At 51.1% G+C, this 57,671-nt stretch carries 54 protein-coding genes and 1 other RNA gene (1 of these 55 running past the window's edge); 28 read left to right on the top strand and 27 right to left on the bottom strand.

From position 1 onward, the window contains the following. From nrdR to pgpA, 6 genes are all read left to right on the top strand, one after another. The coding region (nrdR, locus tag A9587_RS04815; RefSeq protein ID WP_097363765.1) for a transcriptional regulator NrdR at positions 1–350 on the top strand (350 nt) is incomplete at its 5' end. A gap of 3 nt (positions 351–353) precedes the next feature. Further along, a complete protein-coding gene (gene ribD, locus A9587_RS04820) occupies positions 354–1,457 on the top strand; it encodes a bifunctional diaminohydroxyphosphoribosylaminopyrimidine deaminase/5-amino-6-(5-phosphoribosylamino)uracil reductase RibD (protein WP_105263332.1) in 1,104 nt (367 codons plus the stop codon). 88 nt (positions 1,458–1,545) lie between these two features. Beyond that, positions 1,546–2,016, top strand: a complete 471-nt coding sequence (gene ribH, locus A9587_RS04825; RefSeq protein ID WP_001021161.1) for a 6,7-dimethyl-8-ribityllumazine synthase — start codon at positions 1,546–1,548, stop codon at positions 2,014–2,016. Between the two features lie 19 nt (positions 2,017–2,035). Continuing rightward, positions 2,036–2,455, top strand: coding sequence for a transcription antitermination factor NusB (gene nusB, locus A9587_RS04830; protein WP_000801121.1), 420 nt, complete (start codon positions 2,036–2,038; stop codon positions 2,453–2,455). A 77-nt stretch (positions 2,456–2,532) separates the two neighbouring features. Next, complete coding sequence (gene thiL / locus A9587_RS04835; protein WP_001515885.1) at positions 2,533–3,510, top strand: thiamine-phosphate kinase; 978 nt, start codon at positions 2,533–2,535, stop codon at positions 3,508–3,510. Then, positions 3,488–4,003, top strand: coding sequence for a phosphatidylglycerophosphatase A (pgpA, locus tag A9587_RS04840; RefSeq protein WP_001515886.1), 516 nt, complete (start codon positions 3,488–3,490; stop codon positions 4,001–4,003). The genes thiL and pgpA overlap by 23 nt, the downstream gene beginning before the upstream one ends. Before the next feature lie 87 nt (positions 4,004–4,090). Here the strand turns inward: pgpA and yajO are convergent, their stop codons facing one another. The 4 genes from yajO to xseB all read right to left on the bottom strand — a co-directional run bounded on the left by yajO (position 4,091) and on the right by xseB (position 8,350). Continuing rightward, complete coding sequence (gene yajO, locus A9587_RS04845; protein WP_001199769.1) at positions 4,091–5,065, bottom strand: 1-deoxyxylulose-5-phosphate synthase YajO; 975 nt, start codon at positions 5,063–5,065, stop codon at positions 4,091–4,093. Between the two features lie 256 nt (positions 5,066–5,321). After that, positions 5,322–7,184 (bottom strand): 1-deoxy-D-xylulose-5-phosphate synthase, encoded by a 1,863-nt coding sequence (gene dxs / locus A9587_RS04850; RefSeq protein ID WP_000006775.1) that lies wholly within the window; start codon positions 7,182–7,184, stop codon positions 5,322–5,324. A gap of 24 nt (positions 7,185–7,208) precedes the next feature. Further along, positions 7,209–8,108, bottom strand: a complete 900-nt coding sequence (ispA, locus tag A9587_RS04855; protein ID WP_000347244.1) for a (2E,6E)-farnesyl diphosphate synthase — start codon at positions 8,106–8,108, stop codon at positions 7,209–7,211. Beyond that, entirely contained in the window at positions 8,108–8,350 is a 243-nt protein-coding gene (gene xseB, locus A9587_RS04860) for an exodeoxyribonuclease VII small subunit (protein WP_001124936.1), read from the bottom strand. Before xseB ends, ispA begins: the two co-directional genes overlap by 1 nt. A gap of 205 nt (positions 8,351–8,555) precedes the next feature. On the opposite strand from xseB, the gene thiI reads away from it, so the two are divergent. Next, the gene (gene thiI, locus A9587_RS04865) at positions 8,556–10,004 is read left to right on the top strand and encodes a tRNA uracil 4-sulfurtransferase ThiI (protein ID WP_000668664.1); all 1,449 of its coding nucleotides are present in this window, start codon (positions 8,556–8,558) and stop codon (positions 10,002–10,004) included. A 52-nt stretch (positions 10,005–10,056) separates the two neighbouring features. On the opposite strand, the gene yajL is transcribed toward thiI, so the two are convergent. Beyond that, the gene (gene yajL, locus A9587_RS04870; protein ID WP_001276331.1) at positions 10,057–10,647 is read right to left on the bottom strand and encodes a protein deglycase YajL; all 591 of its coding nucleotides are present in this window, start codon (positions 10,645–10,647) and stop codon (positions 10,057–10,059) included. Continuing rightward, complete coding sequence (gene panE, locus A9587_RS04875; RefSeq protein WP_000705856.1) at positions 10,610–11,521, bottom strand: 2-dehydropantoate 2-reductase; 912 nt, start codon at positions 11,519–11,521, stop codon at positions 10,610–10,612. Before panE ends, yajL begins: the two co-directional genes overlap by 38 nt. A 167-nt stretch (positions 11,522–11,688) precedes the next feature. On the opposite strand from panE, the gene yajQ reads away from it, so the two are divergent. Continuing rightward, the gene (yajQ, locus tag A9587_RS04880) at positions 11,689–12,180 is read left to right on the top strand and encodes a nucleotide binding protein YajQ (protein ID WP_001138904.1); all 492 of its coding nucleotides are present in this window, start codon (positions 11,689–11,691) and stop codon (positions 12,178–12,180) included. 138 nt (positions 12,181–12,318) lie between these two features. Here yajQ and A9587_RS04885 read toward each other — a convergent pair whose 3' ends face one another. The 8 genes from A9587_RS04885 to A9587_RS04920 form a co-directional block, all read right to left on the bottom strand. Next, positions 12,319–13,683 (bottom strand): MFS transporter, encoded by a 1,365-nt coding sequence (locus A9587_RS04885; protein ID WP_105263331.1) that lies wholly within the window; start codon positions 13,681–13,683, stop codon positions 12,319–12,321. Between the two features lie 149 nt (positions 13,684–13,832). Further along, positions 13,833–14,723, bottom strand: coding sequence for a heme o synthase (gene cyoE / locus A9587_RS04890; protein ID WP_000971348.1), 891 nt, complete (start codon positions 14,721–14,723; stop codon positions 13,833–13,835). Between the two features lie 11 nt (positions 14,724–14,734). Then, positions 14,735–15,064 (bottom strand): cytochrome o ubiquinol oxidase subunit IV, encoded by a 330-nt coding sequence (locus tag A9587_RS04895; protein WP_000019804.1) that lies wholly within the window; start codon positions 15,062–15,064, stop codon positions 14,735–14,737. Further along, complete coding sequence (locus tag A9587_RS04900; RefSeq protein ID WP_000179822.1) at positions 15,064–15,678, bottom strand: cytochrome o ubiquinol oxidase subunit III; 615 nt, start codon at positions 15,676–15,678, stop codon at positions 15,064–15,066. The genes A9587_RS04895 and A9587_RS04900 overlap by 1 nt, the downstream gene beginning before the upstream one ends. Further along, positions 15,668–17,659 (bottom strand): cytochrome o ubiquinol oxidase subunit I, encoded by a 1,992-nt coding sequence (cyoB, locus tag A9587_RS04905; protein ID WP_000467192.1) that lies wholly within the window; start codon positions 17,657–17,659, stop codon positions 15,668–15,670. Before cyoB ends, A9587_RS04900 begins: the two co-directional genes overlap by 11 nt. Before the next feature lie 21 nt (positions 17,660–17,680). Next, positions 17,681–18,628 (bottom strand): cytochrome o ubiquinol oxidase subunit II, encoded by a 948-nt coding sequence (gene cyoA / locus A9587_RS04910; RefSeq protein WP_001515888.1) that lies wholly within the window; start codon positions 18,626–18,628, stop codon positions 17,681–17,683. A 458-nt stretch (positions 18,629–19,086) separates the two neighbouring features. Next, positions 19,087–20,562: a muropeptide MFS transporter AmpG gene (gene ampG / locus A9587_RS04915; protein ID WP_038354467.1), complete on the bottom strand. Its 1,476-nt coding sequence runs from the start codon at positions 20,560–20,562 to the stop codon at positions 19,087–19,089. A 43-nt stretch (positions 20,563–20,605) separates the two neighbouring features. Beyond that, entirely contained in the window at positions 20,606–21,184 is a 579-nt protein-coding gene (locus tag A9587_RS04920; RefSeq protein WP_000473501.1) for a lipoprotein, read from the bottom strand. Between the two features lie 304 nt (positions 21,185–21,488). Between A9587_RS04920 and bolA the strand changes: the two genes are divergently transcribed. The 9 genes from bolA to fadM all read left to right on the top strand — a co-directional run bounded on the left by bolA (position 21,489) and on the right by fadM (position 31,829). Next, positions 21,489–21,806 (top strand): transcriptional regulator BolA, encoded by a 318-nt coding sequence (gene bolA / locus A9587_RS04930; RefSeq protein WP_000973458.1) that lies wholly within the window; start codon positions 21,489–21,491, stop codon positions 21,804–21,806. 343 nt (positions 21,807–22,149) lie between these two features. Next, positions 22,150–23,448 (top strand): trigger factor, encoded by a 1,299-nt coding sequence (tig, locus tag A9587_RS04940; RefSeq protein WP_001198397.1) that lies wholly within the window; start codon positions 22,150–22,152, stop codon positions 23,446–23,448. Between the two features lie 245 nt (positions 23,449–23,693). Then, positions 23,694–24,317, top strand: coding sequence for an ATP-dependent Clp endopeptidase proteolytic subunit ClpP (gene clpP, locus A9587_RS04945; protein ID WP_000122253.1), 624 nt, complete (start codon positions 23,694–23,696; stop codon positions 24,315–24,317). Between the two features lie 125 nt (positions 24,318–24,442). Continuing rightward, complete coding sequence (gene clpX / locus A9587_RS04950) at positions 24,443–25,717, top strand: ATP-dependent protease ATP-binding subunit ClpX (RefSeq protein WP_000130317.1); 1,275 nt, start codon at positions 24,443–24,445, stop codon at positions 25,715–25,717. 187 nt (positions 25,718–25,904) lie between these two features. After that, positions 25,905–28,259, top strand: coding sequence for an endopeptidase La (gene lon / locus A9587_RS04955; protein ID WP_001295325.1), 2,355 nt, complete (start codon positions 25,905–25,907; stop codon positions 28,257–28,259). 190 nt (positions 28,260–28,449) lie between these two features. Beyond that, positions 28,450–28,740 (top strand): nucleoid-associated protein HU-beta, encoded by a 291-nt coding sequence (gene hupB / locus A9587_RS04960; protein ID WP_254892905.1) that lies wholly within the window; start codon positions 28,450–28,452, stop codon positions 28,738–28,740. A 191-nt stretch (positions 28,741–28,931) separates the two neighbouring features. Continuing rightward, positions 28,932–30,803: a peptidylprolyl isomerase gene (gene ppiD / locus A9587_RS04965; protein WP_061090750.1), complete on the top strand. Its 1,872-nt coding sequence runs from the start codon at positions 28,932–28,934 to the stop codon at positions 30,801–30,803. A 150-nt stretch (positions 30,804–30,953) separates the two neighbouring features. Continuing rightward, entirely contained in the window at positions 30,954–31,325 is a 372-nt protein-coding gene (locus A9587_RS04970; RefSeq protein ID WP_000680305.1) for a helix-hairpin-helix domain-containing protein, read from the top strand. 105 nt (positions 31,326–31,430) lie between these two features. After that, a complete protein-coding gene (gene fadM, locus A9587_RS04975; RefSeq protein ID WP_001194535.1) occupies positions 31,431–31,829 on the top strand; it encodes a long-chain acyl-CoA thioesterase FadM in 399 nt (132 codons plus the stop codon). Positions 31,830–31,923: 94 nt separating this feature from the next. On the opposite strand, the gene queC is transcribed toward fadM, so the two are convergent. Both queC and A9587_RS04985 read right to left on the bottom strand, forming a co-directional pair. Further along, on the bottom strand, positions 31,924–32,619 hold the full coding sequence (queC, locus tag A9587_RS04980) for a 7-cyano-7-deazaguanine synthase QueC (RefSeq protein WP_105263330.1): 696 nt from the start codon (positions 32,617–32,619) through the stop codon (positions 31,924–31,926). Positions 32,620–32,683: 64 nt separating this feature from the next. After that, on the bottom strand, positions 32,684–34,384 hold the full coding sequence (locus A9587_RS04985; protein ID WP_001238185.1) for an SgrR family transcriptional regulator: 1,701 nt from the start codon (positions 34,382–34,384) through the stop codon (positions 32,684–32,686). Positions 34,385–34,483: 99 nt separating this feature from the next. Between A9587_RS04985 and cof the strand changes: the two genes are divergently transcribed. From cof to amtB, 6 genes are all read left to right on the top strand, one after another. Then, positions 34,484–35,302, top strand: coding sequence for an HMP-PP phosphatase (gene cof / locus A9587_RS04990; protein ID WP_001515892.1), 819 nt, complete (start codon positions 34,484–34,486; stop codon positions 35,300–35,302). A 153-nt stretch (positions 35,303–35,455) separates the two neighbouring features. After that, a complete protein-coding gene (decR, locus tag A9587_RS04995; RefSeq protein ID WP_000884589.1) occupies positions 35,456–35,914 on the top strand; it encodes a DNA-binding transcriptional regulator DecR in 459 nt (152 codons plus the stop codon). A gap of 29 nt (positions 35,915–35,943) precedes the next feature. Continuing rightward, positions 35,944–37,716, top strand: a complete 1,773-nt coding sequence (locus tag A9587_RS05000; RefSeq protein ID WP_001515893.1) for a SmdA family multidrug ABC transporter permease/ATP-binding protein — start codon at positions 35,944–35,946, stop codon at positions 37,714–37,716. Next, on the top strand, positions 37,709–39,490 hold the full coding sequence (locus A9587_RS05005; protein WP_001256183.1) for a SmdB family multidrug efflux ABC transporter permease/ATP-binding protein: 1,782 nt from the start codon (positions 37,709–37,711) through the stop codon (positions 39,488–39,490). Before A9587_RS05000 ends, A9587_RS05005 begins: the two co-directional genes overlap by 8 nt. 180 nt (positions 39,491–39,670) lie before the next feature. Continuing rightward, a complete protein-coding gene (glnK, locus tag A9587_RS05010) occupies positions 39,671–40,009 on the top strand; it encodes a P-II family nitrogen regulator (RefSeq protein ID WP_000780338.1) in 339 nt (112 codons plus the stop codon). A gap of 29 nt (positions 40,010–40,038) precedes the next feature. Beyond that, positions 40,039–41,325: an ammonium transporter AmtB gene (amtB, locus tag A9587_RS05015; RefSeq protein ID WP_000685045.1), complete on the top strand. Its 1,287-nt coding sequence runs from the start codon at positions 40,039–40,041 to the stop codon at positions 41,323–41,325. A 181-nt stretch (positions 41,326–41,506) separates the two neighbouring features. Here the strand turns inward: amtB and tesB are convergent, their stop codons facing one another. Beyond that, a complete protein-coding gene (gene tesB / locus A9587_RS05020; protein ID WP_000075873.1) occupies positions 41,507–42,367 on the bottom strand; it encodes an acyl-CoA thioesterase II in 861 nt (286 codons plus the stop codon). Between the two features lie 218 nt (positions 42,368–42,585). Here tesB and A9587_RS05025 point away from each other — a divergent pair, with 218 nt between their 5' ends. Then, positions 42,586–43,158, top strand: coding sequence for a YbaY family lipoprotein (locus A9587_RS05025; protein ID WP_000779815.1), 573 nt, complete (start codon positions 42,586–42,588; stop codon positions 43,156–43,158). A 30-nt stretch (positions 43,159–43,188) separates the two neighbouring features. On the opposite strand, the gene A9587_RS05030 is transcribed toward A9587_RS05025, so the two are convergent. Then, positions 43,189–43,500, bottom strand: coding sequence for an MGMT family protein (locus tag A9587_RS05030; protein ID WP_000409903.1), 312 nt, complete (start codon positions 43,498–43,500; stop codon positions 43,189–43,191). A 162-nt stretch (positions 43,501–43,662) separates the two neighbouring features. Between A9587_RS05030 and ffs the strand changes: the two genes are divergently transcribed. Together ffs and A9587_RS05040 are read left to right on the top strand one after the other, a co-directional pair. Beyond that, an RNA gene (gene ffs / locus A9587_RS05035) (signal recognition particle sRNA small type) lies at positions 43,663–43,759 on the top strand. Positions 43,760–43,879: 120 nt separating this feature from the next. Beyond that, positions 43,880–44,233 (top strand): DUF1428 domain-containing protein, encoded by a 354-nt coding sequence (locus A9587_RS05040; protein WP_000878149.1) that lies wholly within the window; start codon positions 43,880–43,882, stop codon positions 44,231–44,233. A gap of 36 nt (positions 44,234–44,269) precedes the next feature. Here A9587_RS05040 and A9587_RS05045 read toward each other — a convergent pair whose 3' ends face one another. The 7 genes from A9587_RS05045 to acrA all read right to left on the bottom strand — a co-directional run bounded on the left by A9587_RS05045 (position 44,270) and on the right by acrA (position 52,832). Further along, positions 44,270–45,820 (bottom strand): EAL domain-containing protein, encoded by a 1,551-nt coding sequence (locus A9587_RS05045; protein WP_105263333.1) that lies wholly within the window; start codon positions 45,818–45,820, stop codon positions 44,270–44,272. Between the two features lie 163 nt (positions 45,821–45,983). Further along, on the bottom strand, positions 45,984–46,454 hold the full coding sequence (locus tag A9587_RS05050) for a YlaC family protein (RefSeq protein ID WP_001515897.1): 471 nt from the start codon (positions 46,452–46,454) through the stop codon (positions 45,984–45,986). A 114-nt stretch (positions 46,455–46,568) separates the two neighbouring features. Then, positions 46,569–47,120 carry a maltose O-acetyltransferase gene (maa, locus tag A9587_RS05055; protein ID WP_000102537.1) on the bottom strand — a complete coding sequence of 184 codons (552 nt, stop codon included), beginning with the start codon at positions 47,118–47,120 and terminating at the stop codon, positions 46,569–46,571. 171 nt (positions 47,121–47,291) lie between these two features. Then, complete coding sequence (locus tag A9587_RS05060; RefSeq protein WP_001280991.1) at positions 47,292–47,510, bottom strand: HHA domain-containing protein; 219 nt, start codon at positions 47,508–47,510, stop codon at positions 47,292–47,294. 4 nt (positions 47,511–47,514) lie between these two features. After that, a complete protein-coding gene (gene tomB, locus A9587_RS05065) occupies positions 47,515–47,910 on the bottom strand; it encodes an Hha toxicity modulator TomB (RefSeq protein ID WP_000344801.1) in 396 nt (131 codons plus the stop codon). Positions 47,911–48,466: 556 nt separating this feature from the next. Next, positions 48,467–51,616, bottom strand: a complete 3,150-nt coding sequence (gene acrB / locus A9587_RS05070) for an efflux RND transporter permease AcrB (RefSeq protein WP_001132495.1) — start codon at positions 51,614–51,616, stop codon at positions 48,467–48,469. Positions 51,617–51,638: 22 nt separating this feature from the next. Next, positions 51,639–52,832, bottom strand: coding sequence for a multidrug efflux RND transporter periplasmic adaptor subunit AcrA (gene acrA, locus A9587_RS05075; RefSeq protein WP_001515899.1), 1,194 nt, complete (start codon positions 52,830–52,832; stop codon positions 51,639–51,641). A 141-nt stretch (positions 52,833–52,973) separates the two neighbouring features. Between acrA and acrR the strand changes: the two genes are divergently transcribed. Next, positions 52,974–53,627: a multidrug efflux transporter transcriptional repressor AcrR gene (gene acrR, locus A9587_RS05080; protein ID WP_000101742.1), complete on the top strand. Its 654-nt coding sequence runs from the start codon at positions 52,974–52,976 to the stop codon at positions 53,625–53,627. A gap of 121 nt (positions 53,628–53,748) precedes the next feature. Beyond that, the gene (mscK, locus tag A9587_RS05090; RefSeq protein ID WP_000177768.1) at positions 53,749–57,111 is read left to right on the top strand and encodes a mechanosensitive channel MscK; all 3,363 of its coding nucleotides are present in this window, start codon (positions 53,749–53,751) and stop codon (positions 57,109–57,111) included. Between the two features lie 203 nt (positions 57,112–57,314). Here mscK and rsmS read toward each other — a convergent pair whose 3' ends face one another. Together rsmS and priC are read right to left on the bottom strand one after the other, a co-directional pair. Further along, positions 57,315–57,482 carry a pleiotropic regulatory protein RsmS gene (rsmS, locus tag A9587_RS05095; protein WP_000051145.1) on the bottom strand — a complete coding sequence of 56 codons (168 nt, stop codon included), beginning with the start codon at positions 57,480–57,482 and terminating at the stop codon, positions 57,315–57,317. Between the two features lie 13 nt (positions 57,483–57,495). Continuing rightward, positions 57,496–57,671, bottom strand: partial view of a primosomal replication protein N'' gene (gene priC / locus A9587_RS05100; protein ID WP_000858960.1) — the 3' end only. Its footprint extends 352 nt past the window's final position; the window shows 176 of its 528 coding nt (coding positions 353–528); its start codon lies off the right edge, out of view — the gene reads right to left on this strand; it ends in the stop codon at positions 57,496–57,498.

Genomic DNA, 57,671 nt, shown 5'->3' on the forward strand with positions numbered 1-57,671 from the left:
GTAATGAACGTTTCACCACGTTTGAAGTGGCGGAACTGGTTATGCCACGCGTTGTTAAAAGCAACGACGTGCGCGAACCGTTTAATGAAGAAAAATTGCGTAGCGGAATGCTGCGGGCGCTGGAAAAACGTCCGGTAAGTTCCGATGATGTCGAAATGGCGATTAACCATATAAAGTCACAGCTCCGCGCCACCGGTGAGCGCGAGGTGCCGAGCAAGATGATTGGCAATCTGGTGATGGAGCAATTGAAAAAACTCGATAAAGTCGCCTATATCCGTTTTGCCTCTGTCTATCGCAGTTTCGAAGATATCAAAGAATTTGGCGAAGAGATCGCGCGCCTGGAGGACTAAACCGTGCAGGATGAGTATTACATGGCGCGGGCGCTAAAGCTGGCGCAACGAGGACGTTTCACAACGCATCCCAATCCGAATGTCGGATGCGTCATTGTCAAAGATGGCGAAATTGTCGGTGAAGGTTATCATCACCGTGCGGGTGAACCACATGCCGAGGTACACGCGTTGCGCATGGCGGGTGAAAAAGCCAAAGGTGCAACTGCGTATGTGACACTCGAACCTTGTAGCCATCATGGTCGTACACCACCGTGCTGTGATGCGCTAATTGCTGCTGGCGTGGCGCGTGTGGTTGCCGCAATGCAGGATCCTAACCCGCAGGTCGCAGGGCGTGGACTTTATCGTCTGCAACAAGCAGGGATTGACGTCAGCCACGGCCTGATGATGAGCGAAGCCGAGCCGTTGAATAAAGGCTTTCTTAAGCGGATGCGCACTGGCTTTCCTTATATCCAACTGAAACTTGGCGCGTCGCTTGATGGCCGCACGGCGATGGCCAACGGCGAAAGCCAGTGGATCACTTCTCCCCAGGCGCGTCTCGATGTTCAGCGTTTGCGTGCGCAAAGTCATGCTATTTTAACCAGCAGCGCCACGGTGCTGGCGGACGATCCGGCTTTAACGGTGCGTTGGTCTGAACTGGATGAACAAACTCAGGCGCTTTATCCGCAACAAAATCTACGCCAGCCGGTACGCATTGTGATTGATAGCCAAAATCGCGTAACGCCGGAACATCGCATTGTGCAGCAGCCGGGTGAAACCTGGTTCGCGCGCACTCAGGATGATTCTCGTGAATGGCCGGAAACGGTGCGCACCTTGCTGATTCCAGAACATAAAGGTCATCTGGATCTGGTTGTGCTGATGATGCAACTGGGTAAACAGCAAATTAACAGCATCTGGGTGGAGGCGGGGCCAACGCTCGCTGGAGCACTGCTACAGGCGGGTTTAGTCGATGAACTGATTGTCTATATCGCACCTAAACTATTAGGCAGCGACGCCCGCGGATTATGTACGCTGCCGGGGCTTGAGAAATTAGCCGACGCGCCCCAATTTAAATTCAAAGAGATACGTCATGTAGGCCCGGATGTTTGCCTGCATTTAGTGGGCGCATGATCTCCCGGCTCGAAAGGGAAGCAGCGCACGAAATATTATGCTAAAATCCGCCCCCCTGCGGGGCCATACTCGAACCCGAAGGAAAAAAATGAACATTATTGAAGCTAACGTTGCTACCCCGGACGCTCGCGTCGCCATCACCATTGCGCGTTTCAACAACTTTATCAATGACAGCCTGCTGGAAGGTGCGATTGACGCACTGAAACGTATCGGTCAGGTAAAAGATGAAAACATTACCGTTGTTTGGGTGCCTGGTGCCTATGAGCTGCCGCTGGCGGCAGGCGCACTGGCAAAAACCGGTAAATACGACGCGGTGATTGCGTTGGGAACCGTTATTCGTGGTGGCACTGCCCACTTTGAATATGTCGCTGGCGGTGCAAGCAACGGCCTGGCGCATGTTGCCCAGGACAGCGAAATTCCGGTTGCTTTTGGTGTGTTGACCACCGAAAGCATTGAACAAGCGATCGAACGTGCTGGCACCAAAGCTGGTAACAAAGGTGCAGAAGCTGCACTGACCGCGCTTGAAATGATTAATGTATTGAAAGCCATCAAGGCCTGAAATTAGTAAGGGGAAATCCGTGAAACCTGCTGCTCGTCGCCGCGCTCGTGAGTGTGCCGTCCAGGCGCTCTACTCCTGGCAGTTGTCCCAGAACGACATCGCTGATGTTGAATACCAGTTCCTGGCTGAACAGGATGTAAAAGACGTTGACATCCTGTACTTCCGTGAGCTGCTGGCCGGGGTGGCGACTAACACCGCATACCTCGACGGACTGATGAAGCCATATCTGTCTCGCCTGCTGGAAGAGCTGGGCCAGGTAGAAAAAGCGGTACTGCGCATTGCACTGTACGAGCTGTCTAAACGTAGCGATGTGCCGTACAAAGTGGCTATTAACGAAGCGATCGAGCTGGCGAAATCGTTCGGCGCAGAAGACAGCCATAAGTTCGTCAACGGTGTACTCGATAAAGCAGCACCTGTGATTCGCCCTAACAAAAAGTGATATCCAGGCCGGTAGAGTAACGGAAAACAGTTCCGCACTCGCCGGCCTTTTCTTTTTTACCTGCTGAGGCGTAACGTATGGCATGTGGCGAGTTCTCCCTGATTGCCCGTTATTTTGACCGAGTAAGAAGCTCTCGTCTTGATGTCGAACTTGGCATCGGTGACGATTGTGCACTTCTCAATATCCCCGAGAAACAGACCCTGGCAATCAGCACTGATACGCTGGTGGCGGGTAACCATTTCCTCCCTGACATCGATCCTGCTGATCTGGCGTATAAAGCACTGGCGGTAAACTTAAGCGATCTGGCGGCGATGGGTGCCGATCCAGCCTGGCTGACGCTGGCATTGACTTTACCGAACGTGGACGAAGCGTGGCTTGAATCCTTCAGCGACAGTCTTTTCGAGCTCCTCAATTATTACGATATGCAGCTCATTGGCGGCGATACCACGCGTGGACCGCTATCAATGACGTTGGGTATCCACGGCTTTGTCCCGATGGGACGAGCTTTAACGCGCTCAGGTGCGAAACCGGGTGACTGGATCTATGTGACCGGTACGCCGGGCGATAGCGCCGCCGGGCTGGCGATTTTGCAAAACCGTTTGCAGGTTGCAGATGCTAAAGATGCGGAGTATTTAATAAAACGTCATCTCCGCCCATCGCCGCGTATTTTACAGGGGCAGGCACTGCGCGATCTGGCGAGTTCAGCCATCGATCTCTCTGACGGTCTGATCTCCGATCTCGGGCATATCGTGAAAGCCAGCGACTGCGGCGCACGAATTGATCTGACATTATTGCCATTCTCTGACGCACTTTCACGTCATGTTGAACCGGAACAGGCGCTGCGTTGGGCGCTCTCTGGTGGCGAAGATTATGAGTTGTGCTTTACTGTGCCGGAGCTTAACCGTGGCGCGCTGGATGTTGCTCTGGGGCACCTGGGCGTACCGTTTACTTGTATCGGGCAAATGACCGCCGATATCGAAGGGCTTTGTTTTGTGCGTGACGGCGAACCTGTCACGGTTGACTGGAAAGGATATGACCATTTTGCCACGCCATAAAGATGTCGCGAAAAGTCGCCTGAAGATGAGTAACCCGTGGCACTTGTTGGCTACAGGGTTTGGGAGTGGGTTAAGCCCGATTGTTCCAGGTACGATGGGCTCGCTGGCGGCGATCCCCTTCTGGTATCTGATGACTTTTTTGCCCTGGCAACTCTACTCACTGGTGGTAATGCTGGGGATCTGCATCGGCGTCTATCTTTGCCATCAGACGGCGAAAGATATGGGTGTGCACGATCACGGCAGTATCGTCTGGGATGAGTTTATCGGCATGTGGATCACCCTGATGGCGCTGCCGACCAATGACTGGCAGTGGGTCGCTGCCGGGTTTGTCATTTTCCGGATTCTGGATATGTGGAAACCGTGGCCGATCCGCTGGTTTGATCGCAATGTGCATGGTGGCATGGGGATCATGATCGACGATATTGTCGCCGGAGTGATTTCCGCTGGAATACTCTATTTTATCGGCCATCACTGGCCGATGGGTATTCTGTAGCAGGCCGGGTAAGGCGTTCACGCTGCATCCGGCGGTTGTGCGCGATGTCTGATATGACGCTTGCCGCGTCTTATCAGACCTGCATACCTATTTAAATCCCACTATCGGATGCGGTTTATATGGCGTTTCCAGCTCGGCAATCTGTTCCGGCTTCAACGTGATATCCACCGCATTCAGTAACTCATCTAGCTGTTCTTCCCGCGAAGTTCCGATAATCGGTGCGGCAATGCCGGGTTTGCTCAATAGCCATGCCAGTGCGACTTGTGCCCGCGTAACGCCCAGTTCTTCACTTACACCGGCTAAACGGGCAGCTATTTGCGCGTCATTCTCATCGCTTTCTTTATAGAGATTTTTTCCCACTTCGTCAGAAACCAGTCGTGCAGTGGTTTCACCCCACGGACGCGTCAGACGGCCCCGTGCCAGCGGGCTCCACGGAATAACCGCCACGCCTTCCTGATAACACAGCGGCAGCATCTCGCGCTCTTCTTCACGATAAATCAGATTATAGTGATCCTGCATACTGACAAACTGCGCCCAGCCGTGCTGTTTTTGCAGTTCCAACGCCTGAGCAAACTGGGAGGCGTACATTGATGACGCGCCGATATAACGCGCTTTTCCGGCTTTTACGACGTCGTTCAGGGCTTCAAGCGTCTCTTCAATCGGCGTGTTGTAATCCCAGCGATGAATTTGCAGGATATCGACATAATCCATGCCGAGACGACGCAGGCTGTCGTCAATAGAGCGCAAAATTTGCGTGCGGGATAATCCTTCTGGTAAGTCACCGACACGATGGAAAACTTTTGTCGCGACGACCACGTCATCGCGACGGGCGAAATCCCGCAATGCGCGACCGACGATCTCTTCGCTGCTGCCATCGGAATAGCTATTCGCGGTATCAAAAAAGTTAATGCCGCCCTCAAGGGCGCGTTTGATTATTGGGCGACTGCTTTCTTCCGGCAGCGTCCATGCGTGATTACCGCGATCTGGCTCGCCAAAGGTCATACAGCCGAGGCAAAGTCGGGAAACGCGAAGGTCGGTTTTCCCTAAGAGGTTGTATTGCATGCTGCCACTCCCGTTATACTCGTCATACTTCAAGTTGCATGTGCTGCGGCTGCAAGTTATTCGGCCCATCCATGGCCTCACCCTTAACAGGGCCGCTGCAAACAGCGTTCAAATCCGCTCCATGCGGATTTGTCGTTCACCCCAGTCACTTACTTATGTAAGCTCCTGGGGCTTCACTCGTTTGCCGCCTTCCTGCAACTCGAATTATTTAGAGTCTATGAACAATCTTTTAAGCATAGCAGGAGTGGAGTAGGGATTATGCCAGCCAGGCTTTGATTTTGGCTTCCATTCCGGCGGCATCGAGGCCGAGCTCGGCGCGCATTTCTTCCTGCGTTCCTTGTGGAATAAAGAAGTCCGGTAGGCCAATATTCAGCACTGGCACCGGTTTACGATGTGCCATCAATACTTCGTTCACGCCGCTGCCTGCGCCGCCCATAATGGCGTTCTCTTCAACGGTGACCAGCGCCTCATGGCTGGCGGCCATTTCCAGAATTAACGCTTCATCAAGCGGCTTCACAAAACGCATATCGACCAGCGTAGCATTTAGCGATTCAGCGACTTTCACCGCTTCCTGCATCAAAGTACCAAAGTTGAGGATCGCCAGTTTTTCACCGCGACGCTTCACGATACCTTTACCAATCGGCAGTTTTTCCAGCGGCGTCAGTTCCACGCCAACTGCATTGCCGCGCGGGTAACGCACCGCTGACGGGCCATCGTTGTAGTGGTAACCGGTGTAAAGCATTTGGCGACATTCGTTTTCATCGCTTGGGGTCATAATGACCATTTCCGGGATGCAGCGCAGGAAGGAGAGATCAAAAGCCCCCTGGTGGGTTTGACCATCAGCACCAACAATGCCCGCGCGGTCGATAGCGAACAGAACCGGTAGCTTTTGAATTGCGACGTCATGCAGCACCTGATCGTAGGCGCGTTGCAGGAAGGTGGAGTAAATAGCCACGATCGGTTTGTACCCGCCAATCGCCAGACCAGCGGCAAAAGTCACCGCGTGTTGCTCAGCGATTGCCACGTCAAAGTAGCGATCCGGGAATTTCCGCGAAAACTCGACCATGCCGGAACCTTCACGCATCGCCGGCGTAATCGCCATCAGCTTGTTGTCTTTCGCTGCCGTTTCGCACAACCAGTCGCCAAAGATTTTTGAATAGCTCGGCAGGCCGCCGCTGCTTTTGGGCAGGCAACCGCTGGACGGGTCAAATTTAGGCACGGCGTGGAAAGTGATTGGGTCTTTTTCTGCTGGTTCATAACCACGACCTTTTTTGGTCATGATATGCAGGAACTGCGGGCCTTTCAGGTCGCGCATATTTTTTAGCGTGGTGATAAGCCCCAGCACGTCGTGACCGTCAACCGGGCCGATGTAGTTAAAGCCCAGCTCTTCAAACAGCGTGCCAGGCACTACCATGCCTTTAATATGTTCTTCAGTGCGTTTGAGCAGTTCTTTAATTGGCGGCACGCCAGAGAAGACTTTTTTACCGCCTTCGCGCAGTGATGAGTAAAGTTTACCGGAAAGTAGCTGTGCCAGATGGTTGTTGAGCGCGCCGACATTTTCGGAAATCGACATTTCGTTGTCGTTGAGGATCACCAGCATATCAGGACGAATATCGCCCGCATGGTTCATCGCTTCAAATGCCATGCCTGCGGTAATCGCGCCGTCGCCAATTACGCAGACGGTGCGGCGATCCTTACCTTCTTTCTCGGCAGCCACCGCAATACCGATTCCAGCACTGATGGAGGTTGATGAATGCCCGACGCTTAACACGTCATATTCGCTTTCGCCGCGCCACGGGAACGGGTGTAGGCCGCCTTTCTGGCGGATAGTACCGATTTTGTCGCGGCGTCCGGTTAAAATTTTATGCGGATAAGCCTGATGCCCCACATCCCAGATTAACTGGTCAAATGGAGTGTTATAGACATAGTGCAGCGCCACGGTCAGTTCGACCGTGCCCAGCCCAGAGGCGAAGTGTCCGCTGGAACGGCTCACGCTGTCGAGTAAATAACGGCGCAGTTCGTCGCAGAGTTTCGGTAAACTCTCTTTTGGTAGCAGTCGCAACTCCTGGGTGGAGTCGACCAGTGCCAGGGTCGGGTATTTGGCAATATCAAAACTCATCAGAGGCCTATTAATACTTATTGTTTATTTATTACGCTGGATAATGTAGTCCGCTAGCGCTTCCAGTGCCGAGGTATCGAGCGACTGTTCAGCCAGTTGTTTCAGCGACTGGCGAGCATCGTCGATAAGATCTCTGGCTTTCTTCCGGGCTTGCTCAAGTCCCAGAAGTGCAGGGTAAGTACTTTTGCCAAGCTGCTGGTCGGCACCCTGACGTTTACCCAACGTTGCAGTATCTCCCACCACATCCAGGATGTCATCCTGAACCTGGAAGGCAAGACCGATGCTCTCTGCATACTTGTCGAGTATTGGCAGGGCATGACGTCCTTTATCTCCGGCGCTTAACGCACCAAGACGAACGGCGGCACGAATTAACGCACCTGTTTTATGACGATGAATACGTTCAAGTGCGTCCAGAGGTACGTGTTTGCCTTCCGCGTCTAAATCTAACGCCTGGCCGCCACACATTCCGGCAATACCGCTGGCATTTGCCAGTTCTGAAATCATCGCGATTCTGTCACGGTCTGAAACTTCTGGCATATCCGCATCGCTTAAAATCGAGAATGCTAACGTTTGTAAAGCATCCCCGGCGAGGATGGCGTTCGCTTCGCCAAACTTCACATGACAGGTGGGTAAACCACGACGTAAATCGTCATCATCCATTGCCGGTAGATCATCATGAATTAATGAGTAAGCGTGGATACACTCTACGGCTGCTGCTGGTGCGTCCAAAGTATTCAGACTTACGCCGAGCATTTGACCAGTAGCATAAACCAGGAAAGGTCGCAGGCGCTTACCACCTAATAATGCGCCATACTGCATGGTTTCTACCACGGGAGTGTTCTGAAAGGGCAGTGGGGCGATAAAACGGCTCAGCGCCTGGTTGGCCTGCTTAACGCAGGCTTCGAGTTGCTGCGGAAAGTCCATTACTCATTGTCCGGTGTAAAAGGTGTTGGAGAGGCGTCTTCGTTGTCAGACAGCAGGATCTGTACGCGCTGTTCGGCTTGTTGTAATTTGGCCTGCCCCTGACGTGCAAGCTGCACGCCACGTTCGAACTCATTCAGTGCCTCTTCCAGCGGCAGGTCGCCACTTTCCAGACGGGTCACAATCTGTTCCAGCTCGCTTAGCGCCTTTTCAAAGCTGGCGGGCGCCTCATTTTTCTTCGGCATAATGAATGTCTGACTCTCAATATTTTACGCCCCGTCATGGTAACGGACTCAGGGCAAATAGCAAATAACGCGCAATGGTAAGGTGATATGCGCAGCAAAGCTATGTTAGTGGTATACTTCCGCGCCTGGATGCAGCCGCAGGTGTGGGCTGCTGTATTTTTCCCCAAACAAGTCGCTTAAGACTTGCCAAAGAACCATTGCCGCCATGAAGTTTATCATTAAATTGTTCCCGGAAATCACCATCAAGAGCCAATCTGTGCGCTTGCGCTTTATAAAAATCCTTACCGGGAATATTCGTAACGTTTTAAAGCACTATGATGAGACGCTCGCAGTTGTCCGTCACTGGGATAACATCGAAGTTCGCGCGAAAGATGAAAACCAGCGTCTGGCAATTCGCGACGCTTTGACCCGCATTCCGGGTATCCACCATATTCTCGAAGTCGAAGACGTGCCGTTTACCGACATGCACGATATTTTCGAGAAAGCGTTGGTTCAGTACCGTGACCAACTGGAAGGTAAGACCTTCTGTGTACGCGTGAAGCGTCGCGGTAAGCACGATTTTAGCTCGATTGATGTGGAACGTTACGTCGGCGGTGGCTTGAATCAACATATTGAATCCGCTCGCGTGAAGCTGACTAACCCGGATGTGACTGTCCATCTGGAAGTGGAAGACGATCGTCTGCTGCTGATCAAAGGCCGCTACGAAGGTATTGGTGGTTTCCCGATAGGCACCCAGGAAGATGTGCTGTCGCTGATCTCTGGTGGTTTCGACTCTGGCGTTTCCAGTTATATGCTGATGCGCCGCGGTTGCCGTGTGCATTACTGCTTCTTTAACCTCGGCGGCGCGGCACACGAAATTGGTGTTCGTCAGGTGGCACATTATCTGTGGAATCGCTTTGGCAGCTCTCACCGCGTGCGTTTTGTCGCCATTAACTTCGAACCGGTAGTCGGTGAAATTCTTGAGAAAATCGACGACGGTCAGATGGGCGTCATTCTCAAACGTATGATGGTGCGTGCCGCATCTAAAGTGGCTGAGCGTTACGGCGTACAGGCGCTGGTGACCGGCGAGGCGTTGGGCCAGGTGTCCAGTCAGACGCTGACCAACCTGCGTCTGATTGATAACGTTTCTGACACGCTAATCCTGCGTCCGCTGATCTCTTACGACAAAGAGCACATCATTAACCTTGCTCGTCAGATTGGCACTGAAGACTTTGCCCGCACGATGCCGGAATATTGCGGCGTGATCTCCAAAAGCCCGACGGTGAAAGCGGTTAAGTCGAAGATTGAAGCGGAAGAAGAGAAGTTCGACTTCAGCATTCTCGACAAAGTGGTTGAGGAAGCGAATAACGTTGATATTCGCGAAATCGCCCAGCAGACCGAGCAGGAAGTGGTGGAAGTGGAAACCGTCAATGGCTTCGGCCCGAATGACGTGATCCTCGATATTCGCTCTATCGATGAACAGGAAGATAAACCGCTGAAAGTCGAAGGGATCGATGTAGTTTCCCTGCCGTTCTACAAATTGAGCACTAAATTTGGCGATCTCGACCAGAGCAAAACCTGGCTGTTGTGGTGTGAGCGCGGGGTGATGAGCCGCTTGCAGGCGCTCTATCTGCGCGAGCAGGGCTTTAAGAATGTGAAAGTGTATCGCCCGTAATTATTGGTATTTACGTCGCATCTGGCCAGATGCGACGCTTACCGCATCGACATTACTCGTAATAATTATAAATCCCTGCCGCCATCACCAGTTGTGATGCGACTTCATGGGCTTTCTCGCGCCCAACCAGCAGGTCGATAATTTTCAGACCAAAATCAATAGCCGTGCCTGGCCCCTGGCTGGTCAGCAATTTTACGCGTGCGTCCCAGACGACGCGCTTGTCTTGCCATTGTTCTGCGGGAATTTTATCTTTCAGCGTCGGGAAGCCGGTCATATTGCCAATCGGGAAGATGTCGTGCGGCACCAACACCGTGGCTGGCACAGCACAAATCGCCGCAACGATACGCCCGGAACGGTGGAACTGTTTAACCGTTTCGACCAGTAGGGTGCTGTCACGAAAACACTCTGCACCTTTGATCCCACCAGGCAGTACAATCACGTCATATTCGCCATCGGCCACTTCGACCAGCGGCGCATCCGCCAGCAGCTTCACGCCGCGCGAGCAGGTAATTGCCAGGTTGCCATCGCTGGCGACGCTGGCAGTAGTGACATTAATGCCACCGCGAACCAACAGGTCGATAGTGGTGACCGCTTCAGTCTCTTCACTACCAGGGGCGAGGCAAACCAGTGCCGATGCGCTCATATTCACTCTCCTTTCTTTTTACCATTTCAAACAGGCGGGTGTTTTCCGGTACAGCAATCCCATGCGCGCGGGCACGACGTAGCAGAAAACCGTTGATATAGTCGATTTCTGTATGGCGCAACGCGCGAATATCCTGCAGCATCGACGAGATGTTTTCTGCCGTAGCATCAATCACCTGCATCACATAATCACGCAGATCTTCCGCAGAAGTATGATGCCCTTCGCGTTCAATCACCGCCGCAACTTCTTCGCATATCTGCATAATTTCTTGCGGATGATGACGCAATTCGCCATTCGGGCAATTCCAGATGGCAGTCAGCGGATTAATCACACAGTTAACCGCCAGTTTTCGCCACAGCTCGGCGCGAATATTGTTATGCCAGGCGACGTCAGGTAAAACGGTTTGCAAAATATCTGCCAGATAGCTGTAATCACCATCCTGTTGACGCGCCGGGCCTATATGAGTAATACCGCTTGCCACGTGAATGATGACGTTGCCGTCGCGGCGCGCTGCATGGGTGGTCGTGCCCATCAGTAAAGGTTGCTCAATGTTCTGTAACTCTTCAATGGTGCCCATGCCGTTGTGGATCAGCAAAATTGGCGTGGTTACAGGTAGTGTTGATGCCAGACTTTTGACGGCATCAGACACCTGCCAGGCTTTCAACGTCACCAGTAACAGATCGCTGGTGGCCAGAAAATCTGGATCATTGGCGGTCAGAGATTCGTTAAATATCGAACCGTCTGTTTCAACCAGATTCACGCTACAGTACGGTTGTGGCACCCGCAGCCAGCCCTGAACTTCGTGGCCCTGTTTGCAAAGTGCTGTAAGCCATAATTGCCCTAAGGCACCGCATCCCAATACGGTAATTTTCATTGTTCCTCCTCACCCGCAACCACACCGGGTGTTCAATAAGGCTATCCCTTAATTGTGCATGGTGTTGTGACCATGCACAATTAAGGGATGCGTCCTGGCGCAGGACTGTCTGTTATTTAACTTTGCAGGTATTATGCTTCGCATCAAAAATGAAGGGAGAGAAAAAGATGCCATCTTTCGATATTGTCTCTGAAGTTGATCTTCAGGAAGCGCGTAACGCGGTCGATAACGCGAGTCGCGAAGTAGAGTCTCGTTTTGACTTCCGTAACGTTGAAGCGTCGTTTGAGCTGAACGATGCCAGCAAAACCATTAAAGTGTTGAGCGAGTCCGATTTCCAGGTCAATCAGTTGCTGGACATTCTGCGTGCCAAATTGCTGAAACGCGGCATTGAAGGCAGCTCGCTGGATGTACCGGAAAATATCGTTCATAGCGGTAAAACCTGGTTTGTGGAAGCGAAACTGAAGCAGGGCATTGAGAGCGCGACCCAGAAGAAAATCGTCAAGATGATCAAAGACAGCAAACTGAAAGTGCAGGCGCAAATTCAGGGTGATGAGATCCGCGTAACGGGTAAATCTCGTGACGATTTGCAGGCAGTGATGGCGATGGTGCGTGGTGGCGATCTCGGCCAGCCATTCCAGTTCAAAAATTTCCGCGATTAATCGCGATAACATACGCTTTGTTCATGCCGGCTGCGGCGTGAATGCCTTTTCTGGCCTACAAAAGTTTGTGAATTCAAAAGATTGCTGCAACTTTGTAGGCCAGATAAGCATAGCGCATCAGGCAATTTCGCCTCGTTTTTATGCCTGACGAATTGCCTGTTCAACCTCAAAGCGATTCGTCACTTTGCTGTCGATTTTCACGTAAGCTGAATGTTCTTCTTCTGCAATCAACACTTCTTTGACGCCTGCAGTTTCCTGTAAACGCACTTTTAACGCCTCGTTTGCGGCAATATCCGCCGGGATTTCAATGCGCAAACTGCTGACATACGGCGGTTCTTTCATGGTACTGGCGACTGCCAGCCACACTGCTGCCAGCATTGCGCCCGCGAGAAATACGCCCTGGCCGTCAAACATGCCGTCAATCCAGCCGCCGAGCGAACCGCCAATCGCCACGCCAAGAAACTGGCTGGTGGAGTAAACGCCCATCGCCGTACCTTTGTAACCTGCTGGCGACTCTTTACTGATAAGCGAGGGCAGGAGGGCTTCCATCAGGTTAAACGCCACAAAGAAAAGCTGCACGCCGACCACCAGTTGCCAGAACTGCGTTTGCGCGTTCCACAGCACGATTTCCGCAACCACGATCAGCCCGACGCAGAAGACAAAGACTTGCTTCATCTTACGCTTAACTTCAGCGTAGATAATGAAAGGCACGACAGAGCCAAAGGCGATTAACATCGTTGCCAGATAGACTTTCCAATGTTCCGCTGCCGGAAAACCCGCGCCAGCAAGTTGCCCAGGAAGAGCGACAAACGTCGACATCAGTAGCATGTGCAGACACATAATGCCAAAGTTGAGTTTCAGTAGTCGCGGTTCTGCCAGCACTTTGCTGAAACTGCCTTTCACCATCCCGGACTCACGATTAAGTACGTGCGTGCTGCTGTTGGGTACAACCCAAATGGTCAACGCAATGCCGGTCGTTGCCAGAATAGCGATCATCCAGAACAGCGCATGTAGCCCAAGTTTGTGAGTGATAATTGGGCCAAGCACCATCGCAATGGCGAAGGTAATGCCAAAGCTAACGCCGATAAACGCCATCGCTTTGGTACGGTTTTGTTCGCGGGTGAGATCGGACAGCAACGCCATAACGGCAGCGGCAATTGCACCGGAACCTTGTAACGCCCGGCCCAGAATAATTCCCCAGATGGAGTCAGAGAGCGCGGCGATAACGCTACCGGCGACAAATACGGCTAACCCGCCGACAATTAATGGCTTGCGACCAATGCGGTCAGAAAGCAGGCCAAACGGAATCTGAAAAACGGCCTGAGTCAGACCGTAAATGCCAATCGCAATACCGATCAACGCTTCGTTGGCGCCTTGCAGAGCCATACCATACGTGGTCAGAACCGGCAGAACCATAAACATGCCCAGCATGCGCAATGAAAATACGATCCCTAAACCCCAGGTCGCGCGCCGCTCACCTGGCGTCATTTTATAATCGTTCATTACCACCTCTATTTTAAATTCGCGACTAGTGTAAAGCGGTAAACGAATGGGGTAAACAAGCGGATTTTTTAGTAAATATTTCGTGGGGGATATGTTTCTAATGCTAAGAAAAAAGGTGCCGTAGCACCTTTTTTAACAGGGATGTTGCGTTACCAGACGGCAGCCAGCAGCGTATGCGAGTCCGGCACCATAAAATCAATGGACATCATTACCGAGAGAGCAGTGATGGCGATGATCGAGAAGCCGAACAGTTTACGCGCCCAGACTCTGTCATCAGCGACTTTATAACCGCGCAGGGCCATACCTAACCACCAGACGCTAACTGCCGCGGCGACCACCAGATATTTATACCCTGCGTAACCGCCGAGAGAGAGCATCAGTGTGGCAACGGCAAAGGCGATGATGTACAGCGTGATGTGATTCTTCGCCACGGAAATGCCTTTCACTACCGGCAGTACCGGAATGTTTGCCGCCTGATAATCTTTAAAGCGGAAAATGGCGATGGCATAAGAGTGAGGCATTTGCCACAGGCTGAAGATAGCCAGCAGAATCGCTGCGCCACTATCGAAATCACCGGTCACTGCACAATAGCCAATCACCGGCGGCGCAGCGCCGGAGAGAGAACCAATCAACGTGCCGTAGACCGAGTGGCGTTTCATGTACAGGCTATAAACGCCGACATAAACCACAAAGCCCATTACCCCCAGCCAGCAGGCCAGCGGATTCGCGCCAAACCACAGCAGCATAAAGCCAGCAATACCCAGCACGGTGGCGTACACCAGCGAGACAGCAGGAGAGATCAGGCCTTTAACCAGCACCCGGTTCTTCGTCCTTTCCATCTTTCTGTCGATATCCCTGTCGATGTAGTTGTTAAACACACAACCCGACGCCACAACCAGTGACACCCCAACCAACGTGTAGATAAACAGGGGATAATCAATGCTGCCCTTTGAGGCCAGCAGGAATCCCCCAATCACCGAGATCAGGTTGCCAAAGATGATGCCTGGTTTCGTTACTTGCAGGTATTGCTTAAACATCATAACCGCCGCTCTTAGTGCATCATCATGTTGTAGTTGAGGTTCCACATAATCCAGATGGAGCCTACAACCAGAATAGCGATGATTAGCACGGTGAAGACAAACGCCGTCATGTTCCAGCCTTCATCTGATTTGGTATTCATGTGCAGGAAGCACACCAGATGCACCAGAACCTGTACCACTGCCATTGCCAGGATCGTTCCCAGAATTACGGCCGGGGAGGCAGTTCCTGTCATTACCATCCAGAACGGGATCACCGTCAGGATTATCGACAGGATAAAGCCTGTCATGTAGGTTTTTACGCTGCCATGGGACGCGCCGCCGCTCACGTTAGAATGACTCATTACATCGCCCCCATCAGATAAACAACAGTGAACACACAGATCCACACCACATCGAGGAAGTGCCAGAACAGACTCAGACACATGATGCGGGTACGGTTAGTGCTGGTCAGGCCGCGACGCGCGATTTGCACCATCAGCACCGCCATCCAGATAAGACCGGAAGTGACGTGCAGACCGTGCGTACCCACTAGCGCAAAGAACGCTGACAGGAAGCCGCTGCGATCCGGGCCCATGTCGTTAACAATCAGGTGATGGAATTCATAGAGTTCCATCCCGATAAATCCAGCACCAAACAACCAGGTCAACGCCAGCCAGGAGATAACCTGGCTTTTGTTGTTTTTGTACATGGCGATAGCCGCCATGCCGTAGGTGATGGAGCTGAACAACAGCAAGAAAGTTTCAACCAGAACGAACGGCAGTTCGAAAATGTCCTTACCTGTCGGGCCGCCTGCGGTGCCGTTCACCAGAACGGCATAGGTAGCAAACAAGATAGAAAACAGAATGCAGTCGCTCATCAGGTAGATCCAAAATCCGAAGATTTTGGTTCCGCCTGCATCGTGGTGCCCGTGTTCGTGCGCGTGGGCAGTCGCGTGCGTCAAAGTATCAGTTGCCATTTTTCAGCCCTGCCTTAGTAATCTCATCGAAATGCTGATTTTCCAGTTTTTCGATTTCTGCCACCGGCACGTAGTAATCCACGTCCTCGTCGAAGCTTTTCACGATCCAGGTGATGATCATGCCTGCGAAGCCAACAATCGCCAGCCACCAGATATGCCAGATCATGGCGAAACCGAAGATGGTGGAGAAAGCAGCGATGACGATACCGGCGCCGCTGTTTTTCGGCATATGAATTTCTTCATAGTGGTCAGGCTTTTTGTACGCTTCGCCTTTCTCTTTCATTTCCCAGAATGCATCACGCTCGTGAACGTGCGGCACAACGGCAAAGTTATAGAACGGAGGCGGGGAAGAGGTTGCCCACTCCAGCGTGCGGCCACCCCACGGGTCGCCAGTCAGATCACGGTTCTGATCGCGGTCGCGAATAGAGACGTACATCTGAATCACGAGGCAGAGAATACCCAGCGCAATCAGTACCGCACCGCTGGCTGCAATCATCAGCATCGTGTGGAACTGCGGGTCAATCTGCTGGCTCAAACGACGGGTCATGCCCATGAAGCCCAGCGCGTACAGCGGCATAAAGGCAACGAAGAAGCCGATAATCCAGAACCAGAACGCGCGTTTACCCCAGGTCTCGTTCAGTTTGAAACCGAACGCTTTAGGCCACCAGTAGGTCATCCCTGCGAAGCAGCCGAAGACCACGCCGCCGATGATAACGTTATGGAAGTGTGCAATCAGGAACAGGCTGTTATGCAGAACGAAGTCTGCGCCCGGTACTGCCAGCAGCACGCCAGTCATACCGCCCACTGAGAAGGTGACGATAAAACCGATGGTCCACAGCATCGCAGAATGGAACACGATGCGACCCTGATACATGGTGAACAGCCAGTTGAAGATCTTCACCCCGGTCGGAATGGCGATAATCATCGTGGTGATACCGAAGAAGGCATTTACGTTCGCGCCCGCACCCATCGTAAAGAAGTGGTGCAGCCAGACGATGAACGACAGCACGGTAATACAGACAGTCGCCCATACCAGCGAGGTATAACCAAACAGACGTTTACGCGAGAAGGTCGCTGCAATTTCGGAGAACACACCGAAAACAGGCAGGATCAGGATGTAAACTTCCGGGTGTCCCCATGCCCAAATCAGGTTGATGTACATCATCATGTTGCCACCCATATCGTTGGTAAAGAAATGGGTGCCCAGATAGCGATCCAGGGTTAGCAACGCGACGGTAACCGTCAGAATTGGGAAGGAGGCGATAATCAGAATGTTTGCGCACAGTGATGCCCAGGTAAATACCGGCATCTTGAACATGGTCATGCCCGGTGCACGCATCTTCAGAATGGTAACGAAGAAGTTAATACCGGTTAGCGTCGTACCTATACCGGATAGCTGGAGACTCCATATCCAGTAATCGACACCGACTCCCGGACTGTACTCTATTCCCGATAGCGGTGGATAGGCCAGCCAGCCAGTCTGCGCGAATTCGCCCACGCCGAGAGAAACGTTAACCAGAATCACACCAACAACGGTAAACCAGAAGCTTAAGTTGTTGAGGAACGGGAACGCAACGTCACGCGCGCCAATTTGCAGCGGAACCACCAGGTTCATCAGACCGATAACGAAAGGCATCGCCACGAAGAAGATCATAATCACACCGTGAGCGGTGAAAACTTGATCATAGTGGTGTGGCGGCAGGAAGCCTGCTTCGCCAGCCGAGGCCAGTGCCTGTTGACTACGCATCATAATGGCATCTGCAAAACCACGCAGCAGCATCACAATCGCTACGATGATATACATGATACCAAGGCGTTTATGGTCGACAGAGGTCAGCCACTCTTTCCACAGGTAGGTCCACTTACCGAAGTAAGTGATCAGGCCAACGAGCGCCAGACCTCCCAAAATAATGCCAGCGATCGTAACCATGATGATAGGTTCATGGAACGGGACTGCATCAAGTGTTAATTTTCCGAACATCTTTATTCTTCCTCAACCCCTTTAATGGGCGGATTCCGCGTGGCTCATGTCCATGCCTTCCATACCTTCGTGTGCGCTGTGCTCACCTTCGGGCTGAGTCATGTCCATGCTCTTACCGTGAGCCATAAACTTGTTAATCACATCGGCAAACAAGTCGGGTTTCACGTTGGAGAAATATTCCACCTGGTTGTATTCGCTAGGCGCAGCCAGTTTTTCGAAGGTGGCCATGTCAGACATGGTTTTCGTCGACTGTTTTGCTTTTGCGACCCATTGGTCGAATGCGGCACGATCCGGTGTGGCGATAGCGTTGAACTTCATGCCGGAGAAGCCCTGACCGCTATAGCTGGCGGAAATACCGTCATAAGTACCGGGTTCGTTGGCGATCAGATGCAAGCGAGTCTGCATACCGGCCATGGCATAAATCTGGCTACCCAGACGCGGAATAAAGAAGGAGTTCATCACGGAGTTGGAGGTCACTTTGAAGTACACCGGAGTGTTCGCCGGGAAAGCGATTTCATTCACGGTAGCAATGCCCTGTTCCGGGTAGATGAAGAACCATTTCCAGTCCATGGAAACCACTTCGATGGTAATGGGCTTCTCGTCGTGTGCCAGCGGCTTGCTAGGCTCAAGAGCGTGAGTGGTTTTCCAGGTCAATACCGCAAGGAAGATGATGATTAAGATTGGCACCGTCCAGACCACAGCTTCCACTTTATTGGAGTGTGACCAGTTCGGGCTGTACTTAGCATCTTTATTGCTCGCACGGTACTTCCAGGCGAAACCGACAGCCATCAAGATTGCGGGAATAACGACAATCAACATCAGGCCAAATGCCGTCAGTATCAGCGAACGTTGCTCCAGGCCAATCTGTCCTTTGGGATCTAACAGCGCAGAATTACAGCCACTGAGCAATACAGAGCCTGCAAATAATGACAACCATCCCAAACTTTTATTGTATTTCCTGAGTCTCATTTAACGACCTCAATTCCACGGGATCTGGTGGCGTTTAAAGTGTGTGGGCATTTTACGGGAAGGTTACATTACTGTAAACATGATTAAATTACTGTTACTTGAATTTGGCTCGCAGGTCACATATGTTGCAAAACATATCGGATTGATTTTAATAAGCTGTTGCAAAAGGGCGTTATAACGAAAGGGGACTGAAGGAGGGGGTGGGGATGGCAATTGGTATAACCAATCTCAAAATAAAACAATTATTTAACAAGTAATTATCATTAGGGTGACAAAACGGGCGCGGGGAAATAAAGAGTCATTAGCTGAATCGTGTAAAAAATAAAATATATAGATGGGGTCAATAATTTCCGAAAGCTAAGCCGCACAAAAGAACAAATATTATTAAGCGCTGCTGATGTTTATTTAGCCGTAATAATTACGCCGGGTGATTACTACAGCTAAATAATATCCACTGATTACGTCAAATGCGTTTTTCGTAGTGCCAGATAGTCCAATAAACCACCAAGTATGACACCACCCAGAGCGACTAAAACGCCGATTTCCAGCAGTGCAGGCAGGAAAGAGAAGTGAGTCAAATCCAGCGCATCCATCGTTAACAGTAGTAACCACACGGCCAACAGACTGACGCCTGCTGCCAGTGTCCACATGGCAAAGGTATAACCAGATGGATACTCGGTACGTGGGATAAAGTTGTCGTTGACCCGCGTGTACTCCAGCGTCTGGCGGCAAACCAGCAGCAAAATAAGTCCAGGTACAGCGGCCGCAACAGAGAACAGATAGAATGTCGACCAGCCGTGAGCTTCAACAAACCAGCCCGCTACGGGGCCTACATAAACCCGTCCTACAGCAGAAAGCGCTGAGAGCAGAGCGAACTGAGTAGCGGAAAATGACTTATTACACAGGGTCATTAACAGCGCCACAAATGCCGATGTGCCCATCCCGCCACACAGGTTTTCGAAAAAGACTGCCGCGCCCATGCTGTAGAGATGCTTATCAGTCACAGAAAGCAGCCAGTAACCGGCGTTGGACGCACCTTGTAAAAGGCCGAAAATCAGCAGCGCACGGAACAGTGAAAGACGCTGCATCAAAATACCGCCGTACAACGCGCCGACGATGGTCGCCAGCAAGCCGAGCGTTTTGTTAACCACGCCCACTTCGCCGGCATCAAATCCGACACCGCGAATCAAAAAGGTGGTTGTCAGGCTCATGGCGAAAGCATCGCCCAGCTTATACAGCACAATTAAAAGCAGAATTAACCATGCGTTATTGCGACCAAAGAAATCACGTAGTGGCGCAACAACAGCTTGCTCCAGCGTTTTGGGTACAGGAATGGTGTCGGTTGGTTCTGGCGCAAGCAAAGTCGCAATGATGCACGGGATTAACAGAGCTGCCATTAGCCAGTACATGCCTTGCCAGCCCAACCATTTATCCGCCAGCCATAAGGCTAAACCGCCGGAAACCAGCATCCCTAAACGGTAACCCAGCACGCTGATTGCCGCACCTGCGCCGCGTTCTTCCGCGGGAAGCACATCCGTTTTCCACGCATCAAAGACGATATCCTGGGAGGCCGAGCAAAAAGCGATAACGACTGCCAGTGCCGCCATCCAGCGAAGTTGCGTACCAGGTTCGAGAAAACCCATTGCCGCAATCGCCAGCAACAATAACGCTTGCGTGGCGAGCAGCCAGCCGCGCCGTCGCCCGAGAAACGGCGGAGTATAGCGGTCCATCAGCGGCGACCAGAGAAATTTAAATACGTAAGCCTGACCCACCAACGAGAAGAAACCAATGGTTTTAAGATCGATATTCTCGACTGTCATCCACGCCTGTAACGTGCCGGATGTCAGGGCGAGCGGCAGCCCGGAAGCAAAACCCAGAATCAACAAAATAGCTGAACGAGGCTGTTGGAAAATACGTAAATATTGACTGGACATGGGCGTCTACAGGCCCGACTTGCACCGGGCCAGAGGGCAGAAATTAACGTGCGTTCTGCTTAATGAATTCGTGGATGCTGGTGTCCTGAGACATGTCAGCGATGGTGTCGGTCAGCACGCTGTTAACCGCGTCAGCGATGTTTTTGTTAGAGGCCTGAAAAGCGCCCTCAACGTTGTAGCTGGCACGATAGTTTTTGGTCATTTTGTTGCCATTCTGCGCGGTGGCGATGATGGCGATATCCGCTTTGGTAGCAATGTTGTAGCGCACATTGCCCTGGGACACGTCGGCATACAACTGGCTAACGATGATTTGCAGATTAACCGGGCCATTCGGGCCAACCATATAACCGCGAGCGGTCATTTGTTTTTCCAGCACTTCTTGCAGCAGGAAACGCAGATCGCGGGACGCGGTCAGGGTAACAATTTGGTTGTCACGGGTGACTTTTGCTAACGCCTGATCGGTACGCTGATCGGCACCATTAATGCTAACGGTGACGCCCATCAGACTTGGATCTTGCTGTGGCAGTGTCATCGTCGGAGAAACTTCAATGGTTGTTGGCGGTTTCGCGCATCCTGCAAGCATAAACAGAGCAACTAACGGGAAGAGGATTTTTTTGAACATGTTCTGGCTCTCAGAGACTTTTAAGCGTGTTTGGTAAAGATTCCCGCCATCATAACATCGCCAACGACGAGGGGAAGTGGGTAAGACATGTAAATTCATTATGTTGACGAAATAATCGCCTTAGGTAAAAGAAACACCGATGTGAAGCCGGTGAATCAATCTTTAAATCAGTAAACTTCATACGCTTGACAGAAAAAACAGGATGAAAGCTAATTATTTGTTGTTAAGCTGTAATGGAAACGGTTAAAGCGGCTAGTATTTAAAGGGATGGGTGACATCTCAGCGTTGTCGGAGGAGATATTTCATGATGATACGTGAGCGGATAGAAGAAAAATTAAGGACTGCGTTCCAACCCGTATTCCTCGAAGTTGTGGATGAAAGCTATCGTCACAATGTCCCAGCCGGCTCTGAAAGCCATTTTAAAGTTGTGCTGGTCAGCGATCGTTTTATGGGTGAACGTTTTCTGAATCGTCATCGAATGATTTACAGTACTTTAGCGGAGGAACTCTCTACTACCGTTCATGCGCTGGCTCTGCATACTTATACCATTAAGGAGTGGGAAGGATTGCAGGATACCATCTTTGCTTCTCCTCCTTGTCGTGGAGCGGGAAGCATCGCCTAAAAACGCATTTGCAACAGTTAGCGTTTTTCCAGTATGTTGCTAAAGATTTTATGAAAAACGGCCTGCGGGCCGTTTTGTTTTGTCTGGATTTTGCGCTTTTTGCCCAGCATTCAGACGAAAATTGCCCGGGAATTGTGAAAAAATACGCGGCAGCGCGCAATAACCGTTCTCGACTCATAAAAGTGATGCCGCTATAATGCCGCGTCCTATTTGAATGCTTTCGGGATGATTCTGGTAACAGGGAATGTGATTGATTATAAGAACATCCCGGTTCCGCGAAGCCAACAACCTGTGCTTGCGGGGTAAGAGTTGACCGAGCACTGTGATTTTTTGAGGTAACAAGATGCAAGTTTCAGTTGAAACCACTCAAGGCCTTGGCCGCCGTGTAACGATTACTATCGCTGCTGACAGCATCGAGACCGCTGTTAAAAGCGAGCTGGTCAACGTTGCGAAAAAAGTACGTATTGACGGCTTCCGCAAAGGCAAAGTGCCAATGAATATCGTTGCTCAGCGTTATGGCGCGTCTGTACGCCAGGACGTTCTGGGTGACCTGATGAGCCGTAACTTCATTGACGCCATCATTAAAGAAAAAATCAATCCGGCTGGCGCACCGACCTACGTTCCGGGCGAATACAAGCCGGGTGAAGACTTCACCTACTCTGTAGAGTTTGAAGTTTATCCGGAAGTTGAACTGCAGGGTCTGGAAGCGATCGAAGTTGAAAAACCGATCGTGGAAGTGACCGACGCTGACGTTGACGGCATGCTGGATACTCTGCGTAAACAGCAGGCGACCTGGAAAGAAAAAGACGGCGCTGTTGAAGCTGAAGACCGCGTGACCATCGACTTCACCGGTTCTGTAGACGGCGAAGAGTTCGAAGGTGGAAAAGCGTCTGATTTCGTACTGGCGATGGGCCAGGGTCGTATGATCCCGGGCTTTGAAGACGGTATCAAAGGCCACAAAGCAGGCGAAGAGTTCACCATCGACGTGACCTTCCCGGAAGAATACCACGCAGAAAACCTGAAAGGTAAAGCAGCGAAATTCGCTATCAACCTGAAGAAAGTTGAAGAGCGTGAACTGCCGGAACTGACTGCTGAATTCATCAAACGTTTCGGCGTTGAAGATGGTTCCGTAGAAGGTCTGCGCGCTGAAGTGCGTAAAAACATGGAGCGCGAGCTGAAGAGCGCCATTCGTAACCGCGTTAAGTCTCAGGCGATCGAAGGTCTGGTAAAAGCTAACGACATCGACGTTCCGGCTGCGCTGATCGACAGCGAAATCGACGTTCTGCGTCGCCAGGCTGCACAGCGTTTCGGTGGCAACGAAAAACAAGCTCTGGAACTGCCGCGTGAACTGTTCGAAGAACAGGCTAAACGCCGCGTAGTTGTTGGCCTGCTGCTGGGCGAAGTTATTCGCGCTAACGAGCTGAAAGCTGACGAAGAGCGTGTTAAAGGCCTGATCGAAGAGATGGCTTCTGCGTACGAAGATCCGAAAGAAGTTATCGAGTTCTACAGCAAAAACAAAGAGCTGATGGACAACATGCGTAACGTGGCTCTGGAAGAACAGGCTGTTGAAGCCGTTCTGGCGAAAGCGAAAGTGACTGAAAAAGAAACCACTTTCAACGAGCTGATGAACCAGCAGGCGTAATTTGCGCAGCCTAACGCGCTAAATTCGCACAAAGGCCCGTCACCGCCAGGTGGTGGGCTTTTTTTTGTCATGAATTTTGCATGGAACCGTGCGAAAACCCTCTTTCGGTGTTAGCGTAACAACAAAAGATTGTTATGCTTGAAATAGGATGATGCCGTACCCATAACACAGGGACTAGCTGATAATCCGTCCATAAGGTTACAATCGGTACAGCAGGTTTTTTCAATTTTATCCAGGAGACGGAAATGTCATACAGCGGCGAACGAGATAACTTTGCACCCCATATGGCGCTGGTGCCGATGGTCATTGAACAGACCTCACGCGGTGAGCGCTCTTTTGATATCTATTCTCGTCTACTTAAGGAACGCGTTATTTTTCTGACTGGCCAGGTTGAAGACCATATGGCTAACCTGATTGTGGCGCAGATGCTGTTCCTGGAAGCAGAAAACCCGGAAAAAGATATCTATCTGTACATTAACTCCCCAGGTGGGGTGATCACTGCCGGGATGTCTATCTATGACACCATGCAGTTTATCAAGCCTGATGTCAGCACCATTTGTATGGGCCAGGCGGCCTCAATGGGGGCATTCCTGCTGACCGCAGGGGCAAAAGGTAAACGTTTCTGCCTGCCGAATTCGCGCGTGATGATTCACCAGCCGTTGGGCGGCTATCAGGGCCAGGCGACTGATATCGAAATTCATGCCCGTGAAATTCTGAAAGTTAAAGGGCGGATGAATGAACTTATGGCGCTTCATACGGGTCAATCATTAGAACAGATTGAACGTGACACTGAGCGCGATCGCTTCCTTTCCGCGCCTGAAGCGGTGGAATACGGTCTGGTCGATTCGATTCTGACCCATCGTAATTGATGCCAGAGGCGCAACTGTGCCGCTATACTTATTCAGGTTGGCACAACGCTGTAAGCGGCTTGCGCCTGAGAATGGCATTTGCGTCGTCGTGTGCGGCACAAAGAACAAAGAAGAGGTTTTGACCCATGACAGATAAACGCAAAGATGGCTCAGGCAAGTTGCTGTATTGCTCTTTTTGCGGCAAAAGCCAGCATGAAGTGCGTAAGCTGATTGCCGGTCCATCCGTGTATATCTGCGACGAATGTGTTGATTTATGTAACGACATCATTCGCGAAGAGATTAAAGAAGTAGCACCGCATCGTGAACGCAGTTCGCTACCGACGCCGCATGAAATTCGCAACCACCTGGACGATTACGTCATCGGTCAGGAACAGGCGAAAAAAGTGCTGGCGGTCGCGGTGTACAACCACTACAAACGTCTGCGCAACGGCGATACCAGCAATGGCGTTGAGTTGGGCAAAAGTAACATTCTGCTGATTGGTCCGACTGGCTCTGGTAAAACGTTGCTGGCGGAAACGTTGGCGCGTCTGCTGGACGTTCCGTTCACTATGGCTGATGCCACCACCCTGACCGAAGCGGGTTATGTGGGTGAAGATGTTGAAAACATCATTCAGAAGCTGTTGCAGAAGTGCGACTACGACGTACAGAAAGCGCAGCGCGGGATTGTCTACATCGATGAAATCGACAAGATTTCGCGTAAGTCTGACAACCCGTCCATTACCCGTGACGTTTCCGGTGAAGGCGTACAGCAGGCACTGTTGAAACTGATCGAAGGTACGGTTGCCGCCGTTCCACCGCAGGGCGGACGTAAGCATCCGCAGCAGGAATTCTTGCAGGTTGATACCTCCAAGATCCTGTTTATCTGTGGCGGTGCATTTGCCGGTCTGGATAAAGTGATTTCCCATCGTGTCGAAACTGGCTCCGGCATTGGTTTTGGTGCGACGGTAAAAGCGAAATCTGACAAAGCAAGCGAAGGTGAGTTGCTGGCGCAGGTTGAACCGGAAGATTTGATCAAATTTGGTCTGATCCCTGAGTTCATCGGTCGTCTGCCAGTTGTGGCAACGCTGAATGAACTGAGCGAAGAAGCTTTGATTCAGATCCTCAAAGAGCCGAAAAACGCCCTGACCAAGCAGTATCAGGCGTTGTTTAACCTTGAGGGCGTGGATCTGGAATTCCGTGACGAAGCGCTGGATGCTATCGCCAAGAAAGCGATGGCGCGTAAAACCGGTGCCCGTGGTCTGCGTTCCATCGTAGAAGCTGCGCTGCTTGATACCATGTATGATCTGCCTTCTATGGAAGATGTGGAAAAAGTGGTTATTGACGAGTCGGTTATTGAAGGGCAAAGCAAGCCACTGCTGATTTATGGCAAGCCGGAAGCGCAACAGGCGTCTGGTGAATAATTAACCATTCCCATACAATTAGTTAACCAAAAAGGGGGGATTTTATCTCCCCTTTCATTTTTCCTCTATTCCCGACGTTGAATGTGGGAGAAACATCCCCATATACTGACGTACATGTTAATAGATGGCGTGAAGCACAGTCATGTCATCTGATTACCTGGCGGACATTAAACTAAGAGAGAGCTCTATGAATCCTGAGCGTTCTGAACGCATTGAAATCCCCGTATTGCCGCTGCGCGATGTGGTGGTTTATCCGCACATGGTCATCCCCTTATTTGTCGGACGGGAAAAATCTATCCGTTGTCTGGAAGCGGCGATGGACCATGATAAAAAAATTATGCTGGTCGCGCAGAAAGAAGCTTCAACGGATGAGCCGGGTGTAAACGATCTTTTCACCGTCGGGACCGTGGCCTCTATATTGCAGATGCTGAAACTGCCTGACGGCACCGTCAAAGTGCTGGTCGAGGGGTTACAGCGCGCGCGTATTTCTGCGCTCTCTGACAATGGCGAACACTTTTCTGCGAAGGCGGAGTATCTGGAGTCCCCGACCATTGATGAGCGCGAACAGGAAGTGCTGGTGCGTACCGCAATCAGCCAGTTCGAAGGCTACATCAAGCTGAATAAGAAAATCCCACCAGAAGTGCTGACGTCGCTGAACAGCATCGACGATCCGGCGCGTCTGGCGGACACCATTGCCGCACATATGCCGCTAAAACTGGCTGACAAACAGTCCGTTCTTGAGATGTCCGACGTTAACGAACGTCTGGAATATCTGATGGCTATGATGGAGTCGGAAATCGATCTGCTGCAGGTTGAGAAACGTATTCGCAACCGCGTCAAAAAGCAGATGGAGAAATCCCAGCGTGAGTACTATCTGAACGAGCAAATGAAAGCTATTCAGAAAGAACTCGGTGAAATGGACGACGCGCCAGACGAAAATGAAGCGTTGAAGCGCAAAATCGACGCGGCGAAAATGCCAAAAGAGGCAAAAGAGAAAGCGGAAGCAGAATTGCAGAAGCTGAAAATGATGTCTCCAATGTCGGCAGAAGCGACCGTGGTGCGAGGTTATATCGACTGGATGGTGCAGGTGCCGTGGAATGCACGTAGCAAGGTCAAAAAAGACCTGCGTCAGGCGCAAGAAATCCTCGATACCGACCATTATGGTCTGGAACGTGTGAAAGATCGCATCCTTGAGTATCTCGCGGTTCAAAGCCGCGTAAATAAAATCAAGGGGCCGATCCTCTGCCTGGTTGGACCGCCGGGGGTAGGTAAAACTTCTCTGGGGCAGTCCATCGCTAAAGCTACCGGACGTAAATATGTCCGTATGGCGCTGGGCGGTGTGCGTGACGAAGCGGAAATCCGTGGTCACCGCCGTACTTACATCGGTTCTATGCCGGGTAAATTGATCCAGAAAATGGCGAAAGTGGGCGTGAAAAACCCGCTGTTCCTGCTCGATGAGATCGACAAAATGTCTTCTGACATGCGTGGCGATCCAGCTTCCGCACTGCTTGAAGTGCTGGATCCAGAGCAGAACGTGGCGTTCAGCGACCACTATCTGGAAGTGGATTACGACCTTAGCGACGTGATGTTTGTTGCGACGTCGAACTCCATGAATATTCCGGCGCCACTGCTGGATCGTATGGAAGTTATTCGTCTCTCTGGTTATACCGAAGATGAAAAACTGAACATCGCCAAACGTCACCTGCTGCCGAAGCAGATTGAACGTAATGCACTGAAAAAAGGTGAGCTGACCGTCGACGATAGCGCCATTATTGGCATTATTCGTTACTACACCCGTGAGGCGGGCGTGCGTGGTCTGGAGCGTGAAATCTCCAAACTATGCCGTAAAGCGGTTAAGCAGTTGTTGCTCGATAAGTCATTAAAACATATCGAAATTAACGGCGATAACCTGCATGACTACCTCGGTGTTCAGCGTTTCGACTATGGTCGCGCGGATAACGAAAACCGCGTTGGTCAGGTAACTGGTCTGGCGTGGACGGAAGTCGGCGGCGACTTGCTGACCATCGAGACAGCGTGTGTTCCAGGCAAAGGTAAACTCACTTACACCGGTTCGCTGGGCGAAGTGATGCAAGAGTCCATTCAGGCGGCGTTAACTGTGGTTCGCGCGCGTGCGGAAAAACTGGGGATCAATCCAGATTTTTACGAAAAACGCGACATCCACGTGCACGTACCGGAAGGTGCGACGCCGAAAGATGGTCCGAGCGCCGGTATTGCCATGTGCACCGCACTGGTTTCTTGCCTGACCGGTAACCCGGTTCGCGCCGATGTGGCGATGACTGGTGAGATTACTCTGCGTGGTCAGGTGTTGCCAATCGGCGGTTTGAAAGAAAAACTGCTGGCAGCGCACCGCGGCGGGATTAAAACAGTGTTAATTCCGTTTGAGAACAAACGCGATCTGGAAGAGATTCCGGACAACGTGATTGCCGATCTGGACATTCATCCTGTGAAGCGCATTGAGGAAGTTCTGACTCTGGCGCTGCAAAATGAACCGTCTGGAATGCAGGTTGTAACTGCAAAATAGTGACTTCGCGCAAATTGCACTAATAAAAAAAGGGCTGGTGGGTCAATTCGGGCTTGCCAGCCTTTTTTTGTCTCGTTAAGTTAGAGGGCGGATTAGGCTTGCCCTTATTAAGGGGTGTTGTAAGGGGATGGCTGGCCTGATATAACTGCTGCGCGTTCGCACCTTGAAGGATTCAAGTGCGGGATAAATTATAAAGAGGAAGAGAAGAGTGAATAAATCTCAATTGATTGACAAGATTGCTGCAGGGGCTGATATCTCTAAAGCTGCGGCTGGCCGTGCGTTAGATGCTATTATTGCTTCCGTAACTGAATCCCTGAAAGAAGGGGATGATGTAGCACTGGTTGGTTTTGGTACTTTTGCCGTTAAAGAGCGTGCTGCCCGTACTGGTCGCAACCCGCAGACCGGTAAAGAGATCACCATCGCTGCAGCTAAAGTACCGAGCTTCCGTGCAGGTAAAGCGCTGAAAGACGCGGTAAACTAAGTATTGTCCCCATTGGGGATGTGACGAAGTTCAAGGGCGCATCTACTGATGTGCCTTTTTTATTTGTATTCCGTGACTTTCTGCAAGTTGTGGGCTGACAATTGCCCCCGTTTCTTGTCACAATAGGCCTTTGCACGCAGCGATATGTTGCGTGAGGTATACAGTCACCTACAGCGGAGTGTTGTTACACCATGATGGACAGCTTACGCACGGCTGCAAACAGTCTCGTGCTCAAGATTATTTTCGGTATCATTATCGTGTCGTTCATATTGACCGGCGTGAGTGGTTACCTGATTGGCGGAGGCAATAACTACGCCGCAAAAGTGAATGACCTGGAAATCAGCCGCGGGCAGTTTGAGAACGCTTTCAACAGCGAGCGTAATCGGATGCAGCAACAGCTTGGCGATCAATACTCTGAGCTGGCTGCGAACGAAGGCTACATGAAAACCCTGCGTCAACAGGTGCTGAATCGTCTGATCGACGAGGCGCTGCTGGATCAGTACGCCCGCGAACTAAAACTGGGTGTCAGCGATGAGCAGGTTAAACAGGCTATTTTCGCAACCCCAGCCTTTCAGGTTGACGGCAAGTTTGATAACAGCCGCTATAACGGTATCCTCAACCAGATGGGGATGAGTGCCGATCAGTACGCACAGGCGCTGCGTAACCAGCTTATGACCCAACAACTGATTAACGGCGTTGCGGGCACTGACTTTATGCTAAAAGGTGAAACCGACGAGCTGGCAGCGCTGGTTGCTCAACAACGTGTAGTGCGTGAAGCGACTATCGACGTTAACGCTCTGGCGGCTAAGCAGGCAGTGACCGAACAGGAAATCGTCAGCTACTACGAGCAAAACAAAAACAGCTTCATGACTCCGGAACAATTCCGCGTGAGCTACATCAAACTGGATGCCGCAACGATGCAGCAACCGGTTAGTGATGCGGATATCCAGAGTTACTACGATCAGCATCAGGATCAATTCACCCAGCCGCAGCGTACCCGTTACAGCATCATCCAGACCAAAACTGAAGATGAAGCGAAAGCGGTACTTGATGAGCTGAACAAAGGTGGTGATTTTGCTGCGTTAGCAAAAGAAAAATCTGCCGATATTATCTCTGCCCGTAACGGCGGCGATATGGGGTGGTTAGAAGATGCCACTATCCCGGATGAACTGAAAAATGCTGGTCTGAAAGAAAAAGGCCAACTGTCCGGCGTCATCAAATCTTCGGTGGGTTTCTTGATCGTGCGTCTGGACGATATTCAGCCTGCGAAAGTGAAGTCGTTAGACGAAGTCCGTGACGACATCACGGCGAAAGTGAAACACGAAAAAGCCCTGGATGCGTACTACGCGCTGCAGCAGAAAGTGAGCGATGCGGCAAGCAACGACACCGAATCTCTGGCCGGTGCAGAGCAGGCTGCGGGTGTTAAAGCCACCCAGACTGGCTGGTTTAGTAAAGATAAACTGCCGGAAGAGTTAAACTTTAAGCCGGTTGCGGACGCTATCTTCAACGGCGGTCTGGTTGGTGAAAACGGTGCGCCGGGCATCAACTCTGACATCATCACCGTAGACGGCGATCGCGCATTCGTGCTGCGCATCAGCGAGCATAAACCAGAAGCGGTTAAACCATTGGCAGATGTTCAGGAACAGGTTAAAGCGCTGGTTCAGCACAACAAAGCTGAACAGCAGGCGAAAATCGATGCTGAAAAACTGCTGGTTGATCTGAAAGCGGGCAAGGGTGCGGAAGCTATGCAAGCTGCCGGTTTGAAATTTGGCGAGCCGAAAACCTTAAGTCGTTCCGGCCGTGACCCAATTAGCCAGGCCGCGTTTGCACTGCCTCTGCCAGCGAAAGACAAACCGAGCTACGGTATGGCGACCGATATGCAAGGTAATGTGGTTCTTCTGGCGCTGGACGAAGTGAAACAAGGCTCAATGCCGGAAGATCAGAAAAAAGCGATGGTGCAGGGTATCACCCAGAACAACGCACAAATCGTCTTTGAAGCGCTGATGAGTAACCTGCGTAAAGAGGCGAAAATCAAAATTGGCGACGCGCTGGAACAGCAATAATCCTGAAGCCGCTTCGCAAAAAAATGCTTTGTAGCTGTAACAAGAAAAGGTCGCTTTCGCGGCCTTTTCCATTTCTGAATATTGCCATTTGTTTACTGTTTTCACTGCCGTTAAGGTGATTCCACTGTTAACAAACAAGGAGAAAACAGTATGAAACACGGAATCAAAGCACTTCTCATTACTCTGTCTCTGGCTTGTGCCGGAATGTCTCATAGCGCGCTGGCGGCTGCCCCTACGGCGAAACCGGCAGCGGTAGAAACCAAAGCGGAGGCACCCGCAGCACAAAGCAAAGCGGCAATACCGGCGAAAGCCAGTGACGAAGAAGGCACCAGAGTCAGTATTAACAATGCCAGTGCGGAAGAGTTAGCCCGCGTTATGAATGGTGTTGGCCTGAAGAAAGCGCAGGCGATTGTCAGTTATCGGGAAGAGTACGGTCCGTTTAAAACGGTGGAAGATTTAAAACAGGTGCCGGGGATGGGCAATTCGCTGGTGGAACGTAACCTTGCGGTATTAAGTCTGTAATTAATTTGCATAGTGGCAATTTTTTGCCAGACTGAAGAGGTCATACCAGTTATGACCTCTGTGCTTATAACTGTTCTTATAACAACAACGTAAGGCTATTGCGCTATGCAAACACAAATCAAAGTTCGTGGATACCATCTCGATGTTTACCAGCACGTTAACAACGCTCGCTACCTTGAGTTTCTCGAAGAAGCCCGCTGGGATGGGCTGGAAAATAGCGACAGCTTTCAATGGATGACCGCCCATAACATCGCTTTTGTGGTAGTCAATATCAATATTAACTATCGCCGCCCGGCGGTGTTGAGCGACCTGCTGACCATTACCAGTCAGTTGCAGCAATTAAACGGTAAAAGCGGCATTTTAAGTCAAGTAATCACCCTTGAGCCGGAAGGACAGGTGGTGGCGGATGCGCTCATCACCTTTGTTTGTATTGATCTCAAAACGCAGAAAGCATTAGCCCTGGAAGGGGAACTGCGCGAAAAGCTGGAGCAGATGGTTCAGTAAACGTTTTGTTGTGCCGGATGCGACGCGGGGTGCGTCTTATCCGGCCTCCAGGCGTGATACAATCGTAGATCGGATCAGGCGACACCCCGAATAATTACTTCAATCCGGTCTTCTGTTTCATCGCCGTCATCACCGCCGATTTATCGGCCAGATAATGATGCAACCCGTTGGCACGCAGATTACACGCAGCACAATGACCGCAACCGTCGCCTTTAATGCCATTATAGCAGGTCAACGTTTCGTTACGGACTAAATCCAGCTTGCCGTAATAATCCGCCAGCGCCCAGGTTTCCGCTTTATCAATCCACATCAACGGTGTTTCAAAGCGAATATCTTTCGCCATGCCCAGACTGACGGCATGGTTCAGTGCTTTCACAAACTCATCGCGGCAATCCGGGTAACCGGAGAAATCCGTTTCGCAGACGCCGGTAATTACTGCTTCTGCTTTTACCTGATACGCATATATTGCCGCCAGCGTCAGGAACAAAATATTACGCCCTGGGACAAACGTATTCGGGATACCATCGGCTTCAGGTTCATAATCTGGCACTGGAATGCTGTCACGCGTCAGGCTGCTAACCGCCAGCTCGTTGAGCAGCGTCACATCCAGCACCTTATGCGCGCGTGCCCCTAGTTTTAGCGCCAGTTCGCGGGCCACGTCGATCTCTGCGCGATGGCGCTGGCCGTAATCAAATGTCACGCAATGGACTTCATCATATTGCTGCAATGCTTGTACCAGACAGGTGGTGGAATCCTGGCCTCCACTGAACACAACGACAGCACGTTTCATAAATCATCCTGCTAAATCGGTAAAAACCTTATGGTAACGCCTGTGGTTAACCCCGACCAGTGCTTCATTGCGACGGTGCGGGAAGCCAGGCTTCGGTAAATTCAAACCAGCCGCGCGGCGTCAGACGGACACCGTTAACACCGGGCGGCGCGCTAATGCGATAGTGATAGTTAAACAGTGGTGTCAGCGTGGCGTTATCCATTAATTGTGTGAAGACCGCTTTCAGGGCGTTATGTCGGTTTTCCTCATCAGGCATCAATTGCACGGCATCCAGTGTTGAGTGCAGATGTGCATATGTGCTGGCAGTGAAAACATGTGGCCAGAGCGGATCGCAACGCAGCCATTGCTCAAGGGTATATTCCGGTGCTTCGCCAATTAGTCTATCGCCCATCATCAAATCTGCCTGAGCCAGTGGGGTTGTGTCATCCCAGTTTTTCGCATGATGAAAAATAATCTTTAATTCGCAACCTTCTGCTGCCAGCGTCGTCCGTAGCTGTTCTGCCATAGCATGAAGTTCCACTGGCAGGTGATAAGCCAGCGTCAATGTTTCCGGTAGTTTGACCTCATCTGGCACTTCCCATTGCGGAATAGTCCAGCCAGGCAGCAATGCATTACTGGCGGTGATCAGGTTTTCTCCGACTTCTAACGTTTGCAGTAAACCAGATTGATGAATAATGGTGATCACTTTTCGCGCCTGCCAGAGGGTTAGTCGGGAGCTTTTGCGCAACGTTAAATAGCAAAAACCTAAACTGATGCCGCTACTGACCTGGCTGACCAGAGGCAGATCCTCGGGTTTACCGATAGTGATTTGCACTGGATGCTGGCAACTGGTTCCCAAATCTTTTTCAAAAAGCGGTGGAGTTATCCAGTATTCGACCGCTTTTAGCAGAGGATGACGTAAATGGTAATAATCGTGACTTTCCAGACGCACCAGTTCCGCTGTGAATTGTGTTAAGCGAAAAGGACCGGTTCCCACCTGCGGGAATTGTGGATGCGCGAGATGACTGCAATAGCTTGCCAGCCGGTGGGCAAGCCAGTAATCGGGGCGATGTAAAAAGAAGGTCAGGCACTGCGGATGGGGGACTTCAATACGCTTCACGCTAATAAATAATTTACCCAATGCAGGTAGCTGTAGCAGCATCAACAACCGCTGATGCAGTTGCGTTGCTTTTACAGCATCGCCGTTATGCCAGTGCAGCGTTGAACGAAGATAAAAATCCCAGCGTAGCCCGTCAGTAGACGTTTCCCAGTGGTGCGCTAAATCGCCAATTGGGCGTTGCGTATTATTGTCGAAGCGGGTCAGGCCGGAAAAAACTTGCCCGGCGAGATGCTGCTCGGCACGGCCGGGCAAAAAGCCCGGTTGTAGCGGTTCGAGTGGGCGATAATAGGGGATACGCAACGTCGGTGTATCGTTATGCCATTGCCCGCCCATAAACGGTTGTAACAGGGTACGCAGCTCGCCAGGAGCCAGTTGCGCCAGCTCCAGCACATCCTGCTGTTTCCCGGTTTCCAGCGCCTGTTCCATCATCGTATTGCGCAGGAATTGCGGCGTCACCAGAAAGCGTAGTTGCCCGCGCTTTCCGCGTCCTGATTGCGCCTGCCACTCCAACCATCCAGCCTCCTGTGCCTGACGTAACAGTGTGCGCACATGCCGTTCGCTGCAAAAACAGCGTTCGGCCAGTTCGCTGACGGTCACGGACTGCGTCTCTCCCGCGGAAGGTTGCCACAGACGTTGATACTGGTTAAGACGGTTAAGCAGTCGCATATAAACCCGGAACAATATTATTTAACTATTCACTATTACTTCCGTATATATCAGGTGATACTCAATCACCATTAACCCTGTCACAGAGTGGAGAAAGAAATGGCTCGTCTGGCAGCATTTGATATGGACGGCACTTTATTGATGCCTGACCACCACTTAGGTGAGAAAACCCTCTCTACTCTGGCGCGCCTGCGTGAACGCGATATCACCCTTACTTTTGCTACGGGTCGCCATGCGTTGGAGATGCAGCACATTCTCGGGGCGCTATCGCTGGATGCGTATTTGATTACCGGCAACGGTACGCGCGTGCATTCTCTGGAAGGTGAATTGTTACATCGTGATGATTTACCTGCAGATGTGGCGGAACGGGTGCTCTATCAGAAGTGGGATACCCAGGCCAGCATGCATATCTTCAATGATGATGGCTGGTTTACCGAACGCGAAATTCCGGCGTTGTTGCAGGCATTTGTCTATAGCAAGTTTCGTTATCAGATTATCAATGTCAAAAAAATGCCTCTCGACCGCGTCACCAAGGTCTGTTTCTGTGGCGATCATGACGATCTTACGCGCTTGCAGATCCAACTACAGGAAGCATTAGGCGAGCGGGCACATTTGTGTTTTTCCGCGATTAATTGCCTGGAAGTACTGCCGGTGGGGTGCAATAAAGGCGCAGCGCTGGTGGTGCTGACCCAATATTTAGGTTTTTCGCTGCGCGACTGCATGGCCTTTGGCGATGCGATGAACGATCGTGAAATGTTAGGCAGCGTCGGCAGCGGCTTTATTATGGGCAATGCGATGCCGCAACTTCGCGCGGAACTCCCCCATTTACCGGTGATTGGACACTGCCGAAATCAGGCTGTCTCTCACTATTTGACGCACTGGCTGGACAATCCACATCTACCTTATTCCCCCGAATAACGAGATCCCTTCCAGCGCCGGGCAATAGCCCGGTTTTTTTTTGCTTTGAATTTGTCATTTTGTGCAGTGGCGTTTAAACCGCACAGAATAAATTGTCGGTATTTGACCTTTAAAATAGAATGAAAAGAGAAAATAATTCTCTGTGGGTGGGCTATGTTAGATAAAATTGATCGTAAACTGCTGGCCTTGCTACAGCAGGATTGTACCCTCTCTTTGCAGGCTCTGGCAGAAGCCGTTAATCTGACAACCACGCCTTGCTGGAAGCGTCTGAAACGGCTGGAGGATGACGGTATCCTTATCGGCAAAGTTGCCTTACTGGACCCGGAAAAAATTGGCCTCGGGCTGACCGCTTTTGTACTGATTAAAACGCAACATCACAGCAGCGAATGGTATTGCCGCTTTGTCACGGTGGTAACGGAAATGCCAGAAGTGCTGGGGTTCTGGCGCATGGCCGGTGAATACGATTATCTGATGCGTGTCCAGGTTGCCGACATGAAACGCTACGACGAGTTTTATAAGCGTCTGGTAAACAGCGTGCCAGGGCTGTCGGACGTTACTTCCAGTTTCGCGATGGAACAGATTAAATACACCACTTCTTTACCCATCGAATAAATATCCAAAATCAGGTCAGGACACAACGCGTGCGATTATTTGCTCAACTAAGCTGGTATTTCCGTCGGGAATGGCGTCGCTATCTCGGGGCTGTGGCCTTGCTTGTCATTATCGCGATGCTGCAACTGGTTCCGCCGAAAGTAGTCGGGATTGTGGTCGATGGCGTGACGGAACAACACTTTACGACCGGACAGATCCTGATGTGGATCGCCACTATGGTGCTGATTGCAGTCGTGGTTTATCTACTGCGTTATGTCTGGCGTGTACTGTTGTTCGGTGCGTCTTATCAACTGGCTGTTGAACTGCGTGAAGATTATTACCGCCAGTTAAGCCGCCAGCATCCAGAATTTTACCTGCGTCACCGGACGGGGGACTTAATGGCCCGCGCGACGAATGACGTTGATCGCGTGGTATTTGCTGCCGGGGAAGGGGTGCTGACGCTGGTGGATTCGCTGGTGATGGGCTGCGCGGTGCTGATTATGATGTCAACGCAAATTAGCTGGCAGTTGACCTTAATAGCGCTGCTGCCGATGCCGGTGATGGCGATCATGATCAAACGTAATGGCGACGCTTTACATGAGCGTTTTAAGCTGGCGCAGGCGGCGTTTTCCAGCCTCAACGACCGCACCCAGGAGAGCCTCACCAGTATCCGTATGATTAAAGCCTTTGGTCTGGAAGATCGCCAGTCGGCGCTATTTGCCGCAGATGCCGAGGACACTGGCAAGAAAAACATGCGTGTGGCACGTATTGATGCCCGTTTCGATCCGACCATCTATATCGCTATTGGGATGGCGAATTTACTGGCGATTGGTGGGGGAAGCTGGATGGTTGTGCAGGGTAGTTTAACGCTGGGACAGCTCACCAGTTTTATGATGTATCTTGGCCTGATGATCTGGCCGATGCTGGCGCTGGCATGGATGTTTAACATTGTGGAACGCGGCAGCGCGGCGTACAGCCGTATTCGAACGATGCTGGCGGAAGCGCCGGTCGTCAAAGATGGTAGCGAAAGTGTGCCGGAAGGACGCGGTAAACTGGATGTGAATATTCGCCAGTTTACCTATCCGCAAACTCACCATCCTGCGCTGGAAAACGTCAGTTTCGTATTGAAGCCCGGTCAGATGCTGGGCATTTGCGGGCCGACCGGTTCCGGCAAAAGTACCGTGCTGTCACTCATTCAGCGTCATTTCGACGTCAGCGAGGGGGATATTCGCTTTCATGATATTCCTCTGACGCAGCTACAACTCGACAGTTGGCGTAGCCGCCTGGCAGTCGTCAGTCAGACGCCGTTCCTTTTTTCCGACACCGTGGCGAATAACATTGCGCTGGGTTGCCCGAATGCTACCCAGCAAGAGATTGAGCACGTAGCGCGTTTGGCCAGTGTGCATGACGATATTCTTCGTCTGCCGCAAGGTTACGACACAGAAGTGGGCGAACGTGGCGTGATGCTTTCCGGTGGCCAAAAACAGCGTATCTCCATTGCCCGGGCGTTACTGGTGAATGCGGAAATCCTCATTCTGGATGATGCGCTTTCTGCGGTGGACGGACGCACAGAGCACCAGATCCTGCATAACCTGCGCCAGTGGGGACAGGGGCGAACGGTCATCATCAGCGCCCATCGTCTTTCTGCACTGACAGAAGCCAGTGAAATAATTGTGATGCAGCACGGGCATATCGCTCAACGCGGCGATCATGATGTGCTGGCGCAACAAAGCGGCTGGTATCGCGATATGTATCGCTATCAACAACTGGAGGCGGCGCTTGACGATGCCCCTGAAATTCACGAGGAGGCCGTTGATGCGTAGTTTTAGCCAACTGTGGCCGACTCTGAAGCGCCTGTTAGCATACGGTTCGCCGTGGCGTAAGCCGCTGGGGATTGCGGTTCTGATGATGTGGGTTGCAGCAGCGGCAGAAGTGAGTGGGCCGCTGCTCATCAGCTATTTTATCGACAATATGGTGGCGAAAAATAATCTGCCGTTGAAGATGGTTGTTGGTCTGGCGGTGGCGTATGTTGGGCTGCAACTGCTTGCCGCCGGACTGCACTACGCGCAGTCGTTGTTGTTTAACCGGGCGGCGGTTGGCGTTGTACAACAGTTGCGTACCGACGTGATGGATGCTGCGCTACGCCAGCCATTAAGTGAGTTTGATACCCAGCCGGTCGGGCAGGTCATTTCCCGCGTCACCAATGACACAGAAGTGATCCGCGATCTCTACGTTACCGTGGTAGCAACCGTTTTGCGTAGCGCCGCACTTGTGGGTGCGATGCTGGTGGCGATGTTCAGTCTCGACTGGCGAATGGCGCTGGTGGCAATAATGATCTTCCCGGTCGTGCTGGTGGTGATGGTGATATACCAGCGTTACAGTACGCCGATTGTCCGCCGCGTGCGCGCCTATCTGGCGGATATCAACGACGGTTTTAACGAAATCATCAATGGCATGAGCGTTATCCAGCAGTTCCGTCAGCAGGCGCGATTTGGTGAACGTATGGGGGAGGCCAGCCGTTCGCACTATATGGCGCGAATGCAAACCCTGCGGCTCGACGGCTTTTTACTGCGACCACTGCTTAGTCTGTTTTCATCGCTCATTCTTTGCGGTTTGTTGATGCTGTTTGGTTTCTCTGCCAGTGGCACTATTGAAGTGGGCGTGTTGTATGCGTTTATCAGCTATCTGGGGCGACTTAACGAACCATTAATCGAACTGACCACGCAACAGGCAATGCTGCAACAGGCTGTTGTCGCAGGTGAGCGTGTATTTGAACTGATGGACGGGCCGCGCCAGCAATATGGCAATGATGATCGCCCGTTACAGAGCGGCACCATTGACGTCGATAATGTGTCGTTTGCCTATCGTGATGACAATCTGGTACTGAAAAACATTAATCTGTCTGTGCCTTCGCGCAACTTTGTGGCGCTGGTCGGGCATACCGGCAGTGGCAAAAGCACTTTGGCAAGTTTGCTGATGGGCTATTACCCGCTAACGGAAGGCGAGATTCGTCTCGACGGCCGTCCGTTAAGTTCGCTAAGTCACAGCGCGCTGCGCCAGGGCGTGGCAATGGTGCAGCAAGATCCGGTTGTGCTGGCGGATTCCTTCCTGGCGAACGTTACGCTGGGGCGTGATATCTCCGAAGAACGCGTCTGGCAAGCGCTGGAAACGGTGCAACTGGCAGAGCTGGCGCGCAGCATGAGCGACGGCATTTATACGCCGTTGGGCGAGCAGGGGAATAATCTCTCAGTCGGGCAAAAACAGTTGCTGGCGCTGGCGCGCGTGCTGGTAGAAACACCGCAAATCCTGATCCTTGATGAAGCAACCGCCAGTATTGATTCCGGTACTGAACAGGCGATTCAGCACGCCCTGGCGGCGGTGCGCGAACATACTACGCTGGTGGTGATCGCTCACCGCTTATCGACCATTGTTGATGCCGACACCATTCTGGTGCTTCATCGTGGACAAGCCGTGGAGCAGGGGACGCACCAGCAACTGCTTGCGGCTCAGGGACGTTACTGGCAGATGTACCAACTGCAACTTGCAGGAGAAGAACTGGCTGCCAGCGTACGTGAAGAGGAATCGTTGAGCGCCTGATTAGCGCAAAATTTCATCGTTGGTGCAAAAATGCAACGCACTGTGCACTGTCATAGTGCGTTTTTGTTTTCAATCACCTTTGCGTCCTGCTTTCCCTCTCGTTTTTCATTTCTGGCACACCGCTTGCAATACCTTCTTCGTGTAGCAGAACCATTACCGAATTCTGACCGGAGGGGATCTATGAAGCTGGTGACCGTGATAATCAAACCATTCAAGCTGGAAGACGTTCGTGAAGCGTTATCTTCCATTGGCATCCAGGGCCTGACCGTCACTGAAGTGAAAGGTTTCGGGCGTCAGAAAGGGCATGCTGAGCTGTACCGTGGCGCGGAATACAGCGTCAATTTCCTGCCAAAAGTAAAAATCGATGTGGCGATTGCCGATGATCAACTCGATGAAGTGATCGATATCGTCAGCAAGGCGGCTTACACCGGAAAAATTGGCGACGGCAAAATCTTTGTCGCTGAATTGCAACGCGTCATTCGTATCCGTACCGGCGAAGCCGACGAAGCGGCGCTGTAATCTCTGGCACACAGCAACAGGACTGAAAAATGAAGATAGCGACGATAAAAACTGGGCTTGCTTCACTGGCGATGCTGCCAGGACTGGTAATGGCTGCTCCTGCGGTGGCAGATAAAGCCGACAATGCGTTTATGATGATTTGTACTGCGCTGGTGCTGTTTATGACTGTTCCGGGTATCGCGCTGTTTTATGGTGGCCTGATTCGCGGTAAAAACGTGCTGTCGATGCTGACACAGGTGACCGTGACCTTTGCATTGGTTTGTATTCTCTGGGTGGTTTACGGCTACTCACTGGCGTTTGGCGAGGGCAACAACTTCTTTGGCAACATTAACTGGTTAATGTTGAAAAATATCGAATTGACCGCGGTAATGGGCAGTATCTATCAGTATATCCACGTGGCGTTTCAGGGATCGTTTGCCTGTATTACCGTTGGCTTGATCGTCGGGGCGCTGGCGGAGAGGATTCGCTTCTCGGCAGTGTTAATCTTCGTGGTGGTGTGGTTGACGCTCTCTTACATTCCGATTGCGCATATGGTCTGGGGAGGCGGTTTGCTGGCTTCCCACGGTGCGCTGGATTTTGCCGGTGGCACAGTGGTGCACATTAACGCCGCAATCGCCGGTCTGGTAGGCGCGTATCTGGTCGGTAAACGCGTGGGCTTTGGCAAAGAGGCGTTTAAACCGCACAACCTGCCGATGGTCTTTACCGGAACTGCCATTCTTTATATCGGGTGGTTTGGTTTTAACGCCGGGTCTGCGGGCACGGCAAACGAAATTGCGGCACTGGCGTTTGTTAACACCGTGGTAGCAACGGCGGCGGCAATTCTTGGCTGGATCTTCGGTGAATGGGCACTGCGCGGTAAACCTTCTCTGCTGGGGGCTTGCTCTGGTGCGATTGCCGGTCTGGTCGGCGTGACGCCTGCCTGTGGTTACATTGGTGTTGGCGGCGCGTTGATTATCGGCGTGGTAGCTGGTCTGGCAGGCTTGTGGGGCGTTACTATGTTGAAACGTCTGCTGCGGGTGGATGATCCCTGCGATGTCTTCGGTGTACACGGCGTTTGCGGTATTGTCGGCTGTATCATGACCGGAATTTTTGCCGCCAGTTCGCTGGGCGGTGTGGGCTTCGCGGAAGGTGTGACGATGGGCCATCAGGTGTTGGTACAACTGGAAAGTATCGCCATTACGATCGTCTGGTCTGGTGTGGTGGCGTTTATCGGCTACAAACTGGCGGATTTGACGGTTGGCCTGCGTGTACCGGAAGAACAGGAACGTGAAGGGCTGGACGTCAACAGCCACGGCGAAAATGCCTATAACGCGTAACCTGCAATCAAATACAAATTTGCCTGATGCGCTGTGCTTATCAGGCCGACAATAAAAATCACAATTTATTGAATTTACAAGAATTGGTAGGCCGGATAAGGCGTTTACGCCGCCACCGGCATCAACAAAAGCACGTTACCAACAATCTGACAGCCGGACGGTTTTCACCTCCGGCTGTTTTTTAATTGTGATTACGCATTACCCCTTCCTGAACGGTCGAGGCAATCAGCATGCCGTCCTGGGTATAAAACTCACCACGCACAAATCCGCGGGCACTGGACGCTGACGTGCTCTCCACGCTATACAGCAGCCATTCGTTTAAATTAAACGGTCGATGGAACCACATGGAATGGTCGATGGTAGCAATTTGAATCCCCGGTTCGAGAAAACCGATGCCGTGCGGCTGTAAAGCTACTGGCAAGAAATTGAGGTCAGAGGCATAACCGAGCAGGTACTGATGAACGCGCAGATCATCCGGCACGCTGCCGTTCGCGCGGATCCACACCTGACGATGGGGGGCTGCGACGTGGCCTTTCAGTGGGTTATGAAACTCCACCGGACGGACTTCCAGCGGACGATCACAGATAAATTTATCTTTCAGCACTGGCGGTAACAAGTGGGCCAGCGACTGGGCGATTTGCGTTTCCGAAGGCAGACCATCAGGCGCAGGGGCTGGAGGCATCTCTTTTTGGTGTTCGAAACCCGCTTCCGGTGCCTGGAAAGAGGCCGTCATATAAAAGATCGGTTTGCCGTTTTGAATAGCAGCCACACGACGGGCGCTGAAACTGTTGCCGTCGCGCAGCGTTTCGACATCGTAAATAATCGGCTTTTTACTGTCGCCAGGGCGAAGAAAGTAGCTGTGGAACGAATGCACCAGACGCTCTTCGGGAACTGTCTCTTTTGCAGCATACAGCGCCTGACCCACGACCTGGCCACCAAACACCTGGCGTAAACCTAAATCTTCACTCTGGCCGCGAAAGAGTCCTTCCTCAATTTTTTCCAGATTCAACAATGTCAGTAAATTTTTTAAGGCCTGACTCATATTAACTCTCCAGTAACAAAGCTGCCGCAGCAAGCCAAAGTGAGTTGAGTATAACGCAATTTTGTTACTGGTCCGATGGGTGCAATGGTCTGAATTACTGGCTAAATGCAGGCGTTAATACGTGACATGTGCCACACTTATTGACGTTACTATTTTGTTAACCACTCTTCCGGCGAGGAAAGTTAGCCCGCTGGTGCATTGATAATAAGGAGAAGTGAATGAAACTCGTGCACATGGCCAGTGGTTTAGCGGTTGCGATTGCGTTGGCGGCTTGCGCGGATAAAAGCGCGGATATCCAGACGCCAGCACCGGCTGCAAATACGTCTATTGCAGCGACACAGCAACCTGCTATACAACAACCGAATGTTTCCGGTACGGTCTGGATCCGTCAGAAAGTCGCACTGCCGCCTGACGCCGTGCTGACCGTGACACTTTCTGACGCGTCGTTAGCGGATGCGCCTTCTAAAGTTCTGGCGCAGAAAGCAGTACGTACCGAAGGTAAACAGTCACCGTTCAGTTTTGTTCTGCCATTTAACCCGGCAGACGTTCAGCCGAATGCGCGTATCCTGTTGAGTGCGGCGGTTACCGTCAACGACAAACTGGTGTTTATCACCGATACCGTTCAACCGGTGATCAATCAGGGCGGAACCAAAGCTGACCTGACATTAGTGCCGGTTCAGCAAACCGCCGTGCCGGTTCAGGCCAGCGGTGGCGCAACAACCACTGTACCGTCGACTTCCCCGACACAAGTGAATCCGTCTTCGGCAGTTCCAGCACCTACGCAATACTAAGCGCCATTAACCCTTTCCGTCCGGAGAGGGTTAATAAATCCAGCGATAACGCTGCAAGTCGATTTGCCCGCTTCCCGACACCATCACACCTTCTGCCAGCAACGCCTGCCGCTGACGCTGTAAATCTGGGCCGGTTAACGAAATTGTGCCATGGCGATTAACCACCCGGTGCCAGGGCAAGGTGCTGCCTTCGGGTAGGCGCTTTAACACAGCGCCTACCTGGCGCGCGGCGCGGGGTGATCCTGCCAGTTTTGCGACATCACCGTAGGTGGTGACATAGCCTTCGGGAATAGCGGCTACGATTTGCCAGACGCGTTGGGGAAATGAATCTTCTTTTTCCATCTTTTCTTCCTGAGGTAATTTTTCAGCATAATCTGGAAAAACGCCTGAGTGAAGCCGCATTGCGCAAGAAAGCAGCATCTGGCACGCAATGGGTTGCAATTAGCAGGGGCAGCAGTGATAATGCGCCTGCGCGTTGGTTCTCAACGCTCTCAATGGGGGCTCTGTTGGTTCTCCCGCAACGCTACTCTGTTTACCAGGTCAGGTCCGGAAGGAAGCAGCCAAGGCAGATGACGCGTGTGCCGGGATGTAGCTGGCAGGGCCCCCACCCATTTCTGTTTCCCCGCCGTTTCGTCAAAAAATCTCAATGTGGCTAAACTTTAATCACGACTGACGCTGCAGGAATTGCCTGACTGCGCAGTACGCTTCGGAGGAGTTTCTGATGAAGTATGTTGATGGGTTTGTTGTTGCTGTTCCTGCCGAAAATAAGGATGCCTACCGGGAAATGGCCGCAAAGGCCGCGCCACTGTTTAAAGAGTTTGGCGCGCTTCGCATTGTCGAATGTTGGGCCAGCGATGTGCCAAACGGCAAAGTGACCGATTTTCGCATGGCAGTGAAAGCGGAAGAGAATGAGGAAGTGGTGTTTAGCTGGATTGAATATCCTTCAAAAGAGGTCCGCGACGCTGCCAATCAAAAAATGATGTCTGACCCACGGATGAAAGAGTTCGGTGAATCAATGCCGTTTGATGGCAAACGGATGATTTACGGTGGGTTCGAGTCAATCATCGACGAGTAGCGTGACGGGCTGTGCGGCGTGCCGCCAGCCCCTAATTCAGAGATGCTGTTTTGCCCAGATAATGAAATCTTCTTTTGGCAAAGCTTTGCTGTACAACCAGCCCTGACCGTAGTGCACACCATGCTGGCGTAGCCACTCTTCCTGTTTGCTGGTTTCGATGCCTTCCGCCACCATTTTCAGCTTCAGCGTTTTTGCCATTTCGATGATATGCGGGGTGACATTTTTATATTCCAGTGCGTCAACGAAGGATTTATCTATTTTCAGAATATCGACATCCAGATCCTGCAAATAACTTAAGCTCGAATAACCAGTACCGAAATCATCCAGATAAATATCATGACCGGCTTCCCGGTAGCGAGAAATGATCGGAGCGCTGGTTTTCGGATCGGCAAACTCGCGCTCTGTGAGTTCAAGCGCGATCTGTTTAGGGTTAACCTGGTAGTGGTTGATCATTTTCCCCAGGAGTTGCGGAATTTTTTCCGATGTGAGCACAGTAGATTCCAGATTGATTGAAATATGCTGGTTCTGGTGTTGTCGCAGCCAGTCGCCCATATCTTCAAATACGTTTCTTATAATCAGCAGCGTCAGTGGTTCAGAAAGACCCGTTTGCTGTGCCAGCGGGATGAAACTATCCGGTGACAACCAGCTACCGTCCGTCTGTGGCCAACGTGCCAGTGCTTCGGCACCGACAATTTTGCCATTGGCTAAGGAGACAATCGGCTGATAATGTACGCAAATATCACGGTTTTCGATGGCATCTTGCAGTCGGTGATGCGGTGACTGGAGGCGGCGCAAAATACGAAGCACAAATATCGCTGCCAGCAGACCAATTAATAACCCAACAGGTAACCAAATAAAGACCTGCCGATACCAGCTTGTTTGCAACATTTTCGTTGGAGCCCAGGTGATGATGGAAATATTCATCTCCGGGAGGGGCTGGATGTCGTAAATAATTCCATTATTTTCGATATGCTCACCGGGCGTTTTTTGTAGTTGGGTAATAATGCCCCGGGCAATTTCATCGCTGCTGGTTATGACAGTATTATGGGCATTGCCAATAATGGCGGCATCAATTTGCCATGAGCTATAAGGAATTACGTCGATAAAGGAGGCAGGATCGATCATTACTACGTAATGTGCGGTTCCCATAGCAACCATGTAACGGGTGATACCTAAGTCGTTGTGCGAGGTTAACCAGACACGATAACCCTCTTTTGAAATCCTCCCCGGCTCCGGGAAGGTATCCGGTGGGCTTTCGTGTTCCAGAGAAGAGCACTGGGGAATGTTGTTATCGATATAGACCACTTCCTGAATATAGCGATAGCTGTATGAAACCCGGCGCATTTCCATGAGATGTTCTTCACTACAGGCTCCACCTTGCCATCTTTCCAGCTCTTGCAGCGCATCTTTTCCTTGCATCGCCACTTTATTGGCTCGAATAGCGACACGGGAAGAATAGGTATTCAACTCCTCAATAAATGACGCTTCTACCTGCTGATGGGCCAACCAGACGCTTAAGCCAACAGGCAGCAGTACTGAAAGTATAAGTACACCTGAAATCAGGCTGACCAGATGTCGTGTTCTCACCAGCATGTCCTTATTAACACAGTGTAGGGAAAGTATATCTGATCGTGAAAAAAGGCTGGCAAGAGATCAGTGGTTAGGACGGGGATTTCATGCAGTGACAGGTGGCAACGATCGTTGTCAATTGACCAGGCGTAGAGGTTTACGCCTGGTGGGAAAACCTAACTTAAGATGTTACTTCGGTGCGGGTGAGGGTGAATATATCGTAAAAAGACAGTTCACCTTTACGGGCGATCATTTTTTGCAGTTGTTCTTTGTGGATATTCGCGACACGCGGCGAGTTCAGTATGGCTTCAACCAGCGCAGCAGGGACAAATCGCGTGTTATACCATTCGCCGTTATAGCAAACCCGAAAATCGAGCACGTCGATATCTTCATAGCGGTAGCGTGGGTAGACATCGAAAAAGAAGAAACCGTTAAGCAGGATGAATAACACAACCAGTAGCCAGACTGAATCTGACAGCGTTTGGGACTGCAACATTACCGCCAGTGTGGCAAAAAAAGCAACATACATGCCGATAAACAGCCCCGGATGTTTGCGGATAAAACTGATACTAAAGCGGGGTTTGTTGTCGCGTTTTTCGCGCGTATTCAGAGAATCAATCGTTTCGGTTAGCAGGCGTTGTATTTCAGTCATCTTTTGCCTTCGTGGTATCTGCAACTTTCCAGTGAACACCCTATTTTAACGTGGGAATGATATGAAGAAAGTAACAGATTTGCCACAATTTTGCATAACAGTTGCAAATTGTAGTTACAACTTTTTAATGATTCTGGCTGGGTTGCCGCCCACGACGACGTTGTCCGGGATATCTTTTGTGACGACCGCACCTGATGCCACTACGACGTTATCGCCAATGGTAACGCCCGGGTTAATGATGGCACGCCCCCCAATCCAGACGTTATTACCGATAGTCACCGGTTTCCCCAGTTCACCACCAGCATTACGTTCTACAGGATCGACAGGGTGTGTAGCGGTATAAATATGAACGCCCGGAGCCAGAATGCAATTATCGCCAATACGAATAGGGCAGACATCAAGCATTACGCAATCGAAGTTTGCGTAAAACCCTTTACCGAGGAAAATGTTATAGCCATAGTCGCAACGAAAGGAAGGCTCAATATACGCATCCGCAACCTGGCCGAGTAAATCGGTGAGAATTTGTTGGCGTAGTGATTGATCTTCCGGCGCGGAATGGTTGTATTGGTGAATAAGCTGACGAGCGCGCAGGCGATCGCGAGATAAAGTCTCATCTGCCGAGCAATACAACTCACCAGCAATCATCTTTTCTTTTTCTGTGCTCATTACAAACATCCTGGTTGCTGAAAATGCGGCAACACAGTAATGCAAAAAGCCAATGAAGAGAACGTTCCCGTTACTTCTGTGTGATGGAGATCACATGAGGAATGCCTTCATGGAAAAAATAGAATATACTTAATAAACAGACTGTTATAGCCTGATTTTATACTAATTGAGTTATCGAATAAATTTCCACACCGAGGAAGGGATCTTGTCGTAAAGCTTATTCATGGTCAATTCTGCAAGGCGGTGATCTGCGGCTGAGTAAAATACCGCCAGTTCATTATCTGATAGTTCGTATTTATTTTTCTCGATAACACGTTCCAGCGTGTCAATTGTCTGACAACGACGCAAACGCATCAAATAATCGGTTTTTGTTAAAGGTTTATCGGACATACTTCTACCCATGGTTGTAATAATTCGAACAAGATAAACTTGCAGGATTCTCTTTCGTGGCATTCACGAAACAACGGAACAGTCGGTTACCTGACTTCCGCCATTTCTGGAGATCCTGCATATTAATACCATAACTACTGAACAACATAAAGGTGTCGTCCAGATATTCATCTATCTGCTCAATGAGCTTATTGTCTTCATTATACTTAATTTTGTAATTAAGCGCGAAGGTTGCAATATGCTCAATGAGTTCATTAAGTTGCAGATTGATAGCCGAGGTAGGGTCGTTAACCCAACCATGATTGCTTTCTTCAAGGTTTGCAAGACAGTCATGATACAGGGTTTCGCAAAGAAACTTAAGCTGTGCAATATCATGTCTTTTTGGTGAGTATTCATCCATAACGCGTCCCCTTCTTAGCGATTGAACTAACGGACACCTTTCGGGATGGGAAAACTTACTGACCTGGACTTGCCCTCACATTTGTTAGATTAACTATAATCCACTCTTTGAAGGTTTTCATCGCATTATTACGAAAAATTACAATTAGGAGGAGGAGAGGGAAAAGGCTTACTTCTTCATCCTGGCACCAACTACGTAAAGCCTAAAGCAGTTAGTTTGATGCTATTCATAACGTAATCAGGATTCTCGCATCGCGGCTGATAAAATGGTATGGGAATTTGTCACACTAATACCCAGGATTGCTCTGATTATGATGTAATTGACATGAATAAATAAAGAATTGCCGCAAATAATTAAGAATAGCCTCTAGATGTCTATGGGTTATTATACCTATTAGCGCGACTTAATATAAATTAACTAACAATAGGCATTTTTTATGAATTTTATGCCGCGTTAAAACTACCCTCCGTTTGAAACCTTAACTGTAAACATTGTGACTTTAAGATTATACGTATTAAAAAGGCCGCTTGCGCGGCCTTAGTGATTACGAGTTTTATCAATGATGATCGACAGTATGGTTGTGTTCGATATCTTCATTCTTACGGCTAAAGCGGCGGCGAACCACCACAAAGAACACCGGAACGAAGAAGATCGCCAGTACCGTTGCGGTCACCATGCCGCCCATTACACCAGTACCAACTGCGTTCTGTGCGCCGGAACCAGCACCAGTACTGATAACCAGCGGCATAACACCGAGGATAAACGCCAGTGAAGTCATCAGGATCGGACGTAAACGCATTCGCACCGCATCCAGAGTAGCTTCAATCAGACCTTTACCTTCTTTATCCATCAAGTCTTTGGCGAATTCGACGATAAGTATCGCGTTCTTCGCTGACAACCCAATGGTTGTGAGCAGGCCCACCTGGAAGTAAACGTCGTTGGTTAAGCCACGGAAGGTGGCTGCCAGCAATGCACCGATAACCCCCAGTGGAACAACCAGCATAACGGAGAACGGAATTGACCAGCTCTCATACAGTGCCGCCAGACACAGGAACACGACAATCAACGAAATCGCGTACAGCGAAGGTGCCTGGTTACCGGAGAGGCGTTCCTGATAGGACATCCCCGTCCAGTCGTAGCCAACCCCCGTAGGCAGCTTACTCGCCAGTTGTTCCATCAGCGCCATCGCTTCACCGGTACTCTTACCCGGTGCCGCCTGACCTAAGATCTCCATGGATGGCAGACCGTTGTAACGTTCCAGACGCGGCGAACCGTATTCCCAATGTGAAGAGGAGAACGCCGAGAATGGCACCATCTGACCATCAGCAGCACGAACATACCAGTTACCGATATCTTCCGGCAGCATGCGGTATTTCGCTTCTGACATTACGTAAACTTTCTTCACACGACCGCGGTCGATAAAGTCGTTCACGTAGCTGCCGCCCCATGCAGCCCCCAGGGTGGTGTTAATGTCGTTAATAGAAACACCCAGTGCCTGAGCTTTTTCCTGGTCGATATCAATCTTAAACTGCGGCGTATCTTCCAGGCCGTTCGGACGCACGCTGGTCAGCAGATCAGGGTGCTTCGCTGCTTCGCCCAGCAACTGGTTACGTGCCTGGGTCAGTTTTTCGTGGCCGAGGCCCGCCTGGTCAATCAGCTCAAAGTCAAAGCCGGTTGCCGTACCCAGTTCCACAATCGCTGGCAGGTTAAAGGCGAACACCATCGCATCTTTAATTTGCGAGAAGGCACGCGTTGCACGCGTGGTAATCGCTTCAACTTTGTTCTCATCACCCGGACGGTCAGCCCAGTCCTTCAACGAAACGAACGCAATACCCGTGTTCTGACCACGTCCCGCAAAGCCGAAGCCGTTAACGGCGAACACCGATTCAACGTTGTTCTTTTCTTTGGTCAGGTAGTAATTCGTCACCTCGTTGAGCACTTTTTGCGTGCGTTCTTGTGTTGCACCTGCAGGCAGTTGGACCATGGTCATAAACACGCCCTGGTCTTCATCTGGCAAGAAGGAGCTTGGCAGACGCACGAACAGATAGGCCATGCCGACAACAATGATCAGATACAGCACCAGGTAACGCCCCGTACTGCGCAGAATACCGCCTACGCTGTCGGTATAGTGGTGCGTGCTCTTTTCGAACATGCGGTTAAACCAGCCGAAGAAGCCTTTTTTACCTTCCCCATGATCGCCTTTAGCGATAGGTTTTAGCATGGTCGCACAAAGCGCCGGAGTCAGGATCAACGCCACCAGTACTGACAATGCCATTGCGGAAACAATGGTAATGGAGAACTGACGATAGATTGCACCAGTTGAGCCGCCAAAGAAGGCCATCGGTATAAATACAGCCGACAGCACCATCGCGATACCAACCAGTGCGCCCTGAATCTGCCCCATTGACTTACGAGTGGCTTCTTTCGGCGGCAGACCTTCTTCTGCCATCACACGTTCAACGTTTTCTACCACAACGATGGCGTCATCCACCAACAGGCCGATAGCGAGCACCATCCCGAACATTGTTAGCGTGTTTATCGAGAAACCAAAGGCAGCAAGGACGGCAAATGTTCCCAGCAATACCACCGGTACAGCAATGGTCGGAATCAACGTCGCGCGGAAGTTCTGCAAGAACAGATACATTACCAGGAACACGAGGATGATTGCTTCGACCAGGGTTTTCACTACTTCGTGAATGGAGATTTTCACGAACGGCGTAGTGTCGTATGGATAAACGATTTTCAGACCCGACGGGAAAAACGGCTCCATCTTCGCCAGTTCAGCCCGGATTGCTGAGGCGGTATCCAGCGCGTTTGCACCGGTCGCCAGCTTGATACCCAGACCAGAAGCCGGTTGTCCGTTAAATTCCGCGATGATGTCGTAGTTTTCACCACCCAGCTCAATTTTCGCCACATCACGCAGCAGTACGCGGGAACCATCCTGATTCACTTTCAGCAGAATTTTGCCGAACTCTTCAGTGGAGGTCAGACGCGTCTGAGCAATAATAGAGGCGTTAAGCTGCTGGCCTTTAACCGGCGGCGTACCACCGAGCTGACCGGCAGCTACCTGGGCGTTCTGTGCTTTGATTGCGGTAATAACATCAACCGGCGTTAACTGGTATTTGTTCAGTTCATTCGGGTTCATCCAGATACGCATCGCGTACTGGGAACCGAACAACTGAACGTCACCGACGCCCGATGTACGGCTGATGGCATCTTTCATATTTGCCGCTACGTAGTCAGAGATATCCTCCTGCGTCATGGTGCCGTCGGTGTTGATAACGCCGACAACCATCAGGAAGCTACTGGAAGATTTCTCAACACTCACCCCTTGCTGCTGTACTTCCTGCGGCAGTAACGGCATTGCCAGTTGCAGTTTGTTCTGCACCTGAACCTGCGCGATATCCGCATCAGTACCAGACTCAAAGGTCAGAGTGATCTGCACAGTACCTGTGGAGTCACTATTGGATGACATGTACATCAGGTTATCGATACCGTTCATATTCTGTTCGATAACCTGTGTAACAGTATCCTGCACTGTTTTTGCATCAGCGCCAGGATAGGAAGCGGAGATCGTTACTGCCGGCGGTGCAATCGTAGGATATTGCGCCACCGGCAGTTTGAGGATCGCCAGCCCCCCTGCCAACATGATGATGATGGCGATCACCCACGCAAAAATCGGGCGATCAATAAAGAAATTAGGCATGTCTTAACGGCTCCTGTTTAAGTTAAGACTTGGACTGTTCAGGCTGAGCACCGCTTGCGTCTTGCTGGTTGTTATCAGCGGTTATCTCTTGTGCTTTCACCTGGACACCAGGACGCACTTTCTGCAGCCCACTTACTACTACGCGTTCGCCTGCTTTCAGACCCTCAGTCACCAGCCACTTATCGCCAATGGCCTGGCTGGCGACGATCGGACGAGTTTCCACTTTGTCATCCGCGCCAACCACCAGTACGGTAGCTTCGCCGCGTGGTGTACGAGTTACCCCCTGTTGTGGAACTAAAATGGCGTTTGGATTAAGCCCTTCTTCCAGACGTGCACGCACGAACATACCCGGCAGCAGGGTGTGATCCGGGTTCGGGAAAATGGCGCGTAACGTGATAGATCCGGTGGTCTGATCGACGGTAACGTCAGAGAACTCCAGCGTACCATCCTGCGGGAACTTAATACCGTCACTGGTGATCAGCGACACTTTAGCTTTGCCGTTCTCTTGCTTCAGTGTGCCGTTAGCGAGTTCCTGTTTCAGACGCAGGAAGTCGTTACTGGACTGAGTCACATCAACGTAGATCGGATCAAGTTGTTGCACGGTTGCCAGCGCAGTCGCCTGACCGTTTTGCACCAATGCGCCTTCCGTCACGTTCGATTTACCTATACGGCCGGTAATCGGAGAGGTGACTTTGGTATAAGCCAGATTGATTCGTGCGGTTTCAACCGCCGCTTTCGCCGCAGTGACAGCAGCATTTGCCTGTTGTGCATCTGCCAGTGCCTGATCGTACTCCTGCTTACTGATGTACTGAGTACCCAGCAGCTTCTGGTAACGATTAACAGTCAACTGCGCGATATTGGCTGCTGCTTGCGCTTTAGCCAGATCGCCTTTTGCACTATCGTAAGCTGCCTGGTAGGTAGCAGGATCAATCTGATAGAGAGATACCCCCGCTTCGATGTCGCTACCTTCTTTGAAATTACGCTTCAGGATGATCCCGCTAACTTGAGGACGAACTTCTGCGATCCGGAAAGCACTGGTGCGGCCCGGAAGCTCGGTTGTGATCTGCAGAGGTTCAGTTTTGACTGTTACTACCCCAACGGCGGGCATCTGCTGGCCACCTTGTTGGGCCTGTTTGTCGTCACATCCTGTAAGCGCTAAGCTGCCTGAGAGCATCAGAACGATCGCCAGAGGCGTAAACCCTCTGTTTTTGTTCATATGTAAACCTCGAGTGTCCGATTTCAAATTGGTCAATGGTCAAAAGTCGATAAACCCATTGCTGCGTTTATATTATCGTCGTGCTATGGTACATACATTCATAAATGTATGTAAATCTAACGCCTGTAAATTCACTAACATATGGCACGAAAAACCAAACAAGAAGCGCAAGAAACACGCCAACACATCCTCGATGTGGCTCTACGTCTTTTCTCACAGCAGGGGGTATCATCCACCTCACTGGGAGAGATTGCAAAAGCAGCAGGCGTTACGCGTGGTGCAATCTACTGGCATTTTAAAGATAAGTCGGATTTATTCAGTGAGATCTGGGAGCTGTCAGAATCCAATATTGGTGAACTAGAGCTTGAGTATCAGGCAAAATTCCCTGGCGATCCACTCTCTGTGTTAAGAGAAATACTAATTCATGTTCTTGAATCGACGGTGACAGAAGAGCGGCGGCGCTTATTGATGGAGATTATATTCCATAAATGCGAATTTGTCGGAGAAATGGCAGTCGTTCAGCAGGCACAACGTAATCTCTGTCTTGAAAGTTATGACCGTATAGAACAAACGTTAAGACATTGTATTGAAGCGAAAATGCTGCCCGCGGATTTAATGACGCGTCGCGCAGCAATTATTATGCGCGGCTATATTTCCGGTTTAATGGAAAATTGGCTGTTTGCCCCGCAATCTTTTGATCTCAAAAAAGAAGCCCGCGATTACGTTGCTATATTGCTGGAAATGTATCTCCTTTGTCCCACGCTTCGTGCACCTGCCGCCAACGAAAAATCCTGAATCAGACTCCAGGATTTATCCTGGACATTTTCGCTGTTGCTATTCTGGTTCTCCACGCCGTGCTATTCTAGCCGCTTGACTATTTCAGGTCGTTCTTCAGGTTCAGAAACCTTCACTCATCATGACTATGTTCCAGTATTACAAACGATCACGACATTTTGTTTTTTCAGCATTTATTGCTTTTGTTTTGGTCTTGTTATGCCAGAACACGGCCTTTGCGCGGGCGTCATCGAATGGTGATCTACCGACGAAAGCGGATCTACAGGCACAACTTGACTCGCTTAATAAACAAAAAGATCTTTCTGCCCAGGATAAGCTGGTACAGCAAGATGTTACTGACACATTAGCCACTCTTGAGAAAATCGAGCGTGTAAAAGAAGAAACGGTGCAATTACGGCAAAAAGTTGCCGAAGCACCAGAGAAAATGCGCCAGGCGACTGCTGCGTTAACTGCGCTTGGCGATGTGGATAACGACGAAGAAACCCGTAAGACGTTGAGTACGCTGTCGTTACGTCAGTTGGAGTCTCGCGTTTCGCAGGCGCTGGACGAGTTGCAAAACGCACAAAACGATCTGGCTTCTTATAACAGCCAGTTGGTTTCATTACAGACGCAGCCCGAACGCGTGCAAAATGCGATGTATACCGCCTCGCAGCAGTTGCAACAAATTCGCAGCCGTCTGGATGGCACTGAGGTTGGTGAGGCGGCTTTACGTCCCAGCCAGAAAGTGTTGATGCAGGCGCAGCAGGTTTTGCTGAATGCCGAGATTGACCAGCAACGTAAAAGCCTGGAAGGGAACACCGTCTTACAGGATACCCTACAAAAGCAACGCGATTACGTGACGGCGAACAGCACGCGTCTGGAACATCAACTGCAACTGTTGCAGGAGGCGGTGAACAGCAAGCGCCTGACATTAACTGAAAAAACAGCGCAGGAAGCGGCAACGCCGGACGAAGCTGCGCGTATTCAGGCTAACCCGCTGGTGAAACAGGAACTGGAAATTAACCAGCAATTAAGTCAGCGTCTGATTAGCGCCACAGAAAACGGCAATCAGTTGATGCAGCAAAACATCAAAGTTAAAAACTGGCTGGAGCGGGCGCTGCAATCGGAACGCAATATTAAAGAGCAGATTTCTGTCCTGAAGGGCAGCCTGCTGTTGTCCCGTATTCTTTACCAACAACAACAAACGCTGCCGTCGGCGGATGAACTGGAAAACATGACCAACCGCATCGCGGATTTGCGTCTCGAACAGTTCGAAGTCAACCAGCAACGTGATGCACTGTTCCAGAGCGATGCTTATGTGGCCAAACTGGAAGAGGGCCATGCTAACGAAGTCAACGATGAAGTCCGTGACGCACTGTTGCAAGTGGTAGATATGCGTCGTGAACTGCTGGATCAGCTAAACAAACAGTTGGGTAACCAACTGATGATGGCCATTAACCTGCAAATCAACCAGCAGCAGTTAATGAGCGTGTCGAAAAACCTGAAATCTATCCTGACCCAACAAATTTTCTGGGTGAACAGTAACCGTCCGATGGACTGGGACTGGATTAAGGCGTTCCCGCAAACGTTGCAGGATGAATTCAAGTCGATGAAAATTACGGTGAACTGGGAAAAAGCCTGGCCCGCCGTATTTATCGCTTTCCTTGCCGGTTTACCGCTGCTGTTAATTGCCGGGCTGATCCACTGGCGTCTGGGTTGGCTGAAAGCGTATCAGCAAAAACTGGCTTCCGCCGTAGGTTCCCTGCGTAACGATAGCCAGCTCAACACACCAAAAGCGATTCTTATCGATCTGATTCGTGCGCTGCCGGTGTGTCTGATTATTCTCGCCGTTGGTCTGATTCTGCTGACCATGCAGCTCAACATCAGTGAATTACTGTGGGCGTTCAGCAAAAAACTGGCGATTTTCTGGCTGGTGTTTGGCCTGTGCTGGAAAGTGCTGGAGAAAAACGGCGTTGCGGTTCGTCACTTTGGTATGCCAGAGCAACAGACCAGCCACTGGCGTCGGCAGATTGTTCGCATCAGCCTCGCGTTGTTGCCAATCCATTTCTGGTCTGTGGTAGCAGAACTCTCCCCGCTGCATTTGATGGATGATGTGCTGGGGCAGGCGATGATTTTCTTTAACCTGCTGCTGATCGCCTTCCTGGTATGGCCAATGTGCCGTGAAAGCTGGCGTGATAAAGAATCCCACACCATGCGTCTGGTCACCATTACCGTGCTGTCGATCATCCCGATTGCGCTGATGGTGCTGACTGCAACAGGCTATTTCTACACTACGCTGCGCCTCTCCGGGCGTTGGATTGAAACGGTGTATCTGGTAATCGTCTGGAACTTGCTGTACCAGACAGTGCTGCGTGGGTTAAGTGTGGCGGCACGGCGTATCGCCTGGCGTCGTGCGCTGGCGCGTCGGCAGAATCTGGTGAAAGAAGGGGCCGAAGGTGCCGAGCCGCCGGAAGAGCCAACCATCGCGCTGGAGCAAGTCAACCAGCAGACGTTGCGTATTACGATGTTGCTGATGTTTGCGCTGTTTGGTTTGATGTTCTGGGCGATTTGGTCCGATTTAATCACCGTATTCAGCTATCTCGACAGCATCACCCTGTGGCATTACAACGGCACTGAAGCCGGGGCTGCGGTGGTGAAAAATGTGACGATGGGCAGCCTGCTGTTTGCGATTATCGCCTCAATGGTGGCCTGGGCGCTGATCCGCAACCTGCCAGGTTTGCTGGAAGTGCTGGTGCTGTCGCGGCTGAATATGCGTCAGGGCGCGTCGTATGCCATTACTACCATCCTTAACTACATCATCATAGCCGTTGGCGCGATGACCGTGTTTGGGTCGCTTGGCGTATCGTGGGATAAACTCCAGTGGCTGGCGGCGGCATTATCTGTAGGTCTGGGTTTTGGTTTACAAGAGATCTTCGGTAACTTCGTCTCGGGTTTGATCATCCTGTTCGAACGTCCGGTGCGCATTGGCGATACAGTAACCATCGGCACTTTCTCCGGGACGGTCAGTAAGATCCGTATTCGTGCTACCACCATTACAGATTTCGATCGCAAAGAAGTGATTATCCCGAACAAAGCGTTTGTTACCGAGCGTCTGATCAACTGGTCGTTAACCGACACCACCACCCGTCTGGTGATCCGCCTCGGTGTGGCTTACGGTTCTGATCTGGAAAAAGTACGCAGAGTACTGCTTCAGGCGGCGGCGGAGCATCCAAGGGTGATGCACGAACCCATGCCGGAAGTCTTCTTCACTGCGTTTGGTGCCAGCACGCTGGATCATGAGCTGCGTTTGTATGTTCGTGAACTGCGTGACCGCAGCCGCACTGTCGATGAACTGAACCGCACCATTGATCAGTTGTGCCGCGAAAACGACATCAACATTGCCTTTAACCAGCTTGAAGTGCATCTGCACAACGAGAAGGGCGATGAAGTGACTGAAGTGAAGCGCGACTACAAAGGCGATGATCCGACGCCTGCGGTAGGGTAATAACAAAAGGGGCAGCATTGAGTTGCCCCGAGATTACTGACAAAGTGCGCGTTGTTCATGCCGGATGCGGAGTGACCGCCTTATCCGGCCTACAAAACCGCGAAAATTCATTATATTGCAGGAGCGGTGTAGGCCTGATAAGCGTAGCGCATCAGGCAGTTTTGCGTTTACCAGCAATCTGCGGGGACATTTAGCGGCCCCATTTATTTATCACTTTTCGCCTCATCATCGTGCGTTAATTTCTTTTCATAATCGCGTTTTACAATATCCAGTGCGCGCAGCACGGTGCGGGCTGGGATCTGATTTTCTTCCAACAGAACAATCAAATCGACGGCCAGTTTCACATCGTCAGGGGCATTTTCCAGTGACATATTTTCTCCATTGTTAGCGAGTTAAACGCGCTAACCTGTTTTCGATTTTTTCCAGCGCATGGCGGCACCGAACCAGGCGTGCTTCATAGGCTTCAACCTCACGATGCAGCGTCTGCTGCTCGACTAAATCGGTCGCCTGTGCCAGACGTGCTTTACGCTCGGCAACCATCTCACGTAGCCGCCGCTCAA

The organism is Escherichia sp. MOD1-EC6162, assembly GCF_002965125.1.
Taxonomy (GTDB): Bacteria; Pseudomonadota; Gammaproteobacteria; order Enterobacterales; family Enterobacteriaceae; genus Escherichia; species Escherichia marmotae.

What these genes read in the sequence shown, in the direction of transcription:
- ribH (WP_001021161.1), top strand. Translation starts at nt 1,546, where the DNA reads ATGAACATTATTGAAGCTAACGTTGCTACCCCGGACGCTCGCGTCGCC.
- thiL (WP_001515885.1), top strand. Translation starts at nt 2,533, where the DNA reads ATGGCATGTGGCGAGTTCTCCCTGATTGCCCGTTATTTTGACCGAGTA.
- pgpA (WP_001515886.1), top strand. Translation starts at nt 3,488, where the DNA reads ATGACCATTTTGCCACGCCATAAAGATGTCGCGAAAAGTCGCCTGAAG.
- yajO (WP_001199769.1), bottom strand. Translation starts at nt 5,065, where the DNA reads ATGCAATACAACCTCTTAGGGAAAACCGACCTTCGCGTTTCCCGACTT.
- dxs (WP_000006775.1), bottom strand. Translation starts at nt 7,184, where the DNA reads ATGAGTTTTGATATTGCCAAATACCCGACCCTGGCACTGGTCGACTCC.
- ispA (WP_000347244.1), bottom strand. Translation starts at nt 8,108, where the DNA reads ATGGACTTTCCGCAGCAACTCGAAGCCTGCGTTAAGCAGGCCAACCAG.
- xseB (WP_001124936.1), bottom strand. Translation starts at nt 8,350, where the DNA reads ATGCCGAAGAAAAATGAGGCGCCCGCCAGCTTTGAAAAGGCGCTAAGC.
- thiI (WP_000668664.1), top strand. Translation starts at nt 8,556, where the DNA reads ATGAAGTTTATCATTAAATTGTTCCCGGAAATCACCATCAAGAGCCAA.
- yajL (WP_001276331.1), bottom strand. Translation starts at nt 10,647, where the DNA reads ATGAGCGCATCGGCACTGGTTTGCCTCGCCCCTGGTAGTGAAGAGACT.
- panE (WP_000705856.1), bottom strand. Translation starts at nt 11,521, where the DNA reads ATGAAAATTACCGTATTGGGATGCGGTGCCTTAGGGCAATTATGGCTT.
- yajQ (WP_001138904.1), top strand. Translation starts at nt 11,689, where the DNA reads ATGCCATCTTTCGATATTGTCTCTGAAGTTGATCTTCAGGAAGCGCGT.
- A9587_RS04885 (WP_105263331.1), bottom strand. Translation starts at nt 13,683, where the DNA reads ATGAACGATTATAAAATGACGCCAGGTGAGCGGCGCGCGACCTGGGGT.
- cyoE (WP_000971348.1), bottom strand. Translation starts at nt 14,723, where the DNA reads ATGATGTTTAAGCAATACCTGCAAGTAACGAAACCAGGCATCATCTTT.
- A9587_RS04895 (WP_000019804.1), bottom strand. Translation starts at nt 15,064, where the DNA reads ATGAGTCATTCTAACGTGAGCGGCGGCGCGTCCCATGGCAGCGTAAAA.
- A9587_RS04900 (WP_000179822.1), bottom strand. Translation starts at nt 15,678, where the DNA reads ATGGCAACTGATACTTTGACGCACGCGACTGCCCACGCGCACGAACAC.
- cyoB (WP_000467192.1), bottom strand. Translation starts at nt 17,659, where the DNA reads ATGTTCGGAAAATTAACACTTGATGCAGTCCCGTTCCATGAACCTATC.
- cyoA (WP_001515888.1), bottom strand. Translation starts at nt 18,628, where the DNA reads ATGAGACTCAGGAAATACAATAAAAGTTTGGGATGGTTGTCATTATTT.
- ampG (WP_038354467.1), bottom strand. Translation starts at nt 20,562, where the DNA reads ATGTCCAGTCAATATTTACGTATTTTCCAACAGCCTCGTTCAGCTATT.
- A9587_RS04920 (WP_000473501.1), bottom strand. Translation starts at nt 21,184, where the DNA reads ATGTTCAAAAAAATCCTCTTCCCGTTAGTTGCTCTGTTTATGCTTGCA.
- bolA (WP_000973458.1), top strand. Translation starts at nt 21,489, where the DNA reads ATGATGATACGTGAGCGGATAGAAGAAAAATTAAGGACTGCGTTCCAA.
- tig (WP_001198397.1), top strand. Translation starts at nt 22,150, where the DNA reads ATGCAAGTTTCAGTTGAAACCACTCAAGGCCTTGGCCGCCGTGTAACG.
- clpP (WP_000122253.1), top strand. Translation starts at nt 23,694, where the DNA reads ATGTCATACAGCGGCGAACGAGATAACTTTGCACCCCATATGGCGCTG.
- clpX (WP_000130317.1), top strand. Translation starts at nt 24,443, where the DNA reads ATGACAGATAAACGCAAAGATGGCTCAGGCAAGTTGCTGTATTGCTCT.
- lon (WP_001295325.1), top strand. Translation starts at nt 25,905, where the DNA reads ATGAATCCTGAGCGTTCTGAACGCATTGAAATCCCCGTATTGCCGCTG.
- ppiD (WP_061090750.1), top strand. Translation starts at nt 28,932, where the DNA reads ATGATGGACAGCTTACGCACGGCTGCAAACAGTCTCGTGCTCAAGATT.
- A9587_RS04970 (WP_000680305.1), top strand. Translation starts at nt 30,954, where the DNA reads ATGAAACACGGAATCAAAGCACTTCTCATTACTCTGTCTCTGGCTTGT.
- fadM (WP_001194535.1), top strand. Translation starts at nt 31,431, where the DNA reads ATGCAAACACAAATCAAAGTTCGTGGATACCATCTCGATGTTTACCAG.
- queC (WP_105263330.1), bottom strand. Translation starts at nt 32,619, where the DNA reads ATGAAACGTGCTGTCGTTGTGTTCAGTGGAGGCCAGGATTCCACCACC.
- A9587_RS04985 (WP_001238185.1), bottom strand. Translation starts at nt 34,384, where the DNA reads ATGCGACTGCTTAACCGTCTTAACCAGTATCAACGTCTGTGGCAACCT.
- cof (WP_001515892.1), top strand. Translation starts at nt 34,484, where the DNA reads ATGGCTCGTCTGGCAGCATTTGATATGGACGGCACTTTATTGATGCCT.
- decR (WP_000884589.1), top strand. Translation starts at nt 35,456, where the DNA reads ATGTTAGATAAAATTGATCGTAAACTGCTGGCCTTGCTACAGCAGGAT.
- A9587_RS05005 (WP_001256183.1), top strand. Translation starts at nt 37,709, where the DNA reads ATGCGTAGTTTTAGCCAACTGTGGCCGACTCTGAAGCGCCTGTTAGCA.
- glnK (WP_000780338.1), top strand. Translation starts at nt 39,671, where the DNA reads ATGAAGCTGGTGACCGTGATAATCAAACCATTCAAGCTGGAAGACGTT.
- amtB (WP_000685045.1), top strand. Translation starts at nt 40,039, where the DNA reads ATGAAGATAGCGACGATAAAAACTGGGCTTGCTTCACTGGCGATGCTG.
- tesB (WP_000075873.1), bottom strand. Translation starts at nt 42,367, where the DNA reads ATGAGTCAGGCCTTAAAAAATTTACTGACATTGTTGAATCTGGAAAAA.
- A9587_RS05025 (WP_000779815.1), top strand. Translation starts at nt 42,586, where the DNA reads ATGAAACTCGTGCACATGGCCAGTGGTTTAGCGGTTGCGATTGCGTTG.
- A9587_RS05030 (WP_000409903.1), bottom strand. Translation starts at nt 43,500, where the DNA reads ATGGAAAAAGAAGATTCATTTCCCCAACGCGTCTGGCAAATCGTAGCC.
- A9587_RS05040 (WP_000878149.1), top strand. Translation starts at nt 43,880, where the DNA reads ATGAAGTATGTTGATGGGTTTGTTGTTGCTGTTCCTGCCGAAAATAAG.
- A9587_RS05050 (WP_001515897.1), bottom strand. Translation starts at nt 46,454, where the DNA reads ATGACTGAAATACAACGCCTGCTAACCGAAACGATTGATTCTCTGAAT.
- maa (WP_000102537.1), bottom strand. Translation starts at nt 47,120, where the DNA reads ATGAGCACAGAAAAAGAAAAGATGATTGCTGGTGAGTTGTATTGCTCG.
- A9587_RS05060 (WP_001280991.1), bottom strand. Translation starts at nt 47,510, where the DNA reads ATGTCCGATAAACCTTTAACAAAAACCGATTATTTGATGCGTTTGCGT.
- tomB (WP_000344801.1), bottom strand. Translation starts at nt 47,910, where the DNA reads ATGGATGAATACTCACCAAAAAGACATGATATTGCACAGCTTAAGTTT.
- acrB (WP_001132495.1), bottom strand. Translation starts at nt 51,616, where the DNA reads ATGCCTAATTTCTTTATTGATCGCCCGATTTTTGCGTGGGTGATCGCC.
- acrA (WP_001515899.1), bottom strand. Translation starts at nt 52,832, where the DNA reads ATGAACAAAAACAGAGGGTTTACGCCTCTGGCGATCGTTCTGATGCTC.
- acrR (WP_000101742.1), top strand. Translation starts at nt 52,974, where the DNA reads ATGGCACGAAAAACCAAACAAGAAGCGCAAGAAACACGCCAACACATC.
- mscK (WP_000177768.1), top strand. Translation starts at nt 53,749, where the DNA reads ATGACTATGTTCCAGTATTACAAACGATCACGACATTTTGTTTTTTCA.
- rsmS (WP_000051145.1), bottom strand. Translation starts at nt 57,482, where the DNA reads ATGTCACTGGAAAATGCCCCTGACGATGTGAAACTGGCCGTCGATTTG.